This window comes from Vibrio sp. 10N.222.47.A9, from assembly GCF_963872585.1.
In the GTDB taxonomy this organism is placed as follows: domain Bacteria; phylum Pseudomonadota; class Gammaproteobacteria; order Enterobacterales; family Vibrionaceae; genus Vibrio; species Vibrio splendidus.
In genome coordinates, this window is the sequence record NZ_CAWNBB010000070.1 from 1 (window position 1) to 57,671 (window position 57,671).

The 57,671-nt window shown below is 45.7% G+C and carries 50 protein-coding genes and 1 pseudogene (1 of these 51 running past the window's edge); 11 read left to right on the forward strand and 40 right to left on the reverse strand.

The window, feature by feature from the left end; genetic code table 11:
- Positions 1-104: 104 nt before the first annotated feature.
- Together purD and purH are read right to left on the reverse strand one after the other, a co-directional pair.
- Positions 105-1,394, reverse strand: coding sequence for a phosphoribosylamine--glycine ligase (gene purD, locus AACT19_RS21125; protein ID WP_076648656.1), 1,290 nt, complete (start codon positions 1,392-1,394; stop codon positions 105-107).
- Positions 1,395-1,676: 282 nt separating this feature from the next.
- On the reverse strand, positions 1,677-3,269 hold the full coding sequence (gene purH, locus AACT19_RS21130) for a bifunctional phosphoribosylaminoimidazolecarboxamide formyltransferase/IMP cyclohydrolase (RefSeq protein WP_076648658.1): 1,593 nt from the start codon (positions 3,267-3,269) through the stop codon (positions 1,677-1,679).
- 325 nt (positions 3,270-3,594) lie between these two features.
- Here purH and zntR point away from each other — a divergent pair, with 325 nt between their 5' ends.
- On the forward strand, positions 3,595-4,032 hold the full coding sequence (gene zntR / locus AACT19_RS21135) for a Zn(2+)-responsive transcriptional regulator (RefSeq protein ID WP_076648660.1): 438 nt from the start codon (positions 3,595-3,597) through the stop codon (positions 4,030-4,032).
- 93 nt (positions 4,033-4,125) lie between these two features.
- Here the strand turns inward: zntR and fis are convergent, their stop codons facing one another.
- The 9 genes from fis to AACT19_RS21180 all read right to left on the reverse strand — a co-directional run bounded on the left by fis (position 4,126) and on the right by AACT19_RS21180 (position 13,931).
- Entirely contained in the window at positions 4,126-4,422 is a 297-nt protein-coding gene (fis, locus tag AACT19_RS21140; RefSeq protein WP_004729744.1) for a DNA-binding transcriptional regulator Fis, read from the reverse strand.
- 23 nt (positions 4,423-4,445) lie between these two features.
- Positions 4,446-5,414: a tRNA dihydrouridine synthase DusB gene (dusB, locus tag AACT19_RS21145; protein WP_004729742.1), complete on the reverse strand. Its 969-nt coding sequence runs from the start codon at positions 5,412-5,414 to the stop codon at positions 4,446-4,448.
- Positions 5,415-5,554: 140 nt separating this feature from the next.
- Positions 5,555-6,442, reverse strand: a complete 888-nt coding sequence (prmA, locus tag AACT19_RS21150) for a 50S ribosomal protein L11 methyltransferase (protein WP_017083825.1) — start codon at positions 6,440-6,442, stop codon at positions 5,555-5,557.
- 188 nt (positions 6,443-6,630) lie between these two features.
- Positions 6,631-7,974: an acetyl-CoA carboxylase biotin carboxylase subunit gene (gene accC, locus AACT19_RS21155; protein WP_004729738.1), complete on the reverse strand. Its 1,344-nt coding sequence runs from the start codon at positions 7,972-7,974 to the stop codon at positions 6,631-6,633.
- A 15-nt stretch (positions 7,975-7,989) separates the two neighbouring features.
- Positions 7,990-8,439 (reverse strand): acetyl-CoA carboxylase biotin carboxyl carrier protein, encoded by a 450-nt coding sequence (gene accB, locus AACT19_RS21160; RefSeq protein ID WP_076648662.1) that lies wholly within the window; start codon positions 8,437-8,439, stop codon positions 7,990-7,992.
- A 74-nt stretch (positions 8,440-8,513) separates the two neighbouring features.
- On the reverse strand, positions 8,514-8,963 hold the full coding sequence (gene aroQ / locus AACT19_RS21165; RefSeq protein WP_029224581.1) for a type II 3-dehydroquinate dehydratase: 450 nt from the start codon (positions 8,961-8,963) through the stop codon (positions 8,514-8,516).
- 323 nt (positions 8,964-9,286) lie between these two features.
- Complete coding sequence (acs, locus tag AACT19_RS21170; protein WP_004729734.1) at positions 9,287-11,236, reverse strand: acetate--CoA ligase; 1,950 nt, start codon at positions 11,234-11,236, stop codon at positions 9,287-9,289.
- A gap of 218 nt (positions 11,237-11,454) precedes the next feature.
- The gene (locus AACT19_RS21175) at positions 11,455-12,087 is read right to left on the reverse strand and encodes a 3'-5' exonuclease (RefSeq protein ID WP_004729733.1); all 633 of its coding nucleotides are present in this window, start codon (positions 12,085-12,087) and stop codon (positions 11,455-11,457) included.
- 11 nt (positions 12,088-12,098) lie between these two features.
- Positions 12,099-13,931, reverse strand: coding sequence for a DUF294 nucleotidyltransferase-like domain-containing protein (locus AACT19_RS21180; protein ID WP_076648664.1), 1,833 nt, complete (start codon positions 13,929-13,931; stop codon positions 12,099-12,101).
- Between the two features lie 233 nt (positions 13,932-14,164).
- Here AACT19_RS21180 and AACT19_RS21185 point away from each other — a divergent pair, with 233 nt between their 5' ends.
- Both AACT19_RS21185 and AACT19_RS21190 read left to right on the forward strand, forming a co-directional pair.
- Positions 14,165-15,355 (forward strand): 3-phenylpropionate MFS transporter, encoded by a 1,191-nt coding sequence (locus AACT19_RS21185; protein ID WP_017077574.1) that lies wholly within the window; start codon positions 14,165-14,167, stop codon positions 15,353-15,355.
- Positions 15,356-15,464: 109 nt separating this feature from the next.
- Complete coding sequence (locus AACT19_RS21190) at positions 15,465-18,896, forward strand: hybrid sensor histidine kinase/response regulator (RefSeq protein WP_165689853.1); 3,432 nt, start codon at positions 15,465-15,467, stop codon at positions 18,894-18,896.
- A 152-nt stretch (positions 18,897-19,048) separates the two neighbouring features.
- Here AACT19_RS21190 and AACT19_RS21195 read toward each other — a convergent pair whose 3' ends face one another.
- The 4 genes from AACT19_RS21195 to AACT19_RS21210 form a co-directional block, all read right to left on the reverse strand.
- A complete protein-coding gene (locus AACT19_RS21195; protein WP_076648668.1) occupies positions 19,049-20,434 on the reverse strand; it encodes a class II fumarate hydratase in 1,386 nt (461 codons plus the stop codon).
- A 12-nt stretch (positions 20,435-20,446) separates the two neighbouring features.
- Positions 20,447-20,833, reverse strand: coding sequence for a hypothetical protein (locus tag AACT19_RS21200; RefSeq protein ID WP_004729728.1), 387 nt, complete (start codon positions 20,831-20,833; stop codon positions 20,447-20,449).
- 211 nt (positions 20,834-21,044) lie between these two features.
- Positions 21,045-22,748, reverse strand: coding sequence for a sodium:solute symporter family protein (locus AACT19_RS21205; protein ID WP_004729727.1), 1,704 nt, complete (start codon positions 22,746-22,748; stop codon positions 21,045-21,047).
- A 10-nt stretch (positions 22,749-22,758) separates the two neighbouring features.
- Complete coding sequence (locus AACT19_RS21210; protein WP_004729726.1) at positions 22,759-23,025, reverse strand: DUF4212 domain-containing protein; 267 nt, start codon at positions 23,023-23,025, stop codon at positions 22,759-22,761.
- Between the two features lie 448 nt (positions 23,026-23,473).
- Here AACT19_RS21210 and AACT19_RS21215 point away from each other — a divergent pair, with 448 nt between their 5' ends.
- Positions 23,474-25,225 carry a potassium/proton antiporter gene (locus tag AACT19_RS21215; RefSeq protein WP_009844702.1) on the forward strand — a complete coding sequence of 584 codons (1,752 nt, stop codon included), beginning with the start codon at positions 23,474-23,476 and terminating at the stop codon, positions 25,223-25,225.
- Here AACT19_RS21215 and AACT19_RS21220 read toward each other — a convergent pair.
- The 11 genes from AACT19_RS21220 to aspA form a co-directional block, all read right to left on the reverse strand.
- The gene (locus AACT19_RS21220; RefSeq protein ID WP_004729724.1) at positions 25,222-25,851 is read right to left on the reverse strand and encodes a response regulator transcription factor; all 630 of its coding nucleotides are present in this window, start codon (positions 25,849-25,851) and stop codon (positions 25,222-25,224) included. The genes AACT19_RS21215 and AACT19_RS21220 overlap by 4 nt on opposite strands.
- Before the next feature lie 212 nt (positions 25,852-26,063).
- A complete protein-coding gene (locus AACT19_RS21225; RefSeq protein ID WP_076648670.1) occupies positions 26,064-27,947 on the reverse strand; it encodes a protein-disulfide reductase DsbD in 1,884 nt (627 codons plus the stop codon).
- Positions 27,948-28,122: 175 nt separating this feature from the next.
- Positions 28,123-28,611, reverse strand: a complete 489-nt coding sequence (locus tag AACT19_RS21230; RefSeq protein WP_004729722.1) for an arginine repressor — start codon at positions 28,609-28,611, stop codon at positions 28,123-28,125.
- Between the two features lie 325 nt (positions 28,612-28,936).
- Complete coding sequence (pyrI, locus tag AACT19_RS21235; RefSeq protein WP_004729721.1) at positions 28,937-29,401, reverse strand: aspartate carbamoyltransferase regulatory subunit; 465 nt, start codon at positions 29,399-29,401, stop codon at positions 28,937-28,939.
- A gap of 15 nt (positions 29,402-29,416) precedes the next feature.
- A complete protein-coding gene (pyrB, locus tag AACT19_RS21240) occupies positions 29,417-30,346 on the reverse strand; it encodes an aspartate carbamoyltransferase (RefSeq protein ID WP_017095425.1) in 930 nt (309 codons plus the stop codon).
- A 508-nt stretch (positions 30,347-30,854) separates the two neighbouring features.
- Complete coding sequence (locus tag AACT19_RS21245; RefSeq protein WP_076648672.1) at positions 30,855-31,865, reverse strand: ornithine carbamoyltransferase; 1,011 nt, start codon at positions 31,863-31,865, stop codon at positions 30,855-30,857.
- A 212-nt stretch (positions 31,866-32,077) separates the two neighbouring features.
- Positions 32,078-32,989 (reverse strand): carbamate kinase, encoded by a 912-nt coding sequence (gene arcC / locus AACT19_RS21250; RefSeq protein WP_004729718.1) that lies wholly within the window; start codon positions 32,987-32,989, stop codon positions 32,078-32,080.
- A gap of 73 nt (positions 32,990-33,062) precedes the next feature.
- Positions 33,063-34,286, reverse strand: coding sequence for an arginine deiminase (gene arcA, locus AACT19_RS21255; protein WP_076648674.1), 1,224 nt, complete (start codon positions 34,284-34,286; stop codon positions 33,063-33,065).
- Positions 34,287-35,112: 826 nt separating this feature from the next.
- Complete coding sequence (locus AACT19_RS21260) at positions 35,113-36,561, reverse strand: YfcC family protein (protein ID WP_017077582.1); 1,449 nt, start codon at positions 36,559-36,561, stop codon at positions 35,113-35,115.
- Between the two features lie 542 nt (positions 36,562-37,103).
- Positions 37,104-38,411, reverse strand: coding sequence for an anaerobic C4-dicarboxylate transporter (locus AACT19_RS21265; protein WP_004729714.1), 1,308 nt, complete (start codon positions 38,409-38,411; stop codon positions 37,104-37,106).
- Positions 38,412-38,592: 181 nt separating this feature from the next.
- Positions 38,593-40,044, reverse strand: coding sequence for an aspartate ammonia-lyase (gene aspA, locus AACT19_RS21270; RefSeq protein ID WP_076648676.1), 1,452 nt, complete (start codon positions 40,042-40,044; stop codon positions 38,593-38,595).
- Positions 40,045-40,328: 284 nt separating this feature from the next.
- Here aspA and AACT19_RS21275 point away from each other — a divergent pair, with 284 nt between their 5' ends.
- Positions 40,329-40,853: an FxsA family protein gene (locus tag AACT19_RS21275; RefSeq protein ID WP_004729712.1), complete on the forward strand. Its 525-nt coding sequence runs from the start codon at positions 40,329-40,331 to the stop codon at positions 40,851-40,853.
- A gap of 196 nt (positions 40,854-41,049) precedes the next feature.
- Here AACT19_RS21275 and AACT19_RS21280 read toward each other — a convergent pair whose 3' ends face one another.
- The 4 genes and pseudogenes from AACT19_RS21280 to AACT19_RS21295 form a co-directional block, all read right to left on the reverse strand.
- The gene (locus tag AACT19_RS21280) at positions 41,050-41,529 is read right to left on the reverse strand and encodes a tRNA (cytidine(34)-2'-O)-methyltransferase (protein WP_004729711.1); all 480 of its coding nucleotides are present in this window, start codon (positions 41,527-41,529) and stop codon (positions 41,050-41,052) included.
- 77 nt (positions 41,530-41,606) lie between these two features.
- A pseudogene (locus tag AACT19_RS21285) lies at positions 41,607-42,111 on the reverse strand (superoxide dismutase).
- Between the two features lie 76 nt (positions 42,112-42,187).
- Positions 42,188-43,567 (reverse strand): envelope stress sensor histidine kinase CpxA, encoded by a 1,380-nt coding sequence (cpxA, locus tag AACT19_RS21290; protein ID WP_004729709.1) that lies wholly within the window; start codon positions 43,565-43,567, stop codon positions 42,188-42,190.
- Complete coding sequence (locus tag AACT19_RS21295; protein WP_065607424.1) at positions 43,567-44,256, reverse strand: response regulator; 690 nt, start codon at positions 44,254-44,256, stop codon at positions 43,567-43,569. Before AACT19_RS21295 ends, cpxA begins: the two co-directional genes overlap by 1 nt.
- Before the next feature lie 187 nt (positions 44,257-44,443).
- On the opposite strand from AACT19_RS21295, the gene AACT19_RS21300 reads away from it, so the two are divergent.
- The 3 genes from AACT19_RS21300 (at position 44,444) to pfkA (ending at position 47,303) form a co-directional block, all read left to right on the forward strand.
- Complete coding sequence (locus AACT19_RS21300; protein ID WP_076648678.1) at positions 44,444-44,953, forward strand: CpxP family protein; 510 nt, start codon at positions 44,444-44,446, stop codon at positions 44,951-44,953.
- A gap of 163 nt (positions 44,954-45,116) precedes the next feature.
- Positions 45,117-46,025 carry a CDF family cation-efflux transporter FieF gene (fieF, locus tag AACT19_RS21305; RefSeq protein ID WP_026012358.1) on the forward strand — a complete coding sequence of 303 codons (909 nt, stop codon included), beginning with the start codon at positions 45,117-45,119 and terminating at the stop codon, positions 46,023-46,025.
- A 315-nt stretch (positions 46,026-46,340) separates the two neighbouring features.
- On the forward strand, positions 46,341-47,303 hold the full coding sequence (gene pfkA, locus AACT19_RS21310) for a 6-phosphofructokinase (RefSeq protein WP_004729705.1): 963 nt from the start codon (positions 46,341-46,343) through the stop codon (positions 47,301-47,303).
- Positions 47,304-47,463: 160 nt separating this feature from the next.
- Here the strand turns inward: pfkA and tpiA are convergent, their stop codons facing one another.
- On the reverse strand, positions 47,464-48,234 hold the full coding sequence (gene tpiA, locus AACT19_RS21315; protein WP_004729704.1) for a triose-phosphate isomerase: 771 nt from the start codon (positions 48,232-48,234) through the stop codon (positions 47,464-47,466).
- Positions 48,235-48,483: 249 nt separating this feature from the next.
- On the opposite strand from tpiA, the gene AACT19_RS21320 reads away from it, so the two are divergent.
- Positions 48,484-48,831: a 5-carboxymethyl-2-hydroxymuconate Delta-isomerase gene (locus AACT19_RS21320; RefSeq protein ID WP_004729703.1), complete on the forward strand. Its 348-nt coding sequence runs from the start codon at positions 48,484-48,486 to the stop codon at positions 48,829-48,831.
- Positions 48,832-48,917: 86 nt separating this feature from the next.
- Positions 48,918-49,340 carry a DUF805 domain-containing protein gene (locus tag AACT19_RS21325; RefSeq protein WP_004729700.1) on the forward strand — a complete coding sequence of 141 codons (423 nt, stop codon included), beginning with the start codon at positions 48,918-48,920 and terminating at the stop codon, positions 49,338-49,340.
- A gap of 101 nt (positions 49,341-49,441) precedes the next feature.
- Here AACT19_RS21325 and AACT19_RS21330 read toward each other — a convergent pair whose 3' ends face one another.
- From AACT19_RS21330 to glpX, 3 genes are all read right to left on the reverse strand, one after another.
- The gene (locus tag AACT19_RS21330) at positions 49,442-49,789 is read right to left on the reverse strand and encodes a DUF3135 domain-containing protein (protein ID WP_017086006.1); all 348 of its coding nucleotides are present in this window, start codon (positions 49,787-49,789) and stop codon (positions 49,442-49,444) included.
- A 102-nt stretch (positions 49,790-49,891) separates the two neighbouring features.
- Positions 49,892-50,512 carry a helix-turn-helix transcriptional regulator gene (locus AACT19_RS21335; protein WP_076648680.1) on the reverse strand — a complete coding sequence of 207 codons (621 nt, stop codon included), beginning with the start codon at positions 50,510-50,512 and terminating at the stop codon, positions 49,892-49,894.
- A gap of 162 nt (positions 50,513-50,674) precedes the next feature.
- Entirely contained in the window at positions 50,675-51,682 is a 1,008-nt protein-coding gene (gene glpX, locus AACT19_RS21340) for a class II fructose-bisphosphatase (RefSeq protein ID WP_004729697.1), read from the reverse strand.
- 324 nt (positions 51,683-52,006) lie between these two features.
- Here glpX and zapB point away from each other — a divergent pair, with 324 nt between their 5' ends.
- Positions 52,007-52,249, forward strand: a complete 243-nt coding sequence (gene zapB / locus AACT19_RS21345; RefSeq protein WP_004729696.1) for a cell division protein ZapB — start codon at positions 52,007-52,009, stop codon at positions 52,247-52,249.
- 112 nt (positions 52,250-52,361) lie between these two features.
- Here the strand turns inward: zapB and rraA are convergent, their stop codons facing one another.
- The 6 genes from rraA to cytR all read right to left on the reverse strand — a co-directional run.
- Entirely contained in the window at positions 52,362-52,883 is a 522-nt protein-coding gene (gene rraA / locus AACT19_RS21350; RefSeq protein WP_054542259.1) for a ribonuclease E activity regulator RraA, read from the reverse strand.
- A gap of 73 nt (positions 52,884-52,956) precedes the next feature.
- A complete protein-coding gene (locus AACT19_RS21355) occupies positions 52,957-53,874 on the reverse strand; it encodes a 1,4-dihydroxy-2-naphthoate polyprenyltransferase (protein ID WP_017080187.1) in 918 nt (305 codons plus the stop codon).
- Positions 53,875-54,029: 155 nt separating this feature from the next.
- Positions 54,030-55,370 (reverse strand): HslU--HslV peptidase ATPase subunit, encoded by a 1,341-nt coding sequence (gene hslU / locus AACT19_RS21360; protein ID WP_017077598.1) that lies wholly within the window; start codon positions 55,368-55,370, stop codon positions 54,030-54,032.
- A 58-nt stretch (positions 55,371-55,428) separates the two neighbouring features.
- Positions 55,429-55,977: an ATP-dependent protease subunit HslV gene (hslV, locus tag AACT19_RS21365; RefSeq protein WP_004729692.1), complete on the reverse strand. Its 549-nt coding sequence runs from the start codon at positions 55,975-55,977 to the stop codon at positions 55,429-55,431.
- A gap of 244 nt (positions 55,978-56,221) precedes the next feature.
- Complete coding sequence (gene ftsN, locus AACT19_RS21370) at positions 56,222-56,761, reverse strand: cell division protein FtsN (protein ID WP_076648682.1); 540 nt, start codon at positions 56,759-56,761, stop codon at positions 56,222-56,224.
- A 122-nt stretch (positions 56,762-56,883) separates the two neighbouring features.
- On the reverse strand, positions 56,884-57,671 hold the 3' portion of the coding sequence (cytR, locus tag AACT19_RS21375; RefSeq protein WP_004729690.1) for a DNA-binding transcriptional regulator CytR. The gene runs 217 nt beyond the window's last position; the window shows 788 of its 1,005 coding nt (coding positions 218-1,005); its start codon lies off the right edge, out of view; its stop codon occupies positions 56,884-56,886.

Consider the following 57,671-nt stretch of genomic DNA (forward strand, 5'->3'; position numbering starts at 1 on the left):
TTAATGGAATTGGTATAAATGAGATAATAAAAAGGCGCCTATTGAGGCGCCTTTTTCTGTTATTCACTTGCTGTCGCTCGAATCTAAGCGAGCAACAAGATTGTTTACTGCTCTTGTTCGCGCGCAATCGCACGGTAACCAATGTCATTGCGGTGGAACATACCATTCCAGCTAACTTGCTTCGTCAACGCGTAAGCGCGCTCTTGAGCCTCAGAAACCGTATTGCCCAGTGCTGTTGCACAAAGTACACGACCGCCGTTTGTCACAACGTCGCCAGCTTCATTATTTGTCGTACCCGCGTGGAAAACCTTTTGGCCTTCAACGTCGCTTGTTGGTAGTGAAATAACGTCACCTTTTGCGTAGTCAGCAGGGTAACCGCCAGCCGCAAGAACAACACCGATTGAAGCGCGTGGATCCCACTTCGATTCTGCTTCGTCGAGCTTCTCGTCGATAGCCATTAGGCAAAGTTCAACAAGGTCTGACTCCATACGCATCATGATAGGTTGCGTTTCTGGATCGCCGAAGCGGCAGTTGTATTCGATAACTTTAGGTGTGCCGTCAGCATCGATCATTAGGCCAGCGTAAAGGAAACCTGTGTAAGGTGCGCCTTCCGCGTCCATGCCACGTACCGTTGGGTAGATAACTTCTTCAAGGATACGGTTGTGGATTTCTGGAGTTACAACCGGCGCAGGAGAGTAAGCACCCATGCCGCCCGTGTTAGGCCCTGTGTCTTTGTCGCCAACACGTTTGTGATCTTGGCTGGTAGCCATAGGAAGTACGCTAGAACCATCAACCATTACGATGAAGCTTGCTTCTTCGCCTTCAAGGAATTCTTCAATCACCACGCGGCTGCCTGCTTCGCCAAATGCGTTGCCTGCTAGCATGTCTTTGATTGCGTCTTCAGCTTCTTCAAGTGTCATCGCAACGATAACGCCTTTACCTGCCGCAAGACCGTCAGCTTTCACTACGATAGGAGCGCCTTGCTCGCGAACGTAAGCGATAGCTGGCTCAATCTCAGTGAAGTTTGAGTAGTAACCTGTTGGGATATCATGACGAGCTAGGAAGTCTTTAGTGAATGCTTTAGAGCCTTCAAGCTGTGCTGCCGCTTGAGTTGGGCCAAAGATTGGTAGGCCAACTTCGCGGAATGCATCAACCACACCGATAACCAATGGTGCTTCAGGGCCCACGATAGTCAGTTCGATTTTTTTATCTTGAGCAAACGCGACTAAACCAGCGATGTCTTCAACGCCGATGTTTACGTTCTCTAGTTTCGGCTCAAGTGCAGTACCTGCGTTACCTGGAGCAATGAATACTGTTTCAACGTTTGGGTTTTGTGCCGCTTTCCAACCAAGTGCATGCTCACGACCGCCGGCACCGATAATCAATACATTCATGTTTTAAAATCCTTATAGCTGCTTCAGAGCCTTTATTTCTGTGTCAAACATGCTCACTTATGGTCATAAGCTCCGCGTGTTGTCCTTGAACTAAAGTCACTGACTTGCTCTACGTATTTCAAATATCGGAATATTTAAAAAATAAAATTATAAGTTTTGCTCAAAGTAGTTGGTGATGTGGCTAGGCAGCAATTGAGCCCATCCCCGGGAGCATAGTCCGCTATGTGACCGGGGTGGGCGAAAGCAGCTAACGACGCCACAGTGCCAAATACGAAGAGGAAATTAGTGGCGGAAGTGACGCATGCCCGTAAAGATCATCGCCATGCCGTGTTCGTCTGCTGCAGCGATAACTTCGTCATCACGCATAGAGCCGCCCGGTTGGATAACACACTTGATGCCAGCTTCTGCTGCCGCGTCGATACCGTCACGGAATGGGAAGAATGCATCTGATGCCATCACACAACCTTCAACCTGTAGACCTTCGTCTGCTGCTTTGATGCCTGCGATTTTTGCAGAGTAAACGCGGCTCATTTGGCCAGCGCCCACACCAATCGTCATGTCGCCTTTCGAGTAAACGATAGCGTTAGATTTAACGTACTTCGCTACTTTCCAGCAGAATAGCGCGTCTTTTAGTTCTTCCGCTGTAGGTTGGCGCTTAGAAACGACGGTTAGGTCATCCTCAGAAACCATGCCTTGGTCGCGGTCTTGCACTAGCAAACCACCGTTAACGCGTTTCACGTCAAAACCAGTTGTCTTAGTTGTCCACTCACCACACTCAAGCAGGCGAAGGTTTTTCTTAGCCGCTACGATTGCTACTGCTTCAGCAGAAACAGATGGTGCAATGATAACTTCAACGAATTGACGCTCAGTGATAGCCGTTGCTGTTGCTGCGTCTAGTTCACGGTTGAAAGCGATGATGCCGCCAAATGCAGACGTTGGGTCTGTTTTGAATGCGCGGTCGTAAGCTTCTAGGATGTCTTCACCTAGTGCAACACCACATGGGTTAGCGTGCTTAACAATTACACATGCTGGCTGGTCGAACTCTTTCACACACTCAAGTGCTGCGTCAGTGTCAGCGATGTTGTTGTAAGAAAGTGCTTTACCTTGGATTTGACGAGCTGTAGATACAGACGCTTCTTCAGGGTTTGCTTCAACGTAGAAAGCTGCTGCTTGGTGGCTGTTCTCACCGTAGCGCATGTCTTGCTTCTTCTCGAACTGTTGGTTGAACGTGCGAGGAAATTTACTTTCTTCGTCACCTTCTTTGTTCTCACCGTATGATGGAACCATAGTGCCGAAGTAGTTAGCGATCATGCCGTCGTAAGAAGCCGTGTGTTCGAATGCTGCGATAGCGAGGTCGAAGCGAGTCTCTAGGGTTAGAGATTTCTCGTTAGCGTCCATTTCAGTGACAACGCGCTCGTAGTCGTGTGCGTTTACAACGATCGCTACGTCTTTGTGGTTTTTAGCCGCAGAGCGAACCATTGTTGGGCCACCGATGTCGATATTCTCAACAGCGTCAGCAAGGGTACAACCTTCTTTAGCAACGGTTTCTGCGAATGGGTATAGGTTTACAACAACCATATCGATAGGGTTGATACCGTGAGTTTCCATCACGTCATCATCTTGGCCACGACGGCCTAGAACACCACCATGAACTTTTGGGTGCAGAGTCTTAACACGGCCATCCATCATTTCTGGGAAACCAGTGTAGTCAGATACTTCTGTAACAGAGATGCCTTTTTCAGCAAGCAGGCGAGCAGTGCCACCGGTAGATAGAATATCTACACCACGGTTAGCAAGAGCTTGTGCAAATTCAACGATACCAGTTTTGTCTGATACGCTGATGAGAGCGCGGCGAATTGGACGAGCGTTATTCATGCTTCCATCTTCCTCAAATTCATGGGGTTAAAATAAAGATATTTGCCAAAAAAGAACTTGTTTCTATCTTCTTAGCGTGGATTATCTTAGATACCAGTAAGAGATAAAATATTGGCCAGTTTTGGTAAAGACCTTTTGGGTTAGTCTTATGATTAAGCTATAAGATAACCAACTCCAAATTTGATGGCGCAGATTCTAACTAATTTATTACAAAAAAGCTCGCGCAATCGTTTGGCATCTCAAAATTAATTATGAAAAGTGCCATTTCAGCCTGAAAAGTAACGATAAGGTTAATTGTGGAATGGACGGAACAGTAGGAAAAAACATGTTTCAGATCGGTGAATTAGCGAAACGATGCGGTGTGACAGCCGATACCTTACGATTTTATGAGAAGAATAACCTGATCGCGCCAGCCAGTCGCAGTGAGTCGGGTTATCGCCTATATGATGAAAATAACCAGAAACAGGTGACGTTTATTCTCAAATCTAAAGCGTTGGGACTGAGTCTGGACGAGATTAAAGAATTGCTTGAGATTCGTCTCGAAGCCACACAGCACAGTTGCGCTGAAGTGAAATCAATTACCTCAGCAAAACTAGAGATGATCGATGAGAAGATTACTGAGTTAACCAAGATTCGCACTGCACTTAAAAAGATCAATGATGCGTGTTGTGGCCACGTAGACGACGATGCAAGCCATTGTTCTATTCTGGCAGCCTTGGATTCAGCAAACGTTGATAAAGAGCGCTGCTGTCGCACTGGATAGTAATCAGCCACCTATTACGGTTCGACAAGCCAAAAAAAAGCCAAACTCAAAAAATGAGCTTGGCTTTCCATTCAATAAATTACGAAAGAACGATTAGTTCATGCCGTATTTTTTAAGTTTCTTGCGAAGAGTACCGCGGTTAATACCCATCATGGTTGCTGCGCGAGTTTGGTTACCGCGAGTGTACTGCATGATAGTGTCTAGTAGTGGCTGTTCAACTTCAGCTAATACTAATTCGTATAACTCGCTGACTTCTTGACCGTTTAATTGAGCAAGGTAATTTTTCAATGATGCTTTAACTGAGTCACGTAGTGGTTTCTGCGTGATTTGGTCTTGTGATGTAACTGTAGTTACTGTCAATGCTTCTGAAGTCAGATTTTGTTCGAACATATTCGGTCTAGCTCTTCTCGTAATTATGGTGCAACGTTATCAAAAAAACCTTCTAGCGCTTCAAGCTGCAGATCACCTGCTTCGAATGCGTTGAAGGTACGGCGAAACTCACTCGCTTGTTCATGTTCTTTTAGGTACCAACCCACATGCTTACGAGCAATTCGGGGGCCTAAAAACTCGCCATAAAACTCATGTAGAGCGTTCACATGACCAAGCATGATGTCTTTCACTTCCGAAATCGGGAGCGGGTCCATCGTGGTGCCGTTTTCCAAATAGTGTAGGATTTCGTTAAAAATCCAAGGACGTCCTTGGGCAGGTCGACCTATCATTAAAGCATCAGCACCGGTGTACTCCAGCACAAACTTCGCTTTTTCCGGGCTATCGATATCACCGTTAGCGATAACCGGAATAGATACTGCTTGTTTCGCTGCTTTAATGTGTTTGTATTCTGCCTCACCTTTGTACATACAAGCGCGAGTTCTCCCATGAAGGGCAAGAGCTTGTATGCCGCAGTCTTCGGCTATTTTCGCGATTTGAACACAGTTTCTGTTGTCTGTGTCCCAGCCTGTGCGCGTTTTCAACGTTACTGGAACGTCGACAGCATTTACCACCGCTTTCAGAATATCTTCAATGAGTTCTGGATGCTGCAGTAGGGCTGAGCCCGCAAGCTTCTTATTCACTTTTTTGGCTGGACATCCCATGTTGATATCGATGATTTGCGCACCGTTATCGACATTAAATTGAGCAGCCTCGGCCATAAGCTGTGGATCTGCACCAGCGATTTGTACTGAACGAATGCCCGATTCGCCTTCATGTACCATACGCTGCTGAGACTTTGACGTTTTCCAAACTTTAGGATTGGAGGACATCATTTCACTGACTGCCATCCCCGCACCGTAACGAAGACACAACTCACGGAATGGTCTATCCGTTACGCCAGCCATAGGAGCGACGATTAGATTGTTCTTAAGTTGATAATTTCCGATTTTCAAAAATGTCATCACAGTTCTGTACCAGCAAGGGCGCGCATTTTACGCATTTTTTCGCTGCGTGAAAAGACTAATATTTGAGCATTTACAATTTGTTTTTGTAATTTGTTTAAATTTCAGTCAATTAGCGCTCAAAGTCTTACCTAGCCTTGCTTCTGACCTGAGATTCGACACCATTCTTGTTGTTCAATGATCGGATCAATGTGAAGCTCATCACGATAATAAGTCGCAACATCTTCCGCTTGTGTATCTAAAACACCCGACATCGCAAGTACACCATTTGGCTTAACTAGGCCTTTAATGATGCCGGAAAGGTCGCGTAATGGGCCTGCAAGGATGTTGGCAACAACAACGTCAGCAAGTAAACCTTCCGGTTGATCTTGTGGTAAGAACACTTCTAGTTGCTCTGCCACGCCATTGCGTTGTGCGTTGTCTTTTGATGCAAGCAGGGCTTGAGGATCAATGTCGATCCCGATAACTTTTGCCGCGCCAAGTTTGATCGCAGCGATCGCTAGGATGCCTGAACCACAACCGAAATCGATCACGGTTTTGCCTGTAAGGTCTAAGCCTTCAAGCCACTCAAGACACAATGCCGTTGTCGGGTGAGTACCTGTACCAAATGCAAGACCGGGATCCAGCATTACGTTTACAGCGTCAGGTTCAGGGATATCGCGCCAGCTAGGGCAGATCCATAAACGCTCACCAAACTTCATTGGGTGGAAGTTGTCCATCCATTCACGTTCCCAATCCTTGTCTTCAATTTGCTCTACTTTATGAGCAAAGTCTGCAGGGAACATGTTGCTTGCTTTAATCTGCGCTAGAACGACACCAGTATCAGTCTCAGCGTCGTAAAGCGCGAGAATGTCAGTATCACCCCAAAGGCGAGTTTCACCCGGCAGAGGCTCAAATACAGGGGTATCTTGTGCATCCAGGAAAGTTACAGAAAGAGCACCAGTCTCTTCCATTAACATGTCGCCGATTTGTTCGGCATTTTCATTGGTCGCATTAAGCTTGATTTGAATCCAAGGCATGGCTGCATCTTCTATATGAGAAAAATTGGATGGGGAGTCTAGCAGAAAATATGAGCAAATTCATCAAAACCCCACGCATTATCATGGGGATTTTAGCTTGCCTTTTCCGGAGCACTAAAAACAAAAATGCTCACCGAAGTGAGCATTTTTTAGTGTTCTATAGAGAACTCATTACGGAAGGCTAGCTTCTATTGCAGACCAAGCTTCTTCTCAAGGTAGTGGATGTTTGCCCCACCGTGTTGGAAGTTTTCGTCGTTCATAATCGCTAATTGCAGCTCAGTATTGACGTTGATACCTTCAACAATCATTTCTGCTAGTGCGTTCTTCATACGTGCAATCGCTACGTCACGGTTCTCACCGTAAGTGATCAGCTTGCCGATCATTGAATCGTAGTGTGGTGGTACTGTGTAGCCAGTATAGATGTGAGATTCCCAACGAACACCCATACCACCTGGAGCATGGAAGCGCGTGATCTTACCTGGAGATGGTAAGAAACGAACTGGATCTTCCGCGTTGATACGACATTCGATTGAGTGGCCGCGCAGCTTAATATCATCCTGTGTGAATGATAGAGGCTGACCAGCAGCAATGCGAAGTTGCTCTTTCACTAAGTCGATACCAGTTACCATTTCAGTAATCGTGTGCTCAACCTGGATACGAGTGTTCATTTCGATGAAGTAGAACTCACCGTTCTCGTATAGGAATTCAAATGTACCTGCGCCGCGGTAACCAATCTCAAGACATGCACGAGTACAACGGTCACCGATGTACTTACGCATCTCTTCAGTGATACCCGGTGCTGGCGCTTCTTCCACAACTTTCTGGTGACGACGCTGCATTGAACAGTCACGCTCACCTAGGTGGATAGCATTGCCTTGACCATCTGCAAGCACTTGTACTTCAATGTGACGTGGGTTTTCTAGGAATTTTTCCATGTAAACCATGTCGTTATTGAAACATGCTTTTGCTTCAGCACGAGTCATTGCGATAGCTTCTGTTAGTTCTTTTTCAGTACGAACAACACGCATACCACGACCGCCGCCGCCGCCAGATGCCTTGATGATTACAGGGAAACCAATGCGCTTAGCGTGCGCTTTGTTTTTCACTTCATCATCATCAAGAGGGCCGTCAGAACCCGGTACACAAGGTACGCCAGCTTTCTTCATTGACGTGATAGCTGACACCTTGTCACCCATCATGCGAATGGTTTCAGCTTTAGGGCCAACGAAGATAAAACCACTGCGCTCTACCTGTTCTGCAAAATCTGCATTTTCAGATAGGAAGCCGTAGCCAGGGTGAACAGCTACTGCACCCGTTACTTCAGCTGCGCTGATGATACGAGGGATGTTTAGGTAGCTATCGATACCACGAGCTGGACCGATACAAATGGTTTCGTCAGCAAGCAGTACGTGCTTAAGATCGCGGTCAGCTGTTGAGTGAACCGCTACCGTTTTGATGCCAAGCTCTTTACATGCTCGCAGAATACGCAGTGCAATTTCACCACGGTTCGCGATTACTAATTTATCTAACATAATGAGTGCTCTCTATTATTCGATAATTACTAGAGCTTGGTCGAATTCTACTGGTTGACCGTCTTCAACTAGGATAGCCGTTACAACACCAGATTTATCAGCTTCGATTTGGTTCATCATTTTCATTGCTTCAACGATACATAGCGTTTCGCCAGCAGTTACAGATTGACCAACCTTAACGAATGGTTTTGCATCTGGGCTTGGAGCGCCGTAGAAAGTACCAACCATTGGAGAAAGAACTTGGTGACCAGCTGGAACTGCAGGAGCTGCTGGCTCTGCTGCTACAGGAGCCGCCGCAGGTGCTGCCGCTACAGGAGCTGGAGCCGCTGCATATTGAATCGGTGCTGCAGATACAGGGCTGTTACGACTGATTCGTACTGACTCTTCACCTTCAGAGATTTCTAGCTCAGAAATACCAGACTCTTCAACCAATTCGATTAGCTTTTTGATTTTGCGAATATCCATTGTTTCTTTCTCTTTATCTGTTGATTGAACTTACTCTTTGACTGAGTAGGTTAGTAATAGTTCGTTGTTTTTATTTACTTTGCGTTGAGCTTGTTGAGCGCAGCCGTCAAAGCAAATTGATAACCTTGGGCACCTAAGCCACAAATCACACCTTCTGCTTTATCAGATAGGTAAGAGTGGTGACGGAATGATTCACGTGCGTGAACATTCGATAGGTGAACCTCAATAAATGGGATAGCAACACCAAGTAGTGCATCACGCAACGCCACACTGGTATGTGTAAAGGCCGCTGGGTTGATAATAATGAAATCAACATTTTGATAAGCACTATGGATAGCTTCAATCAGTTCATACTCACGATTTGACTGTAAGTGAGACAGCTCAACATCTTGTGTTTTCGCTTGCTCGGTCAATGAGCTAATAATCTGGTCAAGTGTTTGAGAACCGTAGTGTGCAGGCTCTCTAAGGCCTAACAGGTTAAGGTTTGGGCCATTTAAAACTAGAATGCGAAACTTTGTAGACATTGTGGGGCTATCTTCCTTTATCGTGTTTACGAATGTGAATGTTGCCATTTTATTGAAAATTTGGGGTTAATTTCCAGTAAGAAAAACCCAAATTTAAAAATTAGAACCAGATTATAGCTAATTCAGCGCAAATCGCAGCAATTTACTGGTCTAATCTCCTATAAGTACAGCATGGAATTGTTATCAACTTAACAAAAAACCACGATGGCTTTAATTTTATCGAAGATATTTGAGATCAAGATCGGCCATAAAAAAACCGCCACATAGGTGACGGTTTCGTTATGGTCTGTTTTAAACAGTGATTAGCTAATGTGACGGGTTGCTTATGCCAGTTCAGCTTTCTCAGCAATCAGTTTATCAACCACACTTGGGTCGGCCAGTGTCGAGGTATCACCTAGGTTTCCAGTATCGCCGGTGGCAATTTTACGCAGGATACGACGCATGATCTTACCCGAACGAGTTTTTGGCAGAGAGTCTGTCCAATGCAGGACATCTGGCGTTGCGATAGGACCAATCTCTTTACGTACCCAGTCTTTTACTTCTTTATGAAGCTCTGCAGTTGGGAACTCACCATCATTCAACGTGATGTAAGCGTAAATGGCTTGGCCTTTAATATCATGAGGAATACCGACAATCGCGGCCTCAGCAATCTTATCAAACGCCACTAGAGCGGATTCAATCTCAGCGGTACCCATACGGTGACCAGATACGTTAAGCACGTCATCGACACGGCCAGTAATCCAGTAGTAACCGTCTTCATCACGACGAGCACCATCACTAGTGAAGTACATGCCTTTAAAGGTTGAGAAGTAAGTCTGTTCGAAACGGTCATGATCGCCATGTACTGTACGCATTTGTCCCGGCCAAGAGTCAAGAATCACAAGGTTGCCGTCTGTTGCACCCTCAATGATGTTACCCATGTTATCAACTAGTGCGGGCTGCACACCGAAGAATGGACGAGTCGCTGACCCCGGTTTTAGGTCTGTTGCGCCCGGCAGTGGTGAGATTAAGATACCGCCCGTTTCTGTTTGCCACCATGTATCGACAATCGGAGACTGCTCATTACCAATTGTTTTGTAGTACCACTCCCACGCTTCAGGGTTGATAGGTTCACCTACCGAACCCATGACTCTTAGGCTGTCACGAGAAGTACCTTCAACCGCTTCATTGCCTTTCGCCATCAAAGCGCGAATCGCTGTTGGTGCAGTATAAAGAATATTAACTTGATGCTTATCGACCACTTCACTCATACGGCTGGTGTTCGGGTAATTAGGCACGCCTTCGAATAGGATTGTTTTTGCGCCATTGGCAAGCGGCCCGTAAACAAGGTAAGTGTGACCGGTAATCCAGCCTACATCCGCTGTACACCAGAAGGTTTCGCCTTCTTGGTAGTCGAATACGTATTTGAAGGTCATGGCTGCATAAACAAGGTAGCCACCTGTGGTGTGCATAACACCTTTAGGTTTACCTGTAGAGCCTGACGTATAAAGGATGAATAGTGGGTCTTCTGCGTTCATCTCTTCTGGTGGGCAATCTGCCGATACATTTGCGATAGCATCATGCCACCACACATCGCGGTGTTCGTGCCAAGCAACATCACCGCCGGTGCGTTTGAATACCACAACTTTCTCGATGTTCTTCACTTCAGGGTTAGTCAGTGCTTCATCGACGTTTTTCTTCAGTGGCACCGCACGGCCGCCACGCACGCCTTCATCGGCAGTGATCACGACTTTAGAATTTGAATCGATAATACGACCAGACAGAGCTTCTGGTGAGAAACCACCAAATACGACTGTGTGAACCGCACCGATACGGGTACATGCCAGCATGGCAACTGCAGCTTCTGGAACCATTGGCATGTATAAACAAACCACATCGCCTTTACGTACGCCTTGCTCTTTCAGAGCATTTGAAAACAGGCACACTTCTTTGTGTAGTTCATTAAAAGTTAGCGTTTTGTCATCAGCAGGGTCATCGCCTTCCCAGATGATAGCGACTTCATCACCGCGCTCAGCAAGGTGGCGGTCGATACAGTTAGCCGAAACGTTAAGCGTGCCATCTTCAAACCAGCGAATATCAATGTGGCCAGGGTCGAAAGAGGTGTTTTTTACCTGTGTGAAAGGCTTAATCCAATCAACGATTTTTCCGTGTTCACCCCAAAAGCCTTCAGGATCAGAAACAGATTGCTGGTACATGGCTAGGTAAGTGTCATTATCCGCGTGTGTGGTTGATTTAATATTTTCTTTTACCGGATAAACGTGGGCTTCACTCATTGCATCTCTCCTTGTGCCTACATTCCTAATGAACTGGCAACTTCCTTTGTGTTCAGTTTCTAGGTCTATTACAGAACCGTCGTTGTGCTATCACTCTCGGCTAGGACGGCGATTTCCACAATTAGACTTTAGGATGAGACGCCGCTTTTCACTTAAAAAATAGCGAGTTAAGTTCATTTTTGAGAGATTGCTCTCTATGTGGAAAGGCAGTTGTTGAATTAGGTATACGAAGAGTTGAAGCGCGGTAAGTCGCCGTGCTTTAGGCGAACAAAAATCAGCGCCGCGGAGATAGCGTCTTGTAATGCATCATGTTTATTGACCGGGATAGGTAAATCGAGCTGACGACAGATGGCATCGATACTGAGGTCAAAATAGGCATTGGGTAGCTGCCTTTCGAGTTTGTCTTGGTAGAGCTGGCTCACTTCGACTAATCGGTTAGGCAGTGGAAATCCAAGCTGTTTTAAACAGGCACGGTCGAGAATCTTTTTATCATAGCGGATGTGATAGCCGACTAAAGGACGATTTCCGATGAAGTTCAGTAGCTCAATTAGGGCTTGTTTCTCTTCTATACCGTGCTTTAGATCTTGATGGCGAATGCGGTGGATTTTGATGGAATTGCAATCGAGTGACTGAGGTGCTCTGAGTCGAACTTCAAAAGGTTGGCTGGTTATGATTCGGTTACCTATGATTTTTGTCGCGGCAATAGTGACTAATTCCGCCTGATTAGGGTCGAGGCTGGTGGTTTCACAATCGAGCGATACATATTCATTATGTGTAGGCGTAGCAAACAGAGGCTGGTAAGGAGAGCCTTTGAGCTTGTGATGCCAGTAATAACGAACCAATCTATTCATCGTTCAGCCGCCTAATCTCTTATCTGATAGTGGTAGCCGAGCCATTGCTTGAATTTCTTCACTACATGTAGGCTATGACGAAGCAGATCTCTATCTGCTCGCTCCATCAGTTTGACGTTGATCTTGTTGCTGCTGTGCTGCTGAGAAAGCCTTTGGGCCAAGCGCCACTTAAAGAATTGTTTGAGAGCTTCACTGAGATTGTCTGCGGTGCTTTGCTCTAATACCTTCTTGCTGACCAGTTGCTCAATGCGTTCGAAGGTGTTGTTGACCGTGACACCATGCTCAAGACAAAGCGCTCTCACACCATGCACGATAGGGAAAATGCCGCCTTGTTTGATATCGAGCCCTGATTTGGATTTTTTTACATTGCCAAACAGGGTGAGGGGAACCGAGAAGTTCAGAGCAGGGCGGCAGAATTCAGTCAGAATCAATTCCTGTCCGAGCATCAAATCACTGAGGTGTTGTTTTACTGGTTTTAATAACTCTCTGTTACCCGCAACGGCGTGTGCATCCGCCATGATAGCAATATCCATTACAGTGTCTGGCGTGGCTTTTTTTACCCAACGGGTGAGCGTTTGTTTCCACTCTTTTTCTGAATGTACCCATTTCGGGTTGTTGACCATCACATTGCCCGGGCAGAGTGGATAGCCCAATTGCTGCAGTGTGTGGGTGAGATCGTTCATGGCACTTTGGCATTGATGCCACTCCAAGCCATCTTGAATTATTAGCGCGTTGTCTTGATCGGTTTTGAGAATTTGTTCTCCACGGCCTTCGGAACCCAACACGATTAGGCAGCAATGATTATGCAGTGCAGGTGGGATCACCAACTCAAAAGCCTTCTCTATGATCTGTTCATTAACCGCAGAAATCAGCTCCATGATAAAGCGTGTGCGAATCCCGTTACTGAGCAAGCTCTCGACCAGTTGACGCTGTTTGTTAGAAGCCATTGCCAATTCTTCAATGCTGGTGGCTCGCGCAATACGCAAAGTAAGAACGTGAGAGTGAGTGGAGAATGCACTGAGGATCTGTGTCATATCCACCATGCCAACCGCATTTAGACCATCACAAACCATCAACCTTTTTACCCGATTTCTGGTCATGGTAATCATGGCGTTAAATAAGAAGTCGCCTTGATTTACGTGCATCACCGGAAACGTCGCGATCTTGCCGACGGGCGCATCCAGTGGGAAATTATCGAGCATCACAGCATGCAATAAATTGGTTCGAGTGACGATTCCATACGGTAAGGAACATGATGATCCAAAAGCTTTTGGATCATCATGTTCCAAATGAACGAGAGCTGAGTCCAACCCTCGTTCTTTAAGGGTTTGAGTGACTTGGTTGATAGGTTGGTTCGGTTCAAGTATCAGTGGTGGGTGATAGATAGAGCCATCCACTTTGGTCAATATGAACTCGGCTAGATTCTGCTGCTGTTGGGCGGCTTCGATCAGTGCTTTACGTGTTGATAGGTTGCTATCAAAGTAGGCGGCGAATTGGCCATTAGCGTGGTAAAGCTCGAGAAAAATCTCGGTGGGTAGCAGATAACTTAATGTATCTTCGAGCGCGATGTATTGGTGTTTGGTGTGAGGTTCAAACTGGCTTCGGACATCAAAAATATCGTCATTGGCATAGTGTGCGTAAATCTCGCCATCACTGCTCGCACGCTCTTCAACAGCCCCTTTGATCAAAATGTGCAGGTGTCGGCTCGGCCTATCGGCTTCCAGGATTACTTCTTGAGAGCGGTAATACACCACGTCTAATGAAGAGCGCAGCTTCAGCTGTTCTGTGTCGGACAGGCTATCGAAGGGTGGGTGCTGCATATTAAATTTGTCAGGCATAAGCATCACAAGAAGAAAATGGGAGTCTTTAATCAGTCTGACAAAATACCAGCGAAGCTCCAGACGACTTTAGTCTAAATGAGAGTATGGGTATCGATGAGCCTGAGATATCTCGTTGAAATGCGATATCCAAGTAAATTGAATATAGGAATACTATCCCAGTAATAATTCCCTTTTTCATCGTATGCGAGATAGGCATAATTGGTGCTGCCTTTTTCCGCACACTTTATAGGTTATTTATGTTTAGCCCTTCACCCTATGGCTGGATCTCTCAGTATTTTCTTGGTTTCTTTTTTGCGTATGGCGTGTACTTGCCATTTTGGGCGCTGTGGTTTGAAGACCAAGGCGTGTCTGCTGGTGATATTGGTGTATTGATTGGTATCGGCTTTGCGACGCGTTGTGTGGCCAACTTAGTGATTACGCCACGTATCCATAAAGTTGAACACTTGATGCCAGCTTTACGCTGTTTGAGTTTCGCCGCGCTGTTGTTTGTCGGCTTCCACTTTTTTACGGGTGGCAGTTTTATACTGATGTTGCTGGCAACGGTACTGTTTAATCTGTGTTGTGGGCCGATCATTCCTCTTTCTGACGCAATGGCTAACCATTACAGTCGTCTTAAGATGCTCGACTACGGCCGAACTCGCCTTTGGGGTTCGGTTGCTTTTATCGCGGGTTCAACCGTGGTTGGTTATCTAGTGGCTGAATTCGGCACTGACATGATTTTGTATACTGCGCTTGCCGGTGTGTTGCTGTCGTTGATTCTTGCGATGAGAAATCCCAATGTGATGCCAGTAACACAATCTGAGCAACAAGCGGTGCGACCAAAACTAGGTGAGTTACTGCGCGAGTCATCAGTGGTGAAATTTTTAGCCTTGATGGCACTGTTGCAAGGTAGCCATGCGGCTTACTACAGCTTTAGTGCAATTTATTGGAAAGAAGCCGGTCACTCAGAAGCGATCATCGGTTATTTGTGGAGCCTTGGTGTTGTCGCTGAGGTGGCCGTATTTGCGTTAAGTAAGCGCTTATTCTCTGGTTGGTCACTGCGTACTCTGTTCGTGGTAGCGGCAATCGGGGTAATGGCTCGTTGGGGTATTACCGCTTCTACCACAGCGATTTTCGCACTGGTTATGGTGCAACTGCTGCATGGTGTGACGTTTGCTATGGCACACATCGCAGCGATTCAATATATCCAATCTGAAGAACAGAACAAGATGGTTGCGCTACAAGCTCTCTATAATGCGATTCCATTGGGTGCATTTATCGCATTGATGACAACCTTAAGTGGTTGGGGATATGAGCTTTGGGGTGCCAATATCTTCTGGGGTATGGCCGCAATGGGAGCACTTGCCTTGTTTATTAAGGTCGATGAAAGAAGCTCAGTGGTTGAGGTTAATCAAACAGCCTCAGCTCAATCTGATGCTCAGAATTAAAGCCTAAAGCACAGAATTTAAGCGATGCGATTGAGTTAAACGCACTTCCCTAGTTAAATGAAACCTCTCCCTTATGGAGAGGTTTTTTATGGATGAAAAAGGGTTTTTAATGCAAGGATGGATAGTAATTCCAGTCTCTTTAGCCTATTTGGGCGTGTTGTTTTTGATCGCTTGGTATGGAGACAGGCAAGTTCGTTGGCTATCACGCTGGCGTCCATGGATCTATAGCCTTTCTATTGCGGTGTATTGTACCTCTTGGACCTTTTATGGAACGGTCGGGCAGGCGAGCAATAACCCATGGTCCTTCTTGCCCATCTACCTCGCCCCTATTTTGGTTTTCACGTTGGGATGGCGGATCTTAGCTCGGCTGATCCTCATCGCCAAGCGTGAACACATCACCTCTATTGCCGACTTTATCGCGGCTCGTTATGGAAAATCTCAAGGCTTAGCGGTGGCGGTGACCATTATCGCTGTGGTTGGTATTCTTCCGTATATCGCCCTGCAGTTGCGCGGTATTACCATGGGGTTGGATATTGTTGCGCCAAACCTAGCCACTGATTTTGGTTATCAGGACTATCACGTCTCTTGGTTTGTGGTCGGTGCATTGGCCATTTTTACGATGTTGTTTGGCACGCGACACATCGATAACACTGAACACCACCGTGGCATGATGATGGCTGTAGCGTTTGAATCCATTGTTAAGCTCGCGGCATTTTTGATTGTTGGCTTGTTCATCATGTACCTGGCGGTGAGCAGTGACAAAATCGACCTGCTTGATGTGGCGGCTTCCACCTATGAATCGCCGAATATTCCGACCTTAATTATTCATACCGTTTTAACCATGTTGGCGATTGTCTGTCTGCCGCGCCAATTTCACACCATGGTGGTTGAGAACGAACGTCCTCAAGATTTGCATACTGCTCGCTGGCTGTTTCCGCTTTACCTGATTTTGATGGGACTGTTCGTGCTGCCAATTGCTTGGGCAGGACAAGGGTTGCTCACTGACATGCCGGCTGATACTTACGTTATCAGCGTGCCAATGGCAGAAGGTGCGAATCACATTGCTTTGTTAGCTTTCCTCGGAGGTACTTCGGCGGCGAGTGGCATGGTGATTGTATCGACCATCGCATTAGCGATCATGGTGTCGAATGATTTAGTGATGCCATTGCTGCTGCGTCGTATGCGTCTAACCCAAAGAACACATCGACATTTTTCTGGCCTGTTACTGGTGATTCGACGTGGGTTAATTTTGCTGCTGTTACTTGGTGCTTGGTTGTTTTATCAGGCCCTCGATACTATCCATTCATTGTCGGCTATTGGCTTTCTTTCTTTTGCTGCGATTGCTCAGTTCGCACCTGCATTAATTGGTGGATTGTACTGGCGTCCCGGAAACCGAAAGGGTGTCTATGTCGGTTTGCTTGTCGGTTCGGTGATCTGGCTGATTACCTTGATGAGTCAAACCAGCATGCTAGCGGGCGATAGCGACAGTAACTTACTGCTGTGGATTATCACGCCGCCAGAACTGCTGAGAAGTTGGGATGTTAGCAGCTCAAATTGGGGCATAGTGCTGAGTATTTTACTCAATACCTTGTGCTATGCCGTGGTCTCAATGACGACCAGACCAAGCCTAAGTGAGCGCTTACAATCGGCAGCATTTGTTGGTACACCACTGCCTGAAAATGAGAACATCAGCCTCTATCAAAACCGTGTGACAGTCGCAGAATTAGAGATGTTGGCATCGCGTTTTGTGGGTCGCAAGCGAGCGAAAAGCGCCTTACACAGCTATTGGCAGCAACACGGCCAGCCGTTACTTCCCAATCAACAAGCTCCAGCAAGCCTGATTAGACACGCAGAGCGCGTACTCGCCGGTGTATTCGGTGCTTCGTCTGCTAAGTTAGTACTCACTTCTGCTTTACAGGGCAGAAACATGCAACTTGAAGAAGTGGCGACCATCGTTGATGAAGCCTCGGAATTGTACGACTTCAGCCGTGGTTTACTGCAAGGCGCGATTGAACATATTGGTCAAGGCATTGCCGTAATAGACAAACAAATGAGGCTGGTGGCGTGGAATCAACGTTACTTAGAACTGTTTGAGTTCCCTGCTGGCTTGATTCAGGTTGGTCGACCCATTTCAGATGTGATTCGTCACAATGCTGAGCAAGGTTTGTGTGGTCCTGGCGACCCGGAAGATCACGTTCGCCGCCGTGTTTATCACCTTGAACAAGGCACCCGACATACTTCTTCTCGTATTCGTCCTGATGGTCGAGTGATTGAAGTGCAAGGTAACCCGATGCCAAGTGGTGGCTTTGTGATGAGCTTTACCGACATCACGGTATTCCGACAAGCAGAGCAAGCGCTAAAAGATGCTAACGAAAGCTTGGAATCGAGAGTGCATGAACGAACTCAAGAACTCGAGAAGCTTAACCATCGCTTGGTAAAGGCGACGCAAATCTCTGATCAAGAATCACAATCCAAGAGTCGTTTTCTTGCGGCTGTGAGTCACGATTTGATGCAGCCATTAAATGCTGCTCGCTTGTTTGCTTCTTCTCTATCTGAGGTAGCCAAAGAACAAGAGGTCAAACAGCTTTCTTCTCATATCGAAAGTGCGCTTGGTGCGGCTGAAGATCTGATTGGTGATTTATTGGATATCTCGCGCTTGGAATCCGGCAAGTTAGAAACCAACATTCATGCGATTGCCGTGCATGATGTACTAACCAATTTGAATGCGGAATTTAGCGCTTTAGCGATACAACAAAAAATCCAGTTTCAAATGATCCCATCGTCATTGTTCATTCATTCTGACCCTAAATTATTAAGACGAGTGATTCAGAACTTTTTGACCAATGCGTTTCGTTACAACCCGGAAGGGAAAGTCGTACTGGGTGCGAGACGAGTGAATGGTCAGGTTAGAATTGATGTGTGGGATAACGGAACCGGTATCGATGAAGACAAGCAACAAGAGATCTTCGAAGAATTTACTCGTGGTAGCCAAGTGCGTGCTGATCAGGGGTTAGGGCTAGGATTAGCCATCTCCAAAGGTATTGCCCATGTGCTTGGTCATCAAATATCGATGCGCTCATGGCCGGGGCAAGGCAGTGTCTTTTCTATCACCTTGGCTCGGGCGGAAAAAGTGGCTCCGGTTGTGCAAGCTTCGACGCCAATGGCGACCAGTGATATCGAGCACTTGAAAATATTGTGTGTCGATAATGAACGAGAGATTTTAGTCGGTATGGAGAACTTGATTGGTCGTTGGGGTTGTGAGGTTAAGACAGCCGTTGATCTAGTCGAAAGCTTGAAGTGCCTAGATGATGATTGGCAGCCGGATGTGATTTTCTCTGATTACCGTTTGGATAATGGCCGAACCGGACTCGAAGTCCTGCAGCAGTGTCGTTTACGCCTTGGGGACTCTTTTGAAGGGGTCATCATCAGTGCTGATAGAACCGATGACATGCTGGCAGCAATAAAAGCCAATAGCTTCAGCTTTATAGCTAAACCCGTCAAGCCGCTAAAACTCAGAGCAGTTCTAAATCGGGTGAGTTAATTAGGAATAATCAGCTCGAATTTCTAATTAATGAACGGATGTAGAAAAGGCCTCGGATGAGGCCTTTTTTGTTTCAGTAAGAATTGTTAATGCCTATTCGCTTTTTAACTAACTAGATAGATAGATAGATAGATAGATAAATAACTAGCTAACTAACCAGCAATACCACCCTGCGTCAGTGTGGTTGGGTTGAGCAGTTTGCTGAGTTCTTCTCGGCTAAGATCGGTTTCTCTTTCTGCCACATCAAGAATCGGTAAACCTTCTTTGTAGGCCTTCTTGGCAATATCTGCTGCTTTTAGGTAGCCAATCACAGGGTTGAGCGCCGTCACTAGAATTGGGTTCTTTGACAGTGCTAAATCGAGATTGTCTTGGCGCACCGTGAAGGTAGCAATTGCTTTATCAGCCAGTGCGACTGAGCTGTTGGCTAATAGTTCTATGCTTTCTAGAACGTTATGAGCAATAACCGGCAGCATCACATTCAATTGGAAGTTACCCGATTGGCCAGCAATCGTGATCGTGGTGTCATTACCAATCACTTGCGCTGCTGCCATGGCTGCAGCCTCTGGAATCACAGGGTTGACCTTTCCTGGCATGATAGACGAGCCCGGTTGCAGCGCTTGTAACTCAATTTCCCCTAAGCCAGCCAGCGGGCCTGAGTTCATCCAGCGAAGATCGTTTGAGATCTTGAGGATCGCAACTGCTGCAGTTTTAAGCTGACCAGAAAACGCAACGATCGCGTCTTGGCTGCTGAGGTTAAAAAAGAAGTTTTCACTCGAGGTAAAACTGATCTTTGTTGATTGAGACAGGTTACTTGCAAACTTATCGGCAAAGCGTGGGTCAGCATTGATCCCCGTACCTACCGCTGTGCCACCTTGAGCAAGCGACTTGATTGCTGGCAAGCTGCTTTCAATGGCTTGCTTAGCGTGTTCAATCTGGAACTTCCAACCACCAAGCTCTTGAGCAAAGGTAATCGGCATCGCATCCATTAGGTGAGTACGACCTGTTTTTACTACCTCAGCAAGCTCTTGCTGTTTAACGGTAAGTGCTGCAGAAAGGTGAGTTAATGCAGGCAACAATTTGTTTTCTGTCATCAAAGCAACGCTCACTTGGATCGCCGTTGGCACGACATCGTTACTGCTTTGACCCATGTTGACGTGATCATTGGGGTTCACGTCGCCTTGTAAGCTTCTTGAAGCGAGCGTGGCAATGACTTCGTTGGCATTCATGTTGGAGCTGGTACCAGAACCGGTTTGGTAAACATCAATCGGGAATTGATCGAGATGTTTACCATCGATGATCTCTTGGCTGGCTTCGGCAATTGCCTTGGCAATATCACCTTCTAATAAGCCTAATTGAGCGTTGGTATCGGCGGCGGCTTGCTTAATTAACGCCAGTGCTTGAATAAAGCTGGTTGGCATCTTGTGCGAGCTAAACGCGAAGTTATCCGCGGCACGTTGAGTTTGTGCCTGGTATAGCGCATCGATAGGGACTTTAACTTCGCCCATGCTGTCTTTCTCAATCCGAAATTCTTGGGTCATGTTCTATCCTTGTTAGCCAAGTGGGGCTTGGACTTGTTGTAGTGTCTGGCTGATATTCAAAAAACGCGCTTGGCCGTGCGGTTGCTGGCGGTAGTGGCGTTTTAAATAAAATAGTGGCGAGTGAATAGAGTCTAGGCAGATATGACGAAAGGCGAAACTGTGGTCAGGAGACTCAATCGCTTCAATTAAATGAAAGAAAACTTGGCGCAGGTACAGTTCACACAACAAGATATTTTCTTGAGCGGCATGCTTTTCATAGTAAGCCGACAGCGTGAGTGCGCATTCGATATAGTCTCGAATCACAAACGGTTCGTTACCTTGAACTTGCTCTAATGAAGCAAAGCGATCCTGTGCTTTGTAAAATCTTGAATAGAGAACCTGCTGCTCTTTCATCATCATTTGCATCTCTTTAATGGATGTTAATGATAATTATTATCAAATGATAATTTAAAAACAACCCTTTCTTTAGTCTTTTTATAAAATGGCAGGGAAAAAGAAAAAGCCGATACATAAAGTATCGGCTTTCTTGAGTTAGTACCTAATCCCTACAATGTAAGTACTGATTCATTTTCTAAGTGCTTATTATCCTAGTCACTAAGTCGCGAGCTTCTTAGTGGTCGTGAGCTTCACCTGCACCTTTAGGATAACGGATAGACTCAACCATCTCTTGTACATCTTCAGGAACTTCAGCGGTCACTTTGTTCACTGCAATTGATACTACAAAGTTTAGACACATACCTAGCGTACCGATGCCTTCTGGGCTGATACCAAACCACCAATTTTCCGGTGTGCTTGCTGCTGGGTTAATGAACTTGAAGTAGATGATGTAGCTTGCTGTGAAGGCAATACCTGACAACATACCTGCAATAGCGCCTTCCTTGTTCATCTTCTTGTAGAAGATACCTAGGATAATCGCTGGGAAGAAGGATGCTGCGGCTAAGCCGAAGGCAAACGCTACTACCTGAGCTACGAAGCCTGGTGGGTTAATACCCAAGTAACCTGCGCCAACAATCGCGACCATGGCAGCCAAACGAGCGGCTAATAGCTCCTGCTTGTCGGTCATGTTTGGTCTAAAGCCTTTCTTCAACAAGTCATGTGAAATCGACGTTGAGATTACCAATAGTAGACCTGCGGCTGTTGATAGTGCGGCTGCTAGGCCACCGGCTGCAAGTAGTGCTACAACCCAGTTAGGTAGTTTTGCTAGCTCTGGAGAAGCCAGTACGATGATGTCACGGTTAATCTTCATCTCGTTGCGTTCATCGCCCGAGTAGAACATTTTGCCATCGCCGTTCTTATCTTCCCAACCTACTAGGCCAGTGCTTTCCCAGTTTTTATACCAGCTTGGTGCGTCTACTGCTGCGACACCTTGCATGTCAGGACCGTTAATCGTTTCAATCATGTTTACACGAGCGAACGCTGCAACGCCGGGTGCTGTTGTGTATAGCAATGAGATGAATAGTAGTGCCCAACCCGCTGAGATACGAGCATCACGTACTTTTGGTACTGTGAAGAAGCGAATGATTACGTGTGGAAGACCCGCAGTACCGACCATTAGAGCTGCACAGATAAAGAATACATCCACCATGCTCTTGTTACCTTCGGTATAGGCGGTAAATCCGAGCTCTTCGGTTAGGCCATCCAGTTTATCAAGAAGGTAAACATCCGTGCCTGATAGCGTTGAACCCATACCAACTTGTGGAAGTGGGTTACCCGTCATCATGATTGAGGTAAAGATTGCTGGAACAAGGAAGGCGAAAATGAGGACACAGAATTGAGCTACCTGTGTATAAGTGATGCCTTTCATGCCACCAAGCACTGCGTAGAAGAACACAATACCCATACCAATGATGATGCCTAGGTTAATATCAACTTCTAGGAAACGAGAGAATACAACGCCAACACCACGCATCTGGCCTGCAACGTACGTAAATGATACGAAGATTGCACAGAATACCGCTACCATACGTGCTGTTTTCGAGTAGTAACGTTCACCGATGAAATCAGGAACCGTAAACTGACCGAACTTACGTAGGTAAGGTGCTAAACATAGCGCAAGTAGTACGTAACCACCTGTCCAACCCATTAGGTAAACCGCACCGTCGTAACCAACGAATGAGATGATACCTGCCATTGAGATGAATGATGCTGCCGACATCCAGTCAGCGGCGGTTGCCATGCCGTTTGCTACTGGGTGTACGCCGCCGCCAGCAACGTAGAATTCACTGGTTGTTCCAGCGCGAGCCCAGATTGCGATGCCGATATATACTGCGAAAGTAATACCGACGAGAATAAACGTCCAAGTTTGAATATCCATGTTCTAGCCTCTAGTCTTCCTGTACGTTGTATTTTTTGTCCAGCTTATTCATGCGAACAACGTAAATAAATATCAACGCCACGAAGGTATAAATTGAACCTTGTTGAGCGAACCAAAAACCTAGCTTAAATCCGCCAAATTGAATGGTATTGAGGACATCCACAAATAAGATGCCAGCGCCGTAAGACACCACAAACCATATTGCGAGTAGTGTTCCCATTATTCCCAAGTTTTCCTTCCAGTAGGCTTGAGCATGTTCCGTAGATTCGAACGCCATTGCCTTCTCCTTTATTCCGTTTTCGTAGAAACCGTTTTTGTGAAACCGTTTTGTAAAATAGCGTGTTAACGTAATGTTACGATTTAGAATGTAGCAAGGATAAGTCAAGGGATCTGTGCAACTTTAGTCGGGATGGTATTAGCGCTAATGTACTGAAATATGGGAGCTAGGAGACATAACCATAGAAAAATGTGATGTTACAGTATTGTTAAATTAGCCAAAGGTCTAACAAAAAGGGATGAATTAGACTGCGAGTCATAAAATTTAACAACTAAATGACCGAGAAACGGTATTTAGCCCTGCTTATGACACGAAGCGAAACATAAGTTTGTTATAGTAACTACGGCACTTTCACCGACCGTGCCTTGCTAAACGGCAGAAGATCAACAAGCTAGTGGCAAAAGATCAACAGGCTTAAAGCTCGGATTTTATTCTTTGGGGGAACGAATTGGACGCAATAACCATTAACCACTTATTCTTGACTGGTGCCGTACTCATCGCCATCAGCGTGCTTTTCTCACAAGTGTCCTCTCGATTGGGCGTTCCTATTCTTTTGATCTTTTTGTTCGTTGGTATGTTAGCGGGTGAAGATGGACCCGGTAATATTCATTTCGATGATTACTCACTGACCTACTTGGTGAGTAACCTTGCGCTTGCCGTGATTCTGTTGGATGGCGGTATGCGAACCAAGGTGGCGAGCTTCAAGGTCGCTTTCTGGCCTTCGCTCTCGCTGGCGACGATAGGTGTCGCATGTACAGCAACCTTAACCGGATTAATGGCGGCTTGGCTGTTTGACTTGTCATTAATGCAGGGCATCTTGGTCGGGGCGATTGTTGGTTCAACCGATGCGGCAGCGGTATTCTCTTTGCTGAAAGGGCAGAGTCTCAATGAGCGTGTGGGTTCAACTCTAGAGATCGAATCAGGCACTAACGACCCAATGGCGGTCTTCCTGACGGTGACCTTAATTGCGCTGTTAGGTAACCCTGATGCTGAGATGGGAATGAACTTCCTACTGCAAAGCTTTGCGATGCAGTTTGGTATCGGTACTCTTGTTGGTATCGGCGGCGGCTGGGTTCTATGGAGCTTAATCAATCGAGTACAACTGGCTGATGGCCTTTATTCCATTCTGGTACTCAGTGGGGGCGTGGCTCTGTTTGCGTTCTCTAACATGCTTGGTGGTAGTGGCATATTATCGATTTACCTAGTCGGTCTGTTCATTGGTAATCGTCCAACGCGTTCTCGACACTCTATTCTTAATGTCTTAGACGGTATGACGTGGCTAAGTCAGATCGTGATGTTCTTGGTGTTGGGTTTATTGGTGACACCATCGACCTTAATGGACATTGCACTTCCTGCGTTAGCACTGGCTTTCGGTATGATTTTGTTTGCTCGTCCAGTGTCGGTTTGGTTGGGGTTGTTGCCGTTCAGAAGCTTTACCACCAAGGAGCGCTGGTTTGTCTCTTGGGTCGGTTTACGTGGTGCAGTTCCGATCATTTTGGCGGTTTTCCCGATGATGGCTGGCCTGCCAAATGCTCAGCTGTATTTCAATATCGCCTTCTTCGTGGTTATGGTTTCACTGATTGTTCAAGGCGGCAGCTTAATGAAAGTCGCAAGACTCGCTAAAGTGACTCTACCGCCAACGCCAACACCGATTTCTCGCACCGGTATCGAGATTTATCCGACCAGTGAATGGGAGATGTTTGTCTACAAGCTGAAAGAGGAAAAGTGGTGTGTCGGTGAACCGCTCAAGCGTTTATCGATGCCAGAAGGGACACGCATTACCGCACTGTTTCGACAAGATGCCTTGCTTCACCCATCGGGCAGTACCATATTAGAGGCGAACGATATTCTCTGTGTACTTGGTCAAGATAAAGACCTAGGTAGCCTAAGTGAGCTCTTCAGTGAGGCACCTTTGGCAGAAGAAGCCGCTCGATTCTTTGGTGACTTCTTCTTAGATGTTGGGTTATCGGTCGCTGCGGTAAGCGATTGTTATGGTATTGAACTTGGCTCGGAAGAAGAGCGAGAAATGACGCTAAAACAATTGGTTGATCAAGAGCTTGGGGCACACCCGGTATTAGGCGACAGCTTCGAGTGGCATGACATCACTTGGGTGGTTGCAGATATAGATGATCATAAAGTCGTCAAGCTGGGTTTATGTTTGCCTAAGACGACTTTAGAAGAGGATGTAAACGAAGCTTAATTGTGGATTTCTTGTAGCAAGATAACTGCTTGAGTTCGGTTTTTCACATCCAGTTTACGGAAGATGGCTGTCATATGCGCCTTGATGGTCGCTTCCGAAACATTCAATTCGTACGCAATTTGCTTGTTCAGTAGGCCGTCCGATAGCATTCCTAACACTTTGTATTGTTGAGGCGTCAATGTGGAAAGCTTTTCCGCAAGGTCGCTACAGGCTGCATTGTTGGTGATCAGCCCTTCAGGGAAGAACGGGTCGCCATTCAGCACTTGATTGAGTGCGCTGACCAATTCACGCATATCACTCGATTTAGGAATAAAGCCAAAGGCACCGTGGCTCTTCACTTGAGTGACAACGCTGGCATCCTCGCTGGCAGAGATCACCACAATTGGTAAATCTGGGTATTCAGCACGCAGTTGAATTAGGCCAGACATCCCGTTTGCACCCGGCATCTTAAGGTCGAGAAGCAACAGGTCTGGTTCATCCTCTTTCTTTAGCAGAGTCAGTAAGGCATCGAGGGAATCAGCCTCAAGCAGGTTCGCACCACTGATCGCCATATGAACTGACTGAAACAGGGCGTTGCGAAAAAGAGGATGGTCATCAGCAATGATGATGGTATAGGTCGAGTCCATGACGTTCATACTTTTAACAATTTAGTTAATATTTATTATCATCCTGATTGAGTATGTGGACAATATTTATGCATTAAAAGTCTGAACCATATCGACTTTTATCCCCGGAATAAGAAAGCGTTACTCGGAATAGCAAAAAAGCCGCACTGCCATCTCGTTACGGAGGGGCAGTGCGGCTTTCGTTTAGGCAGATATTCCGGCGAATATTGCCGTTATAGCTGGTGGTCTTGCATGTGTTTTAAGAATACATCGGCAGCCATAAAACCCGTAACACGAGCATTTGGAACATGGTTACCCTCGCCATCCCAGAACTCTATGGTTGGCAAACCGAGTACCTGTAATTGTTTAAGCAGTTCAATGTCTTGAGGCATGTTTCTCGTTACGTCAGCCTGAAGCAGGACGAAATCAGAAAGCTTGTTCTCAACATCAGCTTGGTGGAAGGTGTACTTCTCAAACTCTTTACAGGCCACACACCAATCGGCGTAGAAGTCGAGCATCACGGGCTTACCGAGTTTCTTCGCTTCGATGAGCTGGATTTCTAATTCTTCAACCGTGTTGACGCGCGCAAATTGGATTTGCTGTTCAACCACCACGCTCTTTTCTGCAAACCAGTAATTCAACGCAGGTTGCGCAGAAGCGAATAGGCCGAGCATCGCGATGATACCAACAGCGCTTTGCTTCCAGCCGCCGAATGGCAGTGCATTCTTGCTGTGGTAAAGCCAACCAAAGGCGATGAAGCCTAATCCAGACCAAAGCACGGTTGCCCATAATTCAGGAATAATTCGCTCTAGTAGGAAGATAGGCGCTGCCAGCAAGATAAAGCCGAATACGATCTTCACCTTATCCATCCAGCTGCCTGCTTTTGGCAGTAGCTTATTACCAAATACCGCAACCAAGATCAGCGGGATACCCATACCCATCGCTAACGCATACAGAGCAATCGCACCCGTTAATAGGTCACCACTTTGAGCGACATACAGCAGCGCACCGGACAGTGGCGCGGTGGTACAAGGTGAACACACCAAGCCCGAGATAGCGCCCATCGCGAACACGCCCAAGGTATTGCCACCTTGTTGTTTGTTGCTTTGATTGTTGAGCCAGGTTTGGATGCTGCTTGGTAGTTGTAGGTTATAAACGCCAAACATCGATATCGCCAAAGCTACGAACAAAACACTCAGCGCGATCAGTACGTAAGGGTGTTGCATGGCCGCTTGAAACTGCATGCCTGCTGAAGCAACCACTAAACCTAATAAGGTGTAGGTTAACGCCATGCCTTGCACATAAATGAACGACAGCATTAACGCGCGGCCTTGGCTGAGCTTGCCGCCACCCAAGACGATACCTGTCAGAATTGGGTACATTGGCAGAACGCACGGCGTAAAGGCTAAGCCAACACCGAGTGCTAAGAATAGTAATGGAGTCCACCAACTGTCACCGAGCTTATCGGCTAAGCCTGCTTCTTTTGAAACGGGAGCATTGGTTGGTTGAGTGGCATTGCTTGCTGCGTCAGCTGTAGAAGAAGAGGGTTGTACTGAACTGTCCGCTTCACCAGCTGCAGCAGAAGAACCTTGTGAGGCACTGCTGTTTTGGGCATCACCACTGTTTTGCACATCACTGCTTTTTATATCCCCAGGATTCGTCGAAGTAAACGGTTCAATGTCGATTACTCGAGTTTCTGGTGGGTAGCAGAAACCAGCATCTGCACAACCTTGATACTTAACGATCAGCTGTGAGCCATCTTGGTAACTCTGTAGCGGAACTTGCACGAATAACGGCTGAGTATAAATGCTCACCTCACCGAAGAATTCATCTTGGTGTGGTTGGCCATCTTCCATTTCAACATTGCCGATAGCGAGATTTTGGCCAGTGAACGAGAGGCTATGTTGATAGAGGTAGTAGCCCTCTTTTACTTGCCAGTCGAGAAGGACCTTGCCGTCTTGCTGGTAGTAATTGAAAGGGAAAGCTTGGTCTACAGGGACAAAACCGTTGTTATTGCCTCCGAAGCTTGGCTCGGCGTTGTCGTTTCCAAAAAGCGCCCACGCAGGCTGGGTGAACAGGGAAACACAAACAAAAAGTAATGTGGCAAGTCGTCGCATACTATTTAGTCATCAAAATGGAGTTGAAGGTATCTTAACTCAATCAGACCGTAATAGTTTGTGATTAGTTTCATCGACCAGCAAATATCCGCTAGGGCGGGTGAGCCACTTTCTTAGGCAATCGAGAGAGGGTTAGCAGCGCAACTGCAGTGAACTGCCCTTGCCAATAAGACATTTAGGCAACACCCAAGCGTGCTCTTACTACTTGTTCGCAAGCATCAATGTTCATCGTGTCTTTCGGGATAATTAGCACGGTGTCATTGCCGCCAACCGTACCGATAATCTCGGTATGTGGGTCGATATCGACTAATCTTGCGACCAACTGTGCGCAACCAGGGTTTGTTTTTACGATCACCATCGCTTGGTTGTGAGTAATTAATTCGATTTGTGATGAGATTGAGGCATCGACACGCACAGGCGCGCTTTCAACCGTGATGCAGTAAACCTTTTTACCACAGGCATTCTGAATTTTGACAACGCCAAGCTGTGACAAAATGCGAGAGACGGTCGATTGGCTGATACCTGTATAGCCAATGTCGACGAGTTTCTCGCGCAGTTGATTCTGGGTCGAGAAGCTTTGTTGTTGTAGTAAGCGTTTGCACGCGGCAGTCAGTGTTTTATCTTCAGCTGAATACAAGCAACCGTGCTCAGTGATTTGGTTCATGAACAACTCCTTAAGGTCAACGTGTTGATATCGCTTGTCCATAGCGCAGAACGCACTCCCAAGCCGTAGAGTACGATTGTTAATTAGAGCTTACCGATGAACCCCGAAATAAGAGGGAGGGTATGCGAGATGTATGATCATCTATTCATTGAGTCTAACACTAAAGGATAGTTATCTTTTTGAAGGCGATCACCAAACAAAATTCTGGTCAATTGCTTTTGTTGCGGAGTTTTATTCTTTGGTTAAATGGATATTTATTCCGTGTTGGGAATAAATATCCATGAATTATTAAGGGTTTTTGTTGCGGAGGTAATAGCGCTAAGGGTTAGCGAATTTCACTCATGATCTCGCGAGAGAATACTTTTTCACAGTAGTGACATTTTAGCTGTACGTTTTCGTGTTTTAGCTGCACTTTAAAGCTACTTTCGACAGGTTCACCGTGCGAAATACAGTTGCTATTTGGGCAAGCGAACACACTGTTGATTTGTTCTGGCAGCACAAGTGTTAGCTTGTTGACCACTTTGTACTCTTCAATCTGATTCACTGTCGCTTGTGGAGCGTATAGAGCCAATTGGTTGGCTTGTTCCTTGGTCAGAAAGATGTTCTCAATCTTGATTAGGTCTTTGTTGCCGAGCGCTGATGATGGCAGGTTTAACCCCATCGTGATGCGTTGTTCTGTTTTATGCAGCTTGAACAGTTTGAGAATTTTAATCCCAAGATGAGCAGGGATGTGGTCAATCACGCTGCCATTACGGATCGCTTCTACTTGTAGCTGAGTTTGTTTAACCATGACTGTATCTCCTGCTTATAAAGTGTCGTTTAGAACTAGGGCTAATAAAGCTTCACGTGCATACACACCGTTTTCGGCTTGTTCGAAGTAGTAAGCGTGTGGCGTTTTATCGACGTCAGTTGTGATTTCGTCGACGCGTGGCAGTGGGTGAAGTACCTTCATGTTTTGGCGAGCGTCTTTCAGCGTATCGGCCGTCAGAATGTAAGCCGATTTCATGTGCGCGTATTCTGACGCGTCAAAGCGCTCTTTCTGTACGCGAGTCATGTACAGCACATCCAGTTCAGGCACCACTTCTTCAATGCTGCTGTGGGTGCTGTATTGGATCCCCATCTCTTCCAATTCTTCACAGATGTAATCAGGCATCGCTAACACTTCTGGCGCGATAAAGAAGAAACGCACGTTATTGAATTTTGAGAGTGCTTGCGTCAATGAGTGCACGGTGCGGCCATATTTTAGGTCACCAACGAATGCCACATTGAGGTTATCGAGCGTGCCTTGCGTTTCGTAAATCGAGAATAGATCCAACAAGGTCTGCGTTGGGTGTTGGTTCGCACCGTCGCCACCATTCACAATTGGCACACCGTTAGAGAATTCAGAGGCTAAACGTGCTGCGCCTTCTTGTGGGTGACGCATCACAAAGGCATCAACGTAAGAAGAAATGACCTGCACCGAATCGGCAAGTGTTTCGCCTTTTTTAGCCAGCGATGTGTTTCCGCCATTATCAAAGCCGATGACGGTGCCGCCAAGGCGTTGAACTGCGGTTTCAAATGAAAGGCGAGTTCGAGTTGAAGGTTCAAAAAAGCAACTCGCGACAACCTTATTTTTCAGCAGCTCTGGATTTGGCTCTGCTTTGAGTCTTGCGGCAGTATCGACGATAAGCTCCAGTTCATTACGAGATAGCTCTGGAATGGAGATGATGTGCTTGTTAAATAACGAATGCGCCATAACGGGTCTTCCTTTTTCTATGCATACAGTCAAATTGCGGACAAAAAAAAGCCCCCTAAAAATAGGAGGCTTCGAAACGATCAATAGAGCAAAATAAAAATGACACCAACGCCATTCTAAGGCGTATTGGTTGACAATCATGTGCGACAAAATTGCGGTTCATTTTTTGCTCTCTTAAGACAAATTGCGGAGGATTATACTCAGATAAAAAGGCCATGCAATACTTTCTGTAAAGTATTCATTTAATGGATTTTTATGCGAAATAACATCCGTTTTAAGCTTCCATTTAAGCCTTTGTTGGAACTGAGAATCTCAGGCTTTTTTAGGTAATAATCTATTCAACTACATGAAAAAAAATGCGAGCTTTATCCAAGGTCAAAATCCCAAGAACGCCACCCGCATTTCCCTGTCATTGCACTTAACTTATTAACGTCTTGCGAACAAGTGAGTGCTTAACTGCTTAATTGCTTAATTGCTTAATTTCTTAATTTCTTAATTTATTAACTTCTTAGCTGCCTAACGTCGCAACCATGACTGCTTTGATGGTGTGCATGCGGTTTTCTGCTTCATCGAACACGATAGAGAATTCAGACTCGACCACTTCATCTGTCACTTCTACGCCATCTTTAAGCTGCGGATATTCAGAAGCAAGCTGTTTGCCTACTGTGGTATCTTCGCCGTGGAAAGCAGGTAGGCAGTGCATGAATTTCACATGTGGGTTGCCTGTTGCCTTGATCATGTCCATGTTGACTTGGTAAGGCATCATTAGGTTAATACGCTCAGCCCATGCTTCTTTTGCTTCGCCCATTGATACCCAAACATCGGTGTATAGGAAGTCACAACCTTGCACGCCTTCTTGAACATCTTCTGTTAGCGTGATTTTGCCGCCCGTGTGTTCTGCGATTTCACGACATTGAGCCAATAGCTCTTCTTGTGGCCAGAATTGTTTTGGAGCAACAAGGCGAATGTCCATGCCCATTTTCGCAGCGCCAACCATCAGAGAGTTACCCATGTTGTTGCGAGCATCACCTAGGTAAGCAAAGCTGATTTCATGCAATTGTTTACCACGGCCGTATTCCGTCATGGTTAGGAAGTCAGCAAGGATCTGTGTTGGGTGGAATTCGTCAGTCAGACCATTCCATACCGGTACACCAGCGTAAGCGCCTAGCTCTTCAACGATTTCTTGACCGAAGCCGCGGTATTCAATGCCATCGTACATACGGCCAAGAACGCGAGCGGTATCTTTCATTGATTCTTTGTGGCCAATTTGAGAGCCAGATGGGCCTAAGTAAGACACTCGAGCACCTTGGTCGAATGCGGCAACTTCAAATGCACAGCGAGTACGAGTGGATGTTTTCTCAAAGATAAGCGCAATGTTTTTGCCAGTCAGTGTTGGCTGTTCGTAACCGTTGTACTTCGCTTTTTTTAGCTCCATAGAAAGATCTAACAAGTGTTGAATTTCGCGTGGAGTGAAATCTAGTAGTTTTAGGAAGTTACGATTGCGTAGGTTAAAAGCCATGATGTATTCCTTCTTAGATTTAGGCGCTTTCTTGTTACAGGGAAAGAAAATTCAAGAAAGCGCGATTCAATTTTTTAGTTAAATTTGTTCGGTTCTGTTTGTTTCGTTTAATTCTGTTTTCGCAAGCTTTAAAAGCTCTCAAGGTTTCAGCTTCTTAAGCTTTAAGGTTCTCAAGCTTTAAGTTTTTCAAGATGATAAAGCTCGCTAGTGCGTTAACCTTTGGTGATATTGGTGCCCGCTTGGCCTTGCAAGATTTGCAAACCATCTTCGAGTGCACCGATACCTACTACTTTGCCGCCTTGTTGAATGAATTCGCACGATGCTTCAATTTTTGGCCCCATTGAGCCTGCATCAAATGTAAACTTCGCCAGTTCGCTTGGTGTGGTGCTGCGCAGTGCATGCTGAGTTGGTTTGCCCCAATCAAGGTACACAGCTTCAGCATCGGTCAAAATAAGCAGCGCATCCGCATCCAGTTGTTTCGCTAAGAAAGCCGCTGACATGTCTTTGTCGATAACCGCTTCAACACCCACTAATTTGCCATTCTCTTTTTTCACTGGGATGCCACCACCGCCAGTACAAATCACTAGGTGGCCTGCATCGATAAGTTGGGTGATCGCTTCGTGCTCAACAATGCCGGTAGGGCGTGGGCTTGGTACCACGCGACGGAAATGTTGGCCGTCAGGTTTTACTATCCAGTGGAATTTCTCCGCCAACTCACGCGCTTCTGCTTCTTCGTAGATCGGGCCAATCGGCTTCGTTGGATCCGCAAATGCTGGATCGTTTGGATCAACCGTCATTTGCGTCAACATGCACGAGATGTTGCGGTCAGGCAGGTAGTTCTTGAACTCTTGCATCAGCATGTAGCCGATCATGCCTTGAGTTTCACTGCCCAATACATCCAGCGGATACGGGTTTACTTTTTTGTATTCCAAACCTTGCAGAGCAAGTAGGCCAACTTGTGGGCCATTACCGTGTACTAGAACTACGTTGTACACTTTCGCGATTTCAGAGATGGTTTTAACCGCGGTTTCAATATTACGGCGTTGAACATCGGCTTCTAACGGCTCACCGCGACGAAGTAGGGCGTTACCGCCGAGTGCAACAACAACAGTTTGCTTGGTCATAATTGTGTTCTCTCATTCTGGCCAAGCTGAGATTATTTAAGATCGTTCAACTTGGCCGTTTTCGTCTTAGTGATTAGATACCATCACGCTCAATTGGGCAGCTCATGCAGCGTGCGCCACCGCGACCGCGACCAAGTTCGTCTCCTGGAATCGGAAGAACCGTGATGCCTGCTTTGTCGTATTTTTCGTTGGTGTAGGTGTTGCCTTCGTAGCCAATAACGACGCCAGGTTTAACCGTTAGAACGTTGTTTGCATCGTTCCACTGTTCACGTTCTGCATGGAAGTTGTCGCCACCGGTTGTGATTAGGTTTAGCTTGTCTACGCCAAGTGCTTTTTCGATAGCCGTTACGAAGTAGCCTTCTTCTTTCACTTTTACAGCGCCAGACTCATCGCCAGTTAGGTTCCAGCACTGCACGTCTTTACTTACCACTTCAGGGTAAACAGAGAACGTATCTTCGTTCATGTGAGTCATTACTGTGTCTAAGTGCATGCAAGAACGGTGTTTTGGTAGCTGCATTGCGATAACTTGTGTCGCTTGACCGTGTTTGAATAGGCTAGATGCTAAGTGTTCAACACCTTGTGCTGTTGTACGCTCGGACATACCGATAAGCACCGCGCCACGACCAAGTACAAGAACGTCACCACCTTCAATCGTTGAGTTGTCGTAATTGATTTTTTCTTCATCGCCGAAGTATTTAATGAAGTCTTGGCCTGCGAATGTTGGGTGCCAACGGTAAATAGCACGAACGTGGTTTGTTTCACGTTGACGAGCTGGTTTCGCCATTGGGTTGATAGATACACCGCCATATACCCAGCAAGATGTATCGCGAGTAAATAGGTGGTTTGGTAGTGGCTCGATAATGAAGTCGGTTGGTGCGTGCATGCCTTGCATCATTGAAGATGATTTCATTGGCATCTCAGCGTAAGACAAACCGCCCGTTAGGATTTTTGCTAACTCTAGGTTTGGTAAATCGCCTAAGTAGCAGCGCACATCATTGGCGAATGTTTTACCCAAACGGTAATCAGATACTTGGCAGCTTAGTAGCCAATCTTTCGCTTCTGGCACGGCTAGTGTGTCGGCTAGCAAGTCAGTAAGAAGAAGAACCTCAACACCTTGATCACGTAGCGTTTGAGTAAATGCGTCATGCTCTTTACCTGCACGCTCAACAGCCAGTACGTCATCAAACAGCAAATCGTGACAGTTAGAGGGGGTTAGGTGAGTCAGTGCGCGTCTTGGGCGGTGAACTAGAACGCGGCGTAATTGACCTATTTCAGAACCTACATAGAACTTACTCATGATCGTCTCTCTCTTATATATTTGAATTACTTTTATTGCTAAGAGTAATTATTTATTTTCAGTTGAGAAGAATGAATTATTTTATTCATATCTCTTGTCTGGAATTAATATTACGCCTGCTAGTCAGGTATTCTTAGAGATCTATCACAAATCGTTTTTTATCCCGCAGCCCTTTAAAATCAAGGGTTTTAACAAACTTTATGCACTTTCAACTATTGTCAGTCTTTTCTAAATAGTTAACTCCTTGGGAATATTATGCATGCTTTTTTCATTCACCTAGCTAGAATCCAATTTGTGAGGGATTATATGCAAAATGGTTTTATTGATAAGAATGAGCTTAGATTGGAAGTATGCAATGTTTTTATTTAGATATTTAATTTTGGATGTGGAATTAATTAGTTGTTAACAAAATAAATGCGAATAAAGCTATTGTGGTCACATTTTATAATTGGGTTTTTTAAGCCGGTTTCCTATAAAAATCACTACTATTTCCTCTTTGGTTATTACTGTTTAAATTACTTTAAATATAATTAACGCTAATAAATGACTAAATATTTGTATAAATATAAGAGCGAAGAATAGTTGGCGATTTATTAGCTTTAACCTTGATGTTTAAACGTTGGCTTACTCTTTGTCGCAAGTGGTTTTTGCTTGTTTAAGCTTTGCTACTGAGATAGGTCATAGAGAGGCGTTAAATGAAGCGTGTGCAGCTCGGCAGGTTGTTTTGGTGATTGGGTTGGAGTTGGATTAGATAGCAATAAAAAAAGCCGCTATGGAAGCCGCTATGGAAGCGGCTTTGGATGAGAACGGAGTGAAGTGCTTTAAGTTAGATAAGCGCACCAATACTTAGTACAACGATGCAGAACACCATTAAGATACCGACTAATGGCATTACCCATTTAACCCAGCGAACATAAGGGACGCGGGCAATCGCCAAGCCACCCATCACAACCGCAGAGGTCGGGGTGATTAGGTTCACCAAGCCAGATGCTGATTGGTAAGCGGTGATCACAAGGTCACGACCTACGCCAGCAAAGTCGGCCAGTGGTGCCATGATTGGCATGGTGAGTACGGCTAAACCAGACGTTGACGGCACTAAGAAGGACAACAAAATCTCTAAGAAGAACATTACGTTAATAAAGATAACTGAAGAAAGCCCCGTCACCATTTGTTCTGCAGAGAACAGAATCGTATCGGTGATCATACCGCGGTCCATCACGACCACGATACCACGCGCGATACCGATGATAAGCGCTACACCAAGTAGGTCGCGGGCACCATCAATGAAGCTAGTGGTAAACTCTTCTTCGCTCATGCGAGCCACAATACCGACAATGATTGTCGCGGCTAAGAACATCGCTGAGATCTCTGCCATCCACCAGCCAGCAACCGATACACCGTAAATCATCACAGCGAAAGAGCCACCGAAAATAGTGAGGATTAATTTACGCGTTGTGGTGAAATCAAGTTTTTCGTCGCTCGCGTTACCAAGGAAGTGCGCTTTGTTCTCTTCGTATTTGTCGTAGACAATCGATGTTGTTGGGTCAGCTTGAACCATTCTTGCGTAACGCATGACGTAGGCAACACAAATTATCCAACCAATAACGAGCATGGCAATACGCAGCACGATACCGTCAGTAAATGGGATACCAGAGGCGTTGGCAGCGATCACGGTTGCGAATGGGTTAATCGTTGACCCTAGCACACCAATCCCTGCGCCAAGCAGTACGGTCGCAGCAGCAACAAGAGGATCAAAGCGTGCAGCCATCATTACTGGTACTAGTAGCGTATAGAATGGCAGTGATTCTTCCGCCATGCCGTAGACGGTACCGCCAGCAGCAAACAATGCCATCAGTATCGGTATCATCAACTCTTCTCGCCCTTCTAGGCGGGCGGTGACGCGTTCGATACCGGCATCGATGGCGCCAGTTTTGGTTACTAGCCCTAAGAAGCCACCAATGATTAAGATGAACAGCGAAACATCGATTGCTGCAGCTTCATAGCTATTGTGGTCGTAGAAACCGTCAATAGGCGCGAGTAGTACGTCAATCACACCTTGAGGGTTACCTTCTACTGCTTGATAGGTTCCGGTAACCGGTACTTCTCGACCTAACTCTTCATTCATTGCTCGGTCGTATTGGCCTGCTGGAACAACCCAGGTAAGCAGGGCTACGAATGCAATTAGAATAAATAGAATGGTGTAGGCAGAAGGGAATTTAAAGTTGGCAAAGAAGCCGCCCTTTTTTTTCTCGCTTGGTATCGTCTGAGTCGTCATGGCTATCTCCTTACATCATCCTAAATAGAATTGACGTGAATTAGCGACTAATGTTTATAGATTGTAAATACAGTGATATTTATAAAGCATTCAACGATATAAAGTTCTTGCCCTTATAGAGCGAGCATCTATATGACGTTACCGACTTTAAATATAAGCATCTTTATATTTATATATCCAAATGAATTTAGATTTAATTTAACTGCGGTTATTTTATTCCTTACGTCGGAATTTAAGTTTGGTATTGTTCACAAAAATAGTGACCAATGAATAGGCTGAAAAACGTTAGAAAAAGAGCAAGGTTTTTTGGTTAGTTAGCTTGGATTAATATTCGATGTGAATTATAGAAAAACAAGGGGTGGTTGCGTTGGCAGGCATTGTTAATGAATGGCGTGAATATTATTGGAATTTTATTCAAACTTTATTTTTGTTCGGATTTTTAGGTTTATAATGTTTATTTGATACGTATCAAATAAACACATTGTGCAGAAAAGAAAAAAGGAAGCCGAAGCTTCCTTTTAGGTTTGGTTTTTCAGCGAGTGTTAGATAAACAGACCGCCGAATGCGAAGCCGAGTGCTACCGCTGTACTGATTGTTGCCACACCAGGAATGAAGAATGGGTGGTTAAATACGTACTTACCAATACGAGTTGAACCTGTGTCATCCATCTCAACCGCTGCCAGTAGCGTAGGGTAAGTTGGAAGTACGAACAGTGCACTTACCGCAGCAAAAGAAGCCACGGCTGTTAGTGGTGCTACGCCAATCGCTAGAGCTGCAGGCATCAGTGCAACCGTTGTTGCGCCTTGAGAGTAAAGCAGCATAGAAGCGAAGAACAGAACAAGAGCCAGCATCCAAGGGTAGTCAGCAAGTAGAGCACCAGCAACGTCTTTGATTTCAGCAACGTGTGCATTCACAAACGTTGAACCTAACCAAGCCACACCAAGTACACAAACACATGCTGTCATACCTGAACGGAATGTTGGAGCCGAAGAAATCTTCGCTGCATCAATCTTAGTGAACATCACGATTGCCGCTGCTGCTGCCAGCATCACAGACATGATCGCTTCGTTACGGCCCAGTGCTGGGTTTTCAATTAGGCCAACAGAGCTAGAGATAGCGGCTGCGTAGCAAACAACAAAACCAATCGCCGCAAGGAAGATGTAAGTCGCTTTCTTCGCTGTTGGTAGAATTTCGCGTTTCTCTTCTGTTGCTAGCTTGATTAGACCTTTCTCTAGACGTTCTTGGTAAATAGGATCGTCTTTCAGTTCGCTGCCCATGTAGTTCGCGACAACCGCACCAACCATACAAGCGATGAAGGTTGTTGGAATACAAACCATCAATAGCGTTAGGTAATCGACACCAAAGGGTGCCAGCATCGCTGCGAAAGCCACAACTGCTGCCGAAATAGGCGAAGCTGTGATCGCAATTTGAGAGGCTACAACTGCGATAGACAGTGGACGAGAAGGACGAACACCTTGGCCTTTTGCTACTTCTGCAATAACAGGCAGCGTAGAGAATGCTGTGTGACCAGTACCCGCCATCAGTGTCATTACAAAGGTCACAATCGGCGCGTAAAAGGTGATACGTTCAGGGTGTTTACGCAAAAAGTTTTCTGCAATTTGTACCAACCAGTCCATACCGCCAGCAACCTGCATTGCTGCAATTGCGGTGATAACCGACATGATGATCAAAATTACATCGACCGGGATAAAAGATTGGCTTGTTGGAACACCAAGAATTAATGAAAGGGCAATAACACCAGCACCACCGGCAAAACCAATACCGATACCGCCAATTCTGGCCCCCAAAAAGATAAAGAGCAGGACGACAAATAGTTCTACTGCAATCATAAGTAACACCTCATTTTAGATTTTATTATGTGAACATTCGCCACTGGAATGTTCACATAATAGTTCTATGGTTTAGGTTTAATTAAGCAAAAATGCAACTAACGGAAATCCACAAGATCAGCAGGGTTAACCGTATTGGAGCCTAAAAAAGGGCTCCGTTTGGAGCCCTTTCTCGCTACCGTTATTCGTAGCGTTTAGCTTTATACTGAGGATGCATCAGATTTTCAATAGAGAAAATGTCATCAAGTTCTTCTTCGCTCAATAAACCGCGCTCTAGAACTACATCACGAACACTCTTACCTGTTTCAGCACAAATCTTACCTACAATGTCACCCTCGTGGTGGCCAATGTATGGGTTTAGATAAGTAACGATACCGATAGAGTTAAATACGTGAGATTCACATACTTCTTTGTTCACAGTAATGCCGTCTACACACTTGTCGCGTAGGTTCACACATGCGTTTGTTAGGATGTCTAAAGACTCAAACATGCTTTGTGCGATAACAGGTTCCATTACGTTCAGTTGAAGTTGACCGCCTTCTGCTGCGAAAGAAACCGTGTTGTCGTTACCTAGAACTTTAAAGCAAACTTGGTTTACTACTTCAGGTACAACTGGGTTTACTTTAGCAGGCATGATTGAAGAACCCGCTTGCAGTTCAGGTAGGTTTAGCTCGTTGAAGCCAGTACGTGGACCTGAAGAAAGAAGACGTAAGTCGTTACAGATCTTAGACAGTTTAACCGCTAGACGTTTAAGTGCGCCGTGCGTCATTACGTATGCGCCACAGTCAGACGTTGCTTCGATAAGATCTTCAGCCGCTACACATTCTAGGCCAGTTACTTCTGCTAGGTGCTTAACTGCTAGGCCTTGGTAACCCGGTGCTGCGTTCAGACCAGTACCGATAGCTGTTGCGCCTAGGTTAACTTCAAGCAGTAGTTTTGAAGTGTATTCTAGGTTTTTGATTTCTTCGTTGATGGTTACAGCCCAAGCGTGGAACTCTTGGCCAACCGTCATAGGCACAGCATCTTGAAGTTGAGTACGACCCATCTTCAAAATTGTGTTGAATTCTTGGCTCTTAAGCTCAAATGCACCTTTTAGGTATTCGATAGCATCGATCAGTTTACGAACGCTGTTGTAAACAGAGATGCGGAAGCCCGTTGGGTAAGCACAGTTTGTAGATTGGCTGCGGTTTACATGGTCATTTGGGTTGATGAACTCGTATTGGCCTTTTTCTTTGCCCATAAGTTCAAGTGCCACGTTCGCAACGACTTCGTTCGCGTTCATGTTTACAGAAGTACCAGCACCACCTTGGAAAACGTCCGATGGGAACTGATCCATGCACTTACCGGTGTCTAGAATGAGGTCACAAGCTTCGATGATGTATTTAGCCACTTCGCTTGGAATTACACCTAACTCTTTGTTTGCTAAAGCCGCTGCTTTCTTTGTCATCACCATACCGCGAACGAATTCAGGTACATCTGAGATCGTTACATTTGAGATGTTGAAGTTTTCAACTGCGCGTAGAGTGTGGATGCCGTAGTAAGCATCAGCCGGAACATGACGTTGACCTAATAGATCTTCTTCGAGACGAGTAGCTTGAGGAGCTTCAACTTGAGCTTCTGATTGAGTAGCCATAACAGGATCCTTAGAGAATTATTCTGATTATATAGTTAGTTATTAGCCTATTCTGTGTGCAAATACTCCGTTCGCTAGAATATTGGGCTGATAAATCCGTCCTGACTTATGTGGCACATGATACTGTACTTAGCGCATAAAAATATTAAGTTGATCACCTTTTTCGTTTTTGTTTCGTCAATATTTAGCAAACTTATTCCGGGTCAATAAACACGCTTATTTACAGGATAAATTTGAGATTGGTAGGGCTTTCAGCGTAAACTGGACGTAACAAAGGAGGGCGTGTGTTTCCTATCTTATTATTACTCTTTATCTTCGTACCCATCATTGAGATTGGGCTATTTATTCAAGTTGGTGGCTTCTTAGGATTGTGGCCAACTATCGCGTTGGTTTTGATCACTGCATTTGTGGGTGCATCGCTGGTTCGTAGCCAAGGCATTCAGACACTTATGTCTGTGCAAGGTCGACTACAACAAGGCGAAATGCCAGCACAACAGATTCTTGAAGGCGTAATGCTTGCGGTTGCAGGTGTTTTACTGCTGACTCCGGGTTTTATGACGGACGCACTCGGTATGTTGGTATTGTTACCAGCACCAAGAGCGATGATTGCCAAGAAAATGATGGAAAAAATGGTGGTGACCAATATGTCTGGTGGTTTTCATGCGGGTGGACAAGCTGGTTTTGGCCAGAGCCCATTTGGACAAGACCCATTCAATTCAGGTCCATCTGACCAATCAAAAGACGGCAACACCTTTGAGGGTGAGTTTGAGAAGAAAGACGACGACAACGATCGTAACCGCTTAAATTAATGGTTTGTCTCTTTATATAGAGAGACAAACAGAAAAGGCTCTTACCGTTATCCTTCGCAAGAAAGTGATAATGGTAAGAGCCTTTTTTATTGCGTGTCGCCGACTGTTACTTACTGTTACTTAATGTTTATTATTGATAACAGATAACAGATAACAGATAACAGATAACAGATAACAGATAAGCTTGAGCGTTCGGTTATACCGCGCCTTCAAATCCCATTTGTCGCCATGCTTCGAACGCAATGATGGCCACTGCGTTAGACAGGTTCAAGCTACGTGCTTCTGGCATCATTGGAATACGAATGCGTTGCTCCATTGGCATACTTTCGATGAACTCAGCAGGCAGGCCGCGAGACTCAGGGCCAAACATCAGTACATCACCTTGTTGGAATTTCGCATCAACGTGGTGGCCAGTGGTCTTGGTCGTACAAGCAAAGATACGGTAGTCACCCTCACGTTCATTCTCTAGATACTCAAGGAAGGCTTCTAGATTCTTGTGACGCTTTACTCGTGCGAGGTCGTGATAATCTAAACCCGCACGACGAACTTTCTTCTCTTCGAAATCAAAACCAAGCGGCTCGATAAGGTGCAGGTTTGCGCCGCAGTTAGCTGATAGGCGGATGATGTTACCCGTATTGGGCGCGATTTCTGGTTCGTATAGAGCGATATCAAACATGTTGGTTCACAAGAATAATCAAAGATAGCCAGAGTATACGGTGGCAAGCTGAGTGAGTACAGTTCGCCACCCTCAGCTTAGGCTTGGTTCGCTAGTGCCTGCGCGTAGTTTTCAGATACCGCATTCCAATTCACTACGTTCCACCATGCATTGATTTGAGGTCGAGATGATCTTCAGTTGTCCTTCTTCCACCACTAGCCAAGCGAAGCCGGAACCAAAGGTATTGATTGCCGCTTGAGCGAACTGATCTTGGAATGTCTCGAAATCTGCGAAAGTACTTTTGATAGCCTCGCCAAGCTCGCCCGTGGGTTCACCCCCACCGTCTTGCGACATGCAGTTCCAATACAAGATGTGATTGTAGTAACCGCCACCATTATTACGAACCGCAGGGCTGAGCTGAGAAATGTTAGCGAAGATCTCGGTCAGAGACTGTTGCTCTAGCTCGCTGCCAGAAACAGCGGCAACAAACTTATCGTAGTAGGTTCTATGGTGCTTGCTGTAATGCACTTCCATCGTCTTAGCATCAATGTAAGGTTCTAGGGCGTCGTAAGCGTAGGGTAAAGCAGGGAAAGTGTGTGACATGGTAAATCCTCCTTAATTAGAGGATTTACCATAATGATAATAGCAATCATTATCAACTGTGATCTTTGTGGGGGTGTTATACCGGCAAGATTGGCAGGGTGATTTCGAGTTGTAATCCACCGAGCTGGCTACGGCTTGCAGTGATGGTTCCGCTGTGTTGGCGAATCGCACTCTCTGTAATCGTCAGGCCAAGTCCAGTGCCACCTGAATTACGATCGCGTGCTGTTGAAACTCGGTAGAAAGGTCTGAATATAGAATCCAGTTCATCCTCCGGTACACCATCACCGTTGTCATTGACGCAAATCGTCAGCTGATCTTGGACAACATGGAATTGCACATCCACTTGGTCTTTGCCGTAGTAGATAGCATTGCGCGTAATATTGTCCAAGGCACTCATCAGCAGCTTAGGGTTACCCGAAATAGAACGCTCTGGGATCTCTGAAAACGTCAGTAATTTACCCATCTGTTCAGCTTCAAACTCTGCATCTTTTAAGATCTCTTCCCATAAGCTCGAGATAGGTTGAACCTCACGAGTAATGTGGCTGTCGACCTGCATACGAGATAGCGTCAGTAGCTCACTGATCATTTGTTCCAAACGCTGCGCTTCGGTATCAATACGTTCTAATTCTTGGCTCTCACCTTGCTTACGAATTGCCAGTGCATTGGCCATGCGTAGACGAGTCAATGGCGAGCGCAGTTCGTGTGAAATATCAGAAAGTAGTCGCTGTTGCCCCGAAATCATCTGGTTTACCGCTTCCACCATTTGGTTAAAGCTTTCACCCGCTTGTCTGAATTCTGAGGTGCCTTTTTCAAGTTGAGGGTCGACCTCAAATTGCCCTTTTGCTACGCGTTGCGCTGCGCGCTCTAGCCTACGTGCGGGTTGACTCAATGCCCAAGCTAACCATAGCAATAGCGGGGTACTTGCTAGCATTACCGCAAGCAATAGTTGTAAAGGTCTATCAAACAGTCGTAGCAAAAATGGCGGTGGTTGGTTCCATTTTACTCCGGCATACATCAGTAATTCTTCACCAGCGAGTGTGATAGGTACTGGCCCTGCCACCATGTAGTGTCCGTATAGTTTCTGTTTTGGTACTTCAGGGTTATCAATCGAGGTAACAAAGTTGCGAATCGCCTTAAGCTTATAGTCCGAATGTCTTTTTGACGTAAGGACAGCGCCTTCTAGGTCGGTTAAATAGATGCGAGCACGAGAATCCTTGCGGCTACGTGGTGCCTCAAGTTGGAACACAATTTTGCCCAGATTAGGTTCTTTGGCGTAGCGTTTCTCTGTGATTTTAGCGATACGCTCGAGTTTATCTAGGTGATCTGCGGGCACATCTCGCGCCACTCGAGGGTCTAAATGGGGAAGTGACAGCACCGACAAAAGTACCAGTAACATGGTGAACCAAAAGATAGCAAAGATACGTCCATATAAGCTGGTGATTTTAGGGATGCGCATTAATCTTCCTCTACCAATAAGTAGCCACGGCCTCGTAAGGTTTTGATGCGAGACTTACCATCGCTGCGCTCTGGAATCTTCTTGCGCAGATTAGATATATGCATGTCTATCGCACGGTCAAACGCCGCCAGCCTTTTGCCTAAAACATCCAAGCTCAGTGCTTCTTTGGTGATCACTTGTCCTGGGTTTTGGATGAGATGGCTCAGTAAAGCGAATTCTGTGGTGGTGAGATCGATAATCTGTCCATTACAGTAAGCCTCTTGCTTGCCAGGGAAGACTTCGATGTCTTGGTATTGAATGATGTCGCTGGCTGATTTAGGCGCGGTGTTAGTCTGTGTTCGACGCAAGATGGCACGAATACGAGCGAGCAGTTCTCGGTCACTGAACGGCTTTGGCAAATAATCATCTGCGCCAAGTTCAAGGCCAATAACACGGTCGATCTCTTCGCCTTTGGCAGTCAGCATCAATACTGGTGTTTCCCAGTTTTCTCTCAGCTTCTTTAGCGTTTCCATACCGTTAAGGCGCGGCATCATCACATCCAAAAGAATCAGATCAATCTCATCATTGATAGCGTCAAGCCCCGCATAGCCATCATTGGCTTCGGAAACAGTGAAGCCCTCAAAGCTCAGGATGTCTTTAAGTAAGCTGGTTAGTTCTGTGTCGTCATCAATAAGAAGAATGTTCGCCATTGGGAAGCCTTAATCGGTTATCTACTATTTACAGGTTAATAATACTGCTAATTATTCGTCAACTTTCACTCTTTACGATTCTTTACGCTTTCTAAACGTCACTTTACGAGGGAAAGACTAATCTATATCTAAGCGCTGAGAAACAGACGCAATACATGACTTATTATACCGAATCGAGGCAACAATTATGAAAATGACTAAGAAACTTGTACTAGTAGCTGCGGCACTTCCACTTATGTTAGGTACAGCGAGTGCGTTTGCATACGGCGGTGGTGATAAAGGTGATCACAAAGGTATGCACGGTAAGTGTGGTGGCTTCGATAAGAAAGTGATGCGCCAACTAGACCTGACGGATGCTCAAAAAACAGAACTAAAAGAGATGCGCGAAGCGAACCGCGCTGAGATGAAAGCAAAACACTCAGGCAACAAAGCAGATAAAATGGCGCAAATGAAAGCGCATCACGAGAAAGTTCAAGATCTAGTTCTAGCTGATACTTTTGATGAAGCTGCAGCAAACGACCTAGCAAGCCAAATGGTTGAGAAGCAAACAGAGCGTCGCGTAACAATGCTTAAGAAGCAACACCAAATGATGAGCGTACTAACGCCTGAGCAAAAGACTCAGCTGAAAGAAATCCAACAAGAGCGCATGGCGAAGTGTGCTGACAAAATGGAAAAACGCATGAACAAAGACAAGTAATTCATGGCTTGAGAAAGCTGAATTGATTGAAAGTGTTTAGAAAAAAGCGGCCTAGTGCCGCTTTTTTGATCTTTAAAAATGAATGTATTACATCATGGCTGTCATATTCAATCGGTTGTTTGCGGGTTATACTTTGTGCTATCAGTCACTTTATAGCCAATTTATGAAACAAGAATACGCACGTTTAGTTACGCTCGCCGCTTGGGCTGCCACCATCATTGCCTCCATATTATTGGTTGTGAAGGTTGCTGCGTGGTGGGTGACAGGTTCAGTCAGTTTATTAGCTTCTGTGGTTGATTCGCTGTTGGATATCGCCGCTTCTGTCGTCAACCTAGTGGTGGTTCGCTACTCTCTTCAGCCTGCCGATAAAGAACATACCTTTGGTCATGGTAAGGCTGAGTCTCTTGCTGCATTAGCGCAGGCAATGTTTATTTCCGGTTCCGCTTGTTTCCTTATTCTTAATGGTATTGAGCGTTTCTTCCGACCGCATGAGCTGAACTCTCCTGAAATTGGTATTTATGTCAGCTTGTTCGCGATCGTAATGACCTTTGGTTTGGTTCGATTCCAAAAACATGTTGTCAGCAAAACGGGCAGCCAAGCGATAGCCGCCGATTCACTGCATTATCAATCCGACCTTTATATGAATGCAGCGATCATGCTCGCGCTAGCACTGAGCTGGTTTGGCATTGGTCAAGCGGACTCGGTATTCGCGATTGGTATCGGTATCTACATTCTTTACAGTGCCTACCAAATGGCAACAGAAGCCATTCAATCTTTGCTTGATAGAAAGCTGCCAGATGAAGAATTAAAACAGATAAAAGAGACATCGTTGAGTGTGGAAGGTGTGCTTGGTGTGCATCAACTAAGAACACGTCGTTCAGGGCCTGTTCGGTTCATTCAATTGCATTTAGAACTCGAAGATAATATCCCACTTATTGAAGCGCACCGCATTTCTGACGAAGTAGAAGACAAGCTTATCTCCGTTTTTCCTGATGCTGATGTATTAATTCATCAAGACCCGTATTCGGTCGTATTTGGACCCGAGAAGCAGCAGAAATTTCACTCATGGTAAGCGGGCTAAAAAGGGTTGGCAAATGGTAAGTAGGTGGCTTTTGAACTAAAGTGAGTAAAAATTACTAATTCTTCGGTGATTCAAAAATCACCTTAGTAACAATTAATGTTGATTCTGATGTGAATCAACAAAGTTACTGAGTAAAACTGTAATACTCTTACAGAAGTAGAAATGTTACATAATTTTACGCGATTTAAGTGCTATTCCTGTTGAGGAAATGTAACATAACGCACAAATATAGATTTAAAATCTTGTTGATATACAATCATCAAGAATAAGAATTGAATAATAGATTCCCAAAAATCGAGGGTGAGCATGATTAAGAAGATCGGTGTTTTGACCAGTGGTGGTGACGCTCCAGGCATGAACGCAGCAGTTCGTGGTGTAGTTCGTACTGCGCTATCAGTTGGCATTGAAGTTTACGGTATTTACGATGGCTACCAAGGCCTTGTTGAAGACCGTATCGAAAAGCTTGACCGTTCAAGCGTATCTGACGTGATCAACCGTGGTGGTACTTTCTTAGGTTCTGCACGTTTCCCTGAGTTCAAAGACGTTGCTGTTCGTGAGAAAGGCATCGAGAACCTTAAGAAGCACGGTATCGAAGCACTCGTTGTTATCGGTGGTGACGGTTCTTACATGGGTGCTAAGAAACTGACTGAGATGGGTTACCCATGTATCGGTCTTCCAGGCACAATCGATAACGATATCGCGGGTACTGACTACACAATCGGCTACCTAACAGCGCTTAACACTGTTATCGATTCAATCGACCGTCTACGTGACACGTCTTCTTCTCACCAACGTATTTCTATTGTTGAAATCATGGGCCGTCACTGTGGTGACCTTACGCTTATGTCAGCAATCGCGGGTGGTTGTGAGTACATCATCACACCTGAGACTGGCCTAGATAAAGATCAGCTTATCAGCAATATCCAAGATGGTATTGCGAAAGGTAAGAAGCACGCAATTATCGCTCTAACTGAGTTAATGATGGATGCGAATGAACTAGCGAAAGAGATCGAAGCTTCAACAGGTCGTGAAACTCGTGCAACGGTTCTTGGTCACATCCAACGTGGTGGTCGCCCGACTGCATTTGACCGTGTACTGGCTTCTCGCATGGGTAACTACGCTGTTCACCTTCTTCAAGAAGGCCACGGTGGTCGTTGTGTTGGTATCGAGAAAGAAGCGCTTGTTCACCACGACATCATCGACTGTATCGAGAACATGCAGAACCCAGACCGTTCTGAGCTGTTCCGCGTTGCAGAAGAGTTGTTCTAAGCCACGCTTAGCGTTCGCTTAAAAGTATTAAAAACCGCTGATTTATCAGCGGTTTTTTTGTGCCTGTTGTTTGGCTTTAAAGCTTGAATCTCAAACGATAGGCAATAAAAAAGGCCAACCTAAGTTGACCTTTCATTTAATCTAAACGGTGACGTTTAAATTAAGCTTTTGCTTCAGCTGCTGCTTTAGCGATAGCTGCGAAGCTTTTCGCGTCTAGCGCTGCGCCGCCAACTAGAGCACCGTCGATGTCTGGTTGTGCGAAGTAAGCTGCTGCGTTTTCTGGCTTAACAGAACCGCCGTATTGGATAACAACTTTTTTAGCAACGTCTTCAGATTTCTCTGCGATGTGTGCACGGATTTGAGCGTGGATGCGTTGTGCATCTTCAGCTGTAGCTGCTTTACCAGTACCGATAGCCCAGATTGGTTCGTAAGCGATGATAGCGCCTTCAAGAGCTTCAACACCTTGAGTGTTGATAACAGCGTCAAGTTGACGAGCACATACAGCAACAGTTTCGCCTGCTTCGTTTTGTGCATCAGACTCACCGATACAAAGAACTGGAGTTAGGCCGTTCTCTTTTAGGAATGCGAATTTCTTAGCAACGAATTCGTCAGACTCAGCGTGGTATTCACGACGCTCAGAGTGACCGATGATGATGTGAGATGCGCCGAACTCTTTAAGCATTGCTGGAGACATGTCGCCAGTGAATGCACCGCTGTTGTTTAGGTCAGAGTTTTGAGCACCTAGGATGATCGCGCTGCCCGCTTCAGTAAGCGTACGTTCAGCAAGATCAACGAAAAGTGCTGGTGGAGCAACTGCTACGTCTACGCCTGTTACGCCTTCAAGTTCAGCGTTAAGACCGTTTAGTAGATCAACAACCATTTCTTTGCTGCCGTTTAGTTTCCAGTTACCCATAACTACAGGATGACGCATAGGAATATCTCCAAAGTATTTAAATAAATCGAATGTAAAAAAGTAAACTTTATTACGAAATAATATAACAGAATAATATCAACAGATCATGACTGTGGTCATGACTTTCTTGGATCTTACTCAATGGTCAGAGTAGATTTTGAGCATATATCAGTGATCCGGCAGACAGAATAATAGCTAACTTCTCGGATTTTTCGTCGTTAGTTGCTATTAAGGGACAAACGATTGCGTTAACAATAGGAAGTAATAATGCCGAATCTAGTTCTAGAGTACTCAAATTCAGTGGATGAGCGAGTGAATATCCAAGGTTTACTGGAAGACCTTCATCAAGTTACATTAAACTGTGGTTTGTTTGATGTACCTTCTGTGAAGTCTCGTTCACTGCGCTGTCATAACTGGCTGGTCGGTGATGAAGAGGACAATGTGGATTTTGTTCATATTAGCTTCGAGTTACTTTCAGGGCGTACCGAAGAACAGAAAAGAGAATTGTCGCGTTTGTTGATGCAAACCTTACAAGAACAGGCAAGCCATATCCGCAGCCTAACGGTCAACATAAGGGATATGGATAAAAGTTGCTTTCAGAAAGTGATTAACTAGCTAAAAATAATCAACGAACTGAAAGTGATTAACTGACTATTTGCTGCTAACTTTTTGGTAGCGTATTAATTTTTTGAGTATTTAAGATGTCGATGAAAGATTTACTGCTCTCTTTCAAAGGGAGAATTGGTCGTAAGACTTACTGGATTTGGAATATTTTCTACTATATCGCGATTACTGGTTTTGCCACCGGTATCTCGGTTTTGTTCCCAGCATACTCCTATCTCCTGTTACCAATCTTCCTTCTATTACTTGTTATTCCAGATCTTGCTGTTACCGCTAAGCGCTGGCATGATCGCAACAAGTCTAACTACTGGCTATTGCTGAATGTACCGCTTGTACTCGGGCGACTTGCATCACCTATGGCTGCGACTACGACAGAGCCAGTATCGCCTATTCACATGGTGGCAACGGTTGCTGCACTAGTGTGTGGTTTGTGGATCTTGGTAGAATGCGGTTTGATGAAAGGCACTGAAGGCCGTAATGATTACGGTGAAGATCCCGTTTAAAGATTGGATGATTCATCAGTAAAAAGGGAGTATTGCGCTCCCTTTTTTGTTCTAAGGCATTTTGTTTTTAATGCGTTTTTTTCACTAATACATTTTAGCTTTCAGTACATTTTTGGTTCTGTATTTGGCCTGAAAGGCACGACATTTTCAGGCAGAGATTCTTCAAAATCGCAGCGGCCTTTGAGTGCATCTTGGAATTTACAGACCTGACAGCGCAGCTCTTGCATCAGAACAACATTAGCGTGATGTGGATTCTTGCAGCGGCTGACGACTAAATCGATATGACTTTGTTGAGCGCGAAGCCTGTTTTGCATGGTCTCTGAGGCTGAGCAAATCATCTGTTCGCACATCTCGTGTTTGAATTGATTGAATGCTTTCGGATCGCTTTTCGCGAGTTGGACCAGTTCATCAAAAGGGGGCAGTTTTTGATTGGGCTGTGGATGTGCCATGATTCCTTCCTTAGCATTAAGCATGTTTCATATGCTTTAAGCTTAAGAAAGAAATTTGTACAAATTTTAATCTATTGGTGTTTTCTCAATATTGAGACAGGATCAGTAACTTGGCGTTAAGGTATAAGTACAACGACGCTCGCCAGTAATGATGTGTTCAGTGCGGCTCACATGACATTCATCTTTGAGTAATTCTTTGAAAACATTGAGCTCAGATTGGCACAGGCTAGGGCAGCGAGTCGCAGCCTTGCAGATAGGGCAGTGGTTCTCGATCAAGATGTAGTGATCGTCATGCTCTTGAAGTTCAGCCATGTAGCCTTCGTCTTCACGCAGCTGGGTGAGTTTTTTAAGCTTGCTGATCAGCGAGTCACAATCAGACAGCGCGGTTTGATATTGCTTAAGGGTGTGTTGTTCACGCTCGGCCGCAACCTTAGCTAACCCCTCTTTACCAAACAGATTCTCGACAGCATCGATCACTTGAATGGTGAGCTCACCGTGTCGATCTGAAAATTGACCATGGCCTTGTTGAGTCAGGGACCAGTGGCGAGTCGGGCGACCCACTTTTACTTTAACATCATGAAACGCAAGAATACCGTCATCTTCCAAACTTTGTAGGTGCTGTCTGGCACCCATTGTCGTCATGCCAAATTCGTCTGACAGTTGTTTCGCGGTTACCGCGCCTTGACGCTTAATGGTCTGTAAGATTTTGTCGCTTGTTTTCATACTATCTCTACCTAATGAACCTTACTATTATGAGGCAAGGTGTTTATAAAGCAAACCATTTACTATGGCGTAGGTGAAATGCACAGGTTATTGATGGCCAATAAAACAAAAGGCTGATACTTGGTATCAGCCTTCGCGTGTTCTGTTGAACCTAGTTTAGGTTTACAGGATGTGACCAATCACTTCTGGGTCTTTACGTTCTAGGTAGTGAATAGACTTGATGCGACGAATAGTACGGCAGCGACCACGGATAAGCAGTGTTTCTGTGGTTGCGATATTGCCTGTACGAGTGATGCCTTCTAGTAGGTCACCCTTAGTAATACCCGTTGCAGAGAACACAACGTTGTCGCTACGAGCCATGTCTTCCATTTTCAACACAATACCCGCCGTTACGCCCATTTCAGCACAACGCTCTAGTTCAAGCTCACCGTGCTTGCGGTTCTCTTCTGTATCGCCTTTTACTTCATGACGAGGAAGCAGACGTGCGTGCATGTCGCCGTCGAGTGCGCGAATAACCGCAGCCGAAACCACGCCTTCAGGCGCGCCGCCGATGCAGTACATTACGTCGACTTCACTGTCTGGCATACACGTTAGGATAGAAGCAGCAACATCACCGTCTGGCACTGCGAATACACGAACGCCCATCGCTTGCATGTCGGCAATCACTTGATCATGACGTGGCTTAGCCAGTGTGGTTACTACCAGTGTATCGAGTGTTTTACCTAGTGCTTTCGCAATGTTTTCTAGGTTTTCTGTCAGTGGCAGTTCTAGGTCAATCACGCCTTTTGCGCCAGGACCAACAACCAATTTTTCCATGTACATGTCAGGTGCTTTTAGGAAGCTACCTTTTTCGCCTGCAGCCAATACAGCCAATGCATTTGATTGCCCCATTGCTGTCATGCGTGTCCCTTCAATTGGGTCAACGGCGATATCTACTGCATCACCGCCAATACCGACGTTTTCGCCGATGTATAGCATTGGTGCATCATCGATTTCACCTTCGCCGATAACGATCTCGCCGCTAATTTCGGTTTTGTTCAGTAGGCTACGCATTACTTCTACAGCAGCGCCATCTGCAGCGTTTTTATCGCCGCGGCCAAGCCACTTGTAACCAGCTAGTGCTGCACCTTCAGTGACACGAGAGAATGACATTGCTAAATCGCGTTTCATGCGGACTCCAAAATTTTCAAAAGGGGAATAGAAATTTCGCGGCGAATTTTACCATATCCCAAAGGAAACGTTTGCCTTTTTGTTTTTTGGGGATTGCTCTTGATCAATTTGCGGGTGAAAACAGGTAATATTCATCAAAATAATCAGTCTGTTGTCGCGGTAGTAATAATTCACGTCAATATTCGGTAAAAAGCGCTGTTTTTTTCATCGAATGGCGCAAAATATCGAATATATTGAGTGTTTATCCTTGCTCTGCTGAGTAGAATGGGGAAATAAGTGGAGTAGACCTTCACCATCAAACGGATAACTTAAAGGTAGGCCAGAATGTCTTTTGAAGTACTAGAGCAGCTAGAAGCAAAAATTCAAACAGCAGTAGATACAATTGCACTTCTTCAAATGGAAGTGGAAGAGCTTAAAGAAGAGAAACAAGCACTAGCAACAGAAGCTGGTGAGCTTAAAGAAAGCCGTCACGAGCTAGAGCAAAAAACTCAGCAAATGCAGGAAGAGCATTCAGCGTGGCAAGATCGCATCCGTAACCTTCTTGGTAAAATGGATGACGTAGAGTAATTGACTCTTCAGATTTAAAAAAACGCCCGCTACTGAGTAGCGGGCGTTTTTGTTTGTATTCTTATGCTTCGTGTTCTTATGGTTTGTTTTATTATTTGAAGCTGAGTGAGAGTTACTCGATCTCTTCTTCTTCTTCAACATCCAGATCAAGTTCTACATCTAAAGGCTCTGCCGAAAGAATAATGCCGGTGTTGTCAGCGTAGAGGTAATCCTCCGGTAAGAAGGTTACGCTGCCAAAGTTGACCGGTACGTCCAATTCGCCGACACCTTCTTGGCTCGCACCAACAGGGATAGAAGCCAAAGCCTGAATACCAATGTTCATGTCTTCTAGCTCATCGACTTCACGAACGCAACCGTAAACCACAATACCTTCCCACTCATTGTCTTCAGCAAGTAGGGCAATTTCAGCATCGATCAGCGCTTTGCGTAGTGAGCCGCCACCATCGATTAACAACACACGTCCCAGACCATCTTGCTCTAATACGGAGCGAATCAAAGCATTGTCTTCAAAACACTTTAATGTCGTGATCTGTCCTGCGAAGGATGCACGTCCACCGAAGTTGCTGAACATGGGCTCCACGACATCAACTTGATCCAAATATATGTCGCACAGTGCTGAAGTGTTGTATTCCATTAGTATACCTTTTGAACAATGAGCTTACTTTGAGTATATCGGTGCTTGATCCCTTTGCAATGATTAGTCTCATTTAACTCAATAGAGTTTGAGCTACGACAACCCCTGCAAACAATAGGTTAGTGACCAGTGAGCATTTCACAATCACTGGCATCATTGGTGCAATCTGCGCTGGTTTTTCGGTTTCCCAAACGGCCTTGCCATGTTTGTAAACAATAACAATGCTCAATAAAAACGGCAGGCTGATCCAGACCGGTTTTTCTTGAATCAGTAGGTAGATAGCGAAAGAAGCAAGGGCGAGCCCAAGCAGTGCAAAATGATAGTGTTTGGCTTTGCGTTGCCCTAGGCGAACCGCCATGGTGCGCTTACCACATTCACTGTCGTTCTCTATATCACGCATGTTGTTGATGTTGAGTACCGCAACCGCCATTAATCCACAGCCTAAGGCCGGAAGAAATAGGCTTGGCTCAACATGACCAGTGTGTAGGAAGTATGTGCCTGAAACGCCTAACAAACCGAAGAAGATAAATACCGATAAGTCGCCAAGGCCAATATAACCATAAGGTTTATTGCCCACGGTGTAAGCGATGGCAGCCATTATGGCTAATACGCCTAACGCGATGAAAGATAAGATGCTTTCAATCGAGGTTAAGGCATGAAAAATAAGAATCAGCCCAGCGAGCATGGTAAATACGATGTTGAGGATGATGGCTTGCTTCATGGTTTTCGCAGTCACCGCACCAGATTGCATTGCACGTGTTGGCCCTAGACGGTTTTCGTTGTCTGTGCCTTTTACTGCGTCGCCATAGTCATTGGCTAGGTTCGACAGGATTTGTAATAAGGTGGCAGTTAAAAAAGCCAGTAGGGCTATTGATAGAGAAAACTGACCGCCGGCGAACGCTAAACTACTTCCTGTAAGAATAGAGACGAGTGCGAGAGGCAGAGTTTTTGGTCGTGCGGCATCAAGCCAAATCAGTAGAGATTGTTTCATCGTAGGTCTATTTCTTTGTAAGTCTTCGTTTCAAACTGTGATTTGAGTATACGCCCATTTTTCGGGTAATAAAAAGCCCACTCGAAAGTGGGCCTTGAATTCGCTTATTAGCTGCTATTTCTTTGAGATAGAGCAATAAGTTGGAGTTTTGTGTGCTACAGGATGAAGCGACTTAGGTCTTCGTCTTCTACGAGCTCGCCAAGCTTAGATATTACATAAGCTTCATCAATCAGCAATTTACTGCCTGCTCGGTCTGTTGCGTCAAATGAAATTTCATCCATTAGGCGCTCCATGACTGTGTGTAGACGACGCGCACCGATGTTTTCAGTGGTTTCATTCACACGCCATGCTGCGTCTGCAATTTGGTTGATGCCATCTTCAGTGAACTCAATGCCGACATCTTCTGTTTTCATCAGGGCAATGTACTGTTCTGTCAGTGACGCCTTTGGTTCAGTAAGAATACGTTTGAAGTCATGTGCTGATAGTGCTTCAAGTTCTACGCGGATTGGTAGACGACCTTGCAGTTCAGGGATCAGGTCAGATGGCTTAGCTACTTGGAAAGCACCTGATGTGATAAACAAGATGTGGTCAGTTTTAACCATGCCGTGCTTCGTTGATACTGTGCTGCCTTCGATTAGAGGCAGTAGGTCGCGCTGAACACCTTCACGAGATACGTCTGGGCCTGAGCTGTCGCCACGCTTACAGATTTTGTCGATCTCATCGATGAATACGATGCCGTTGTTTTCAGCATTGAAGATTGCGCTCTCTTTTAGCTCTTCCTGGTTCACAAGCTTCGCAGCTTCTTCTTCAGTCAGTGCTTTGAATGCGTCTTTGATTTTCATCTTACGCTTTTTCTTGGTGTCGCCCGCTAGGTTTTGGAACATGCCTTGCAGCTGGTTGGTCATCTCTTCCATACCAGGAGGTGACATGATTTCAACGCCCATTTGCGGTGCGGCTACATCGACTTCGATCTCTTTGTCGTCTAGCTTACCTTCGCGCAGTTTCTTGCGGAAAATTTGGCGAGTGTTTGAAGAGGTGGTGTCTTCAGTTGATTGCTCGTTCTGACCCCAAGCATCACGTGCTGGTGGTAGAAGGGCATCAAGAATACGTTCTTCAGCTTGCTCTTCAGCGCGGTATTGTACTTTTTCCATCGCTTGTTGATGTGTCATCTTGATCGCAACGTCCGTTAGATCACGGATGATGGTCTCAACTTCTTTACCAACGTAGCCAACTTCGGTGAACTTAGTTGCTTCTACCTTGATGAACGGCGCATTAGCGAGTTTCGCTAGACGGCGAGCAATTTCAGTTTTACCCACACCCGTTGGGCCAATCATCAGGATGTTTTTTGGCGAAACTTCAACACGCAGGCTTTCTTCAAGCTGCATACGACGCCAGCGGTTACGTAGAGCGATAGCCACTGAACGCTTAGCGTTGTCTTGGCCGATAATGTGGCGATTGAGTTCGTGAACAATTTCGCGAGGAGTCATCTCAGACATGGTTTTTCCTTAATTCTTTAATCACTGTTGAATACAACGTTATTGATGGAAGCAGTCGTTACTCTGGCTTTGGCAGCTCAACGGTGCTTTCTAGTTCTTCAATAGTGTGGTGATGGTTGGTGAATACACAGATATCGCCAGCAATGTTCAGCGACTTTTCTGCGATTTCACGCGCATCTAAATCAGTATTTTCTAATAGTGCAGTCGCTGCTGCTTGAGCGAAGTTACCGCCCGAACCGATCGCAATCAGGTCGTTCTCTGGTTGAACGACGTCACCGTTACCAGTAATGATCAGCGAAGCGGTTTCATCCGCGACTGCTAGCAGTGCTTCTAATTTACGTAGAGCACGGTCGCTACGCCAATCCTTCGCCAGCTCAACGGCAGCTTTGGTCAGGTGGCCTTGGTGCATTTGCAGCTTGCTTTCAAATTTTTCGAATAGCGTGAAAGCATCTGCCGTACCGCCAGCAAAACCAGCCAGTACTTTGTTGTTGTATAGGCGACGTACTTTACGGGCATTGCCCTTCATTACAGTATTGCCTAGAGATACTTGTCCATCACCCGCGATGACGACTTTATTATTACGACGTACAGATACAATGGTAGTCACGAGTAGGGCCTCTTAATATTTCTTATCTTTGGGTATAAAAAGTATATGAGGATGGTGCTCGGATAATTCAAGGAAGGGCGAGTGATGTCGCGCAACTTATCGGCGGAAGTTGTAAGGAAAACTGACTAAAGGGAGTAAATAAAAGAAAACCTCCACAATGGGAGGCTTTCGGAGTTTGGTTTTCGGCTTTTGCTAAGATTAAGTAAGACTGCGACTATCGCTAAATCTAAATCTAAATCTAAATCTAATCGGTGTCTTTCCAAATAGCGCAAGGTTCGATTTTCGCCCGTTGCAGCTTATGACGATCGCGCTCGGCGTCACGCTTCAACTTGTATGGCCCTAGAACCACACGGTACCAGCTACTGCCGTCTTTTTTACGGATTTCACTCGAGATGCCTTGGAACGCAATATCTAACTTGCGCGTTTCTGCCTGTGCTGACGTTTTGTAAGCGCCACACTGCATCACGTAAGGGATCTTAGAGATCTCTTGCTCTTTGGCTTTAACTTCAATCTCGCGGCTTGGCAGCGTTTCAACGTAGTCCCACTTCTCTTCAGGAGGCGGTGGAATCACTTTCGCTGGTTTTGGCTTAGGTTTTGGTTTGGTAGCCACAGGTGTTGGTGCTGACGGCTCAGGATCATTACTCAATAAGTAAAGTCCATAACCAAAACCACCGGCAAGGAGGATCGCCAAAAGACCACTGCGCCAAGGTTTACGGCGAGGGGCTTGTTTCTTGGTCGGTTTTTTCGTGCCACGACCGCGCTTTACATAATCTCTATTAGCCACAAGACAATTCAATAGTTGCTGATTCTGTCCTCATGGTAATCCAGATTGCGCGAGGATAATAGTGCAGAAATGGAAGCGGCACATCAAAATGTGCCGCAGATTTATAAGGGTATTTCTGAGGGTTACATTCGAGGTGGTGCGGTGCTGCCTCTAACGACTAATTTAGCTTCAAGCAGACGCGAACCTGCTTGCACATCGTTGCCCTTCAATAGATCCAGCATCATCAACATCGCTTGGCGTCCAATCTCATAGCGAGGCTGAGAAATAGTGGTTAGCGGTGGATCGCAGTATTGAGCGAATTGGATGTCATCGAAGCCAACAATCGATAGGTCTTGAGGAACGCGTAAACCTAGCTTCTTCGCTTCTTGAATCGCACCAATCGCCATCGCATCGTTATGACAGAAGATCGCTGTAGGTTGTTCAGGAAGTGCGAGTAATTGACGAACCGCTTGCGCACCAGCTTCAAAGGTGAAATCGCCCACAGTGCTGTAAGCTGGGTTCATTGATACTCCAGCGCGGCGCAATGCTTGTTGGTAGCCTTGTTGACGGAACTTACACAGGGTTGCAGTCGTTGGTCCAGAGATCTGAGCGATGCGCTTATGACCTAACTGAGCGAGGTAATTCACGGCTTCAAATGCAGAGGTTAGGTTGTCGATGTGAACCGTTGGCAGTTCAAGCTCAGGTGCGAATTCACACGCCATAACCATTGGCGGTAAATTCTTTTGCTCAGGCTTACTGACATCAAACGGATGATCAGTGCCAAGCAGTAGCATACCGTCTGCTTGTTTTGTGAAGACCAAGTTAACAAATGAAGACTCACGCTTCTTTTGTTGGCCACTGTCACCCAGTAGAACGAGGTAGTCATTCTCTACAGCGGCATCTTCGATACCACGAATGATTTCGGCGAAGT

Excerpts from the sequence above, each read along its gene's own strand:
- hslU (WP_017077598.1), bottom strand. The coding sequence starts at position 55,370 with ATGTCTGAGATGACTCCTCGCGAAATTGTTCACGAACTCAATCGCCAC.
- AACT19_RS21335 (WP_076648680.1), bottom strand. The coding sequence starts at position 50,512 with ATGAAAACAAGCGACAAAATCTTACAGACCATTAAGCGTCAAGGCGCG.
- AACT19_RS21355 (WP_017080187.1), bottom strand. The coding sequence starts at position 53,874 with ATGAAACAATCTCTACTGATTTGGCTTGATGCCGCACGACCAAAAACT.
- AACT19_RS21325 (WP_004729700.1), top strand. The coding sequence starts at position 48,918 with ATGTCGATGAAAGATTTACTGCTCTCTTTCAAAGGGAGAATTGGTCGT.
- AACT19_RS21185 (WP_017077574.1), top strand. The coding sequence starts at position 14,165 with ATGTTTAGCCCTTCACCCTATGGCTGGATCTCTCAGTATTTTCTTGGT.
- purD (WP_076648656.1), bottom strand. The coding sequence starts at position 1,394 with ATGAATGTATTGATTATCGGTGCCGGCGGTCGTGAGCATGCACTTGGT.
- rraA (WP_054542259.1), bottom strand. The coding sequence starts at position 52,883 with ATGGAATACAACACTTCAGCACTGTGCGACATATATTTGGATCAAGTT.
- AACT19_RS21175 (WP_004729733.1), bottom strand. The coding sequence starts at position 12,087 with ATGAATAGATTGGTTCGTTATTACTGGCATCACAAGCTCAAAGGCTCT.
- glpX (WP_004729697.1), bottom strand. The coding sequence starts at position 51,682 with ATGAAACGCGATTTAGCAATGTCATTCTCTCGTGTCACTGAAGGTGCA.
- AACT19_RS21195 (WP_076648668.1), bottom strand. The coding sequence starts at position 20,434 with ATGACCCAAGAATTTCGGATTGAGAAAGACAGCATGGGCGAAGTTAAA.
- AACT19_RS21300 (WP_076648678.1), top strand. The coding sequence starts at position 44,444 with ATGAAAATGACTAAGAAACTTGTACTAGTAGCTGCGGCACTTCCACTT.
- acs (WP_004729734.1), bottom strand. The coding sequence starts at position 11,236 with ATGAGTGAAGCCCACGTTTATCCGGTAAAAGAAAATATTAAATCAACC.
- AACT19_RS21245 (WP_076648672.1), bottom strand. The coding sequence starts at position 31,865 with ATGGCTTTTAACCTACGCAATCGTAACTTCCTAAAACTACTAGATTTC.
- fis (WP_004729744.1), bottom strand. The coding sequence starts at position 4,422 with ATGTTCGAACAAAATCTGACTTCAGAAGCATTGACAGTAACTACAGTT.
- AACT19_RS21320 (WP_004729703.1), top strand. The coding sequence starts at position 48,484 with ATGCCGAATCTAGTTCTAGAGTACTCAAATTCAGTGGATGAGCGAGTG.
- aroQ (WP_029224581.1), bottom strand. The coding sequence starts at position 8,963 with ATGTCTACAAAGTTTCGCATTCTAGTTTTAAATGGCCCAAACCTTAAC.
- purH (WP_076648658.1), bottom strand. The coding sequence starts at position 3,269 with ATGAATAACGCTCGTCCAATTCGCCGCGCTCTCATCAGCGTATCAGAC.
- AACT19_RS21230 (WP_004729722.1), bottom strand. The coding sequence starts at position 28,611 with ATGAACCAAATCACTGAGCACGGTTGCTTGTATTCAGCTGAAGATAAA.
- accB (WP_076648662.1), bottom strand. The coding sequence starts at position 8,439 with ATGGATATTCGCAAAATCAAAAAGCTAATCGAATTGGTTGAAGAGTCT.
- pfkA (WP_004729705.1), top strand. The coding sequence starts at position 46,341 with ATGATTAAGAAGATCGGTGTTTTGACCAGTGGTGGTGACGCTCCAGGC.
- cpxA (WP_004729709.1), bottom strand. The coding sequence starts at position 43,567 with ATGCGCATCCCTAAAATCACCAGCTTATATGGACGTATCTTTGCTATC.
- AACT19_RS21190 (WP_165689853.1), top strand. The coding sequence starts at position 15,465 with ATGCAAGGATGGATAGTAATTCCAGTCTCTTTAGCCTATTTGGGCGTG.
- fieF (WP_026012358.1), top strand. The coding sequence starts at position 45,117 with ATGAAACAAGAATACGCACGTTTAGTTACGCTCGCCGCTTGGGCTGCC.
- AACT19_RS21220 (WP_004729724.1), bottom strand. The coding sequence starts at position 25,851 with ATGGACTCGACCTATACCATCATCATTGCTGATGACCATCCTCTTTTT.
- aspA (WP_076648676.1), bottom strand. The coding sequence starts at position 40,044 with ATGGCTACTCAATCAGAAGCTCAAGTTGAAGCTCCTCAAGCTACTCGT.
- pyrB (WP_017095425.1), bottom strand. The coding sequence starts at position 30,346 with ATGGCGCATTCGTTATTTAACAAGCACATCATCTCCATTCCAGAGCTA.
- AACT19_RS21260 (WP_017077582.1), bottom strand. The coding sequence starts at position 36,561 with ATGACGACTCAGACGATACCAAGCGAGAAAAAAAAGGGCGGCTTCTTT.
- zntR (WP_076648660.1), top strand. The coding sequence starts at position 3,595 with ATGTTTCAGATCGGTGAATTAGCGAAACGATGCGGTGTGACAGCCGAT.
- AACT19_RS21280 (WP_004729711.1), bottom strand. The coding sequence starts at position 41,529 with ATGTTTGATATCGCTCTATACGAACCAGAAATCGCGCCCAATACGGGT.
- arcA (WP_076648674.1), bottom strand. The coding sequence starts at position 34,286 with ATGAGTAAGTTCTATGTAGGTTCTGAAATAGGTCAATTACGCCGCGTT.
- AACT19_RS21330 (WP_017086006.1), bottom strand. The coding sequence starts at position 49,789 with ATGGCACATCCACAGCCCAATCAAAAACTGCCCCCTTTTGATGAACTG.
- AACT19_RS21225 (WP_076648670.1), bottom strand. The coding sequence starts at position 27,947 with ATGCGACGACTTGCCACATTACTTTTTGTTTGTGTTTCCCTGTTCACC.
- AACT19_RS21200 (WP_004729728.1), bottom strand. The coding sequence starts at position 20,833 with ATGATGATGAAAGAGCAGCAGGTTCTCTATTCAAGATTTTACAAAGCA.
- AACT19_RS21295 (WP_065607424.1), bottom strand. The coding sequence starts at position 44,256 with ATGGCGAACATTCTTCTTATTGATGACGACACAGAACTAACCAGCTTA.
- accC (WP_004729738.1), bottom strand. The coding sequence starts at position 7,974 with ATGTTAGATAAATTAGTAATCGCGAACCGTGGTGAAATTGCACTGCGT.
- zapB (WP_004729696.1), top strand. The coding sequence starts at position 52,007 with ATGTCTTTTGAAGTACTAGAGCAGCTAGAAGCAAAAATTCAAACAGCA.
- AACT19_RS21265 (WP_004729714.1), bottom strand. The coding sequence starts at position 38,411 with ATGATTGCAGTAGAACTATTTGTCGTCCTGCTCTTTATCTTTTTGGGG.
- prmA (WP_017083825.1), bottom strand. The coding sequence starts at position 6,442 with ATGCCTTGGATTCAAATCAAGCTTAATGCGACCAATGAAAATGCCGAA.
- arcC (WP_004729718.1), bottom strand. The coding sequence starts at position 32,989 with ATGACCAAGCAAACTGTTGTTGTTGCACTCGGCGGTAACGCCCTACTT.
- AACT19_RS21210 (WP_004729726.1), bottom strand. The coding sequence starts at position 23,025 with ATGGCGTTCGAATCTACGGAACATGCTCAAGCCTACTGGAAGGAAAAC.
- AACT19_RS21180 (WP_076648664.1), bottom strand. The coding sequence starts at position 13,931 with ATGCTTATGCCTGACAAATTTAATATGCAGCACCCACCCTTCGATAGC.
- pyrI (WP_004729721.1), bottom strand. The coding sequence starts at position 29,401 with ATGGTTAAACAAACTCAGCTACAAGTAGAAGCGATCCGTAATGGCAGC.
- AACT19_RS21205 (WP_004729727.1), bottom strand. The coding sequence starts at position 22,748 with ATGGATATTCAAACTTGGACGTTTATTCTCGTCGGTATTACTTTCGCA.
- tpiA (WP_004729704.1), bottom strand. The coding sequence starts at position 48,234 with ATGCGTCATCCTGTAGTTATGGGTAACTGGAAACTAAACGGCAGCAAA.